This window comes from Neisseria sp. HMSC061B04, from assembly GCF_001836705.1.
Lineage (GTDB): Bacteria > Pseudomonadota > Gammaproteobacteria > Burkholderiales > Neisseriaceae > Neisseria.
The window spans coordinates 55,034-96,810 of the sequence record NZ_KV830175.1; the positions used below are offsets into that span (position 1 = coordinate 55,034).

Genomic DNA, 41,777 nt, shown 5'->3' on the forward strand with positions numbered 1-41,777 from the left:
ATAGGCTCAACATAAACGATGATTTCAGGATAAGTTTTTGGCGCTTCTGCTTTGCCTTTGCCAAATACGCGTTTGAACAGGCCGGGTTTTTTATTGGCAACTGCTTCGCCTTCGGTTGGCGCTTGTTGAACTAAGAAAGCGCGGCGTTCGGCATTTTGACCGATAACAGTCAGGCCGATGCGGTCGAGCGCAAGTGCGGTACGGCGCCAGTTGCGGCCGTAATCGCCTGCCAGCAGCAGGGTGCCGTTGTCCACACGGGCCAACTCAGAAGCATTGTTGCGGGCGGCAACGCTTTGGGTCAGGGCCTGTTCGGCTTGTTGGCCGTCAACGCCCAAGTATTGCATAAAGCGCGCGAGGAATGCGGCTTCGAGGTTAGGGTCGCTCTCGCTTGGCTGCCACATGGTGGTGTCTTTTTTACGGTCGGCATAAACTTCTTTCATGCCTTTATGGGCGAAGAAGATGTCGGTCGAACCGTTTTTGCCTTGTTCGATGCGGATGATGAATTTGTCGCGTTCGCTGGTGGAGTAGATGCCGCCCAAGCCGACTTTGTCCAACAGGCGGCGCAGGCTGTCTTGAGGGATTTTGGCTCGGTTTTCAGCCCATTCGGTTTCCATTTGGCCGATGGCCGGTTCTTCGGATTTGATGTCGAAACCGTTTTCTTGCCAGAATACTTTCAGCAACGGCCAAATTTCGCGAGGCGATTTGCCATCGACAACCAACCAGCGTTGGTTACCGTCACGCTCAAGGCGTACGCCTTTAACGGATTTCAAAACTTCTGCATTGGCAGGTTGTTGTACGGCTTGAGTGCGGCGTTTGTTGAAGTCGCTGGCACGGACGGCACCGCTGCCTGCCGGTAATTGATAGAGGTTGCCTTGGTCCGGGTTGTTCAAATCAGGTGGTACTTCCAGTTTGACCAGGCGGTGCGATTGACTTTGATAGTCGAGTTTGGGTTGTTCTTTTTTGCTGCCGGAACAGGCAGTCATGCTAATCAGGGCGAGGGCTACTACGATGGGTTTGATATAGGTCATCTTGTTTTCCTGTGGATGAAGTTCTTAACAGGGAGGCCGTCTGAAAAGGTGTTTGGGATTCAGACGGCCTTATTTCCGGATCAGATTTGTCCTGATTTTTCCAGAGCGGCTCGGACTTTGGCTTGACCGTCTTCGGTCAGTGCAACCAAAGGCAGACGAACATGGGGTTCGCATTTGCCCAATAAGCTCAGGCCCCATTTGGGCGCGGCCGGGCTGGGCTCGCAGAACATGGTGTTATAAATTGGGATAAGTTGCTCGTTTAGACGACGGGCGGTCGCAATATCGCCCTCAAGGGCGGCTCGGCACATGTCGGCAAAGAGTTTCGGTGCAACGTTGGCTGCGACAGTTACCACGCCGTGGCCGCCACACAGCATGAAGGGCAGGCCGGTAGGATCATCGCCGGAGAACACGGCAAAACCTTCAGGAACGCTGTTGATCAATTCGATGTTGCTGCCGATTTTGCCGCTGGCTTCTTTCACGCCGACGATATTCGGAATTTCGGCCAAGCGCAAAATAGTGTCGTTGCTCATGCTGACGACGGTGCGGCCGGGAACATTATAAATAATCATCGGAATCGAAGTGGCTTCGGCGATGGCTTTGAAATGTTGGTAAATGCCTTCTTGGGAAGGTTTGTTGTAATAGGGGACGACGGATAAGGTGTAGTCCGCGCCGGCTTGCTCGGCGGCTTGGGAAAGGGCGATGGCTTCGACAGTATTGTTGGCGCCTGTGCCGGCGATAACGGGAATGCGCTTGTTGACGTGTTTGACGGTGGCTTCGATAACGGTCAAATGTTCTTCGACAGGCAGGGTGGCTGACTCGCCGGTGGTGCCGACTGCGACGATGCCGTCGGTGCCGTTTTCAATGTGCCAGTCGATTAAGTCGCGAAGTTGTTCGTAGTTGATGCTGCCGTCTTGATTCATCGGGGTAATCAGGGCAACCAGACTGCCTTTTAACATACGGAAACCTTTAATTTTATAATGTGGGTGGATTATTCATCGGATTGTAGCTTACTTTGTTGTTTGTGTGAAACATATCCGCTATGAGGCCAGGCCGTTTAATCGTGATTTGTCATTATCTTAATGAATAATACATTTTTAAATCATTAGTTTGTTTGTTTTAAGATGGAAAAATACTGTCAAGGATTAAAATGTGTTAAGGCTGTTTGAGGCCGTCTGAAAATGATCGGGCAAAACTTTCAGACGGCCTGATGATTTTGAATTTGCTGATACATTTTAAATTAGTTAAAATGCGCATCTTAATATTTTTTAACGATTCTTAAGAAAGGGTCATTATGGCCGAAATGACAGATAAACAGGCCGGTTCGCCTGATTTGGTTTACGGTTTGGAAGACAAGCCGCCGTTTGGGAATGCGTTGTTGAGTGCGGTTACGCACCTTTTGGCTATTTTTGTCCCGATGATTACGCCGGCGCTGATTGTCGGAGGGGCGTTGGAGCTGCCGGTTGAAATGACGGCTTATTTGGTGTCAATGGCGATGGTGGCTTCTGGTGTCGGTACTTATTTGCAGGTCAACCGTTTCGGGCCGGTCGGTTCGGGCATGTTGTCGATTCAGTCGGTCAATTTCTCTTTTGTAACCGTGATGATTGCGCTCGGTACCGGCATGAAAGAGGGCGGTTTGACTGAAGATGCGATGATTTCAACGCTTTTGGGCGTGTCCTTTGTCGGCGCGTTTTTGGTGTGCTTCTCCGCTTGGCTTTTGCCTTATTTGAAAAAAGTGATTACGCCGACTGTAAGCGGCGTGGTCGTGATGTTGATCGGATTGAGCTTGGTGCATGTCGGCATTACTGACTTTGGCGGCGGCTTCGGTGCGAAAGCAGACGGTACATTCGGCTCGATGGAAAACTTGGGTCTGGCATCGCTGGTGTTGTTGATTGTTTTGGTTTTCAACTGCTTGAAAAATCCGTTGCTGCGCATGAGCGGCATTGCGGTGGGTTTGATTGTCGGTTATATCGTTGCGCTGTTTTTGGGCAAAGTGGATTTTTCCGCCCTGCAAAACCTGCCGCTGATTACCCTGCCGGTTCCGTTTAAATATGGCTTTGCATTTGATTGGCACGCGTTTATTGTCGCCGGTGCGATTTTCTTGTTGAGCGTATTTGAAGCAGTGGGCGATTTGACGGCGACTGCGATGGTCTCCGAGCAGCCGATTGAGGGTGAGGAATATACCAAACGCTTGCGCGGCGGTGTGTTGGCAGATGGTTTGGTGTCTGTGATTGCGACTGCTCTGGGCTCTTTGCCTTTGACTACTTTTGCGCAAAACAACGGCGTGATTCAAATGACCGGCGTGGCTTCGCGTCATGTGGGCAAATATATTGCGGCGATTTTGGTATTGTTGGGCTTGTTCCCTGTTATCGGCCGCGCGTTTACCACAATTCCGAGTCCGGTTTTGGGTGGCGCGATGGTATTGATGTTTGGCCTGATTGCGATTGCCGGCGTGCGGATTTTGGTCAGCCACGGTATTCGCCGCCGTGAAGCGGTTATCGCGGCGACTTCTGTCGGTTTGGGTTTGGGCGTGGCGTTTGAGCCGGAAGTGTTCAAAAACCTGCCGGTATTGTTCCAAAACTCAATTTCCGCAGGCGGTATTATGGCAGTATTGTTGAACCTGGTTTTGCCGGAAGACAAAACCGATAAAGCGGTTAAGGTGGAAACTGACAGTTTGGATCACTAAGCAAGCTTTATTCAAAGGCCGTCTGAAGTTTCAGACGGCCTTTTGGTTTTTCGGCTATAATATTGTTTTTATTTGTTATCCGAGTGGTTCGGATAGCCCTACCCGGAAAGGTTTTATATGACGGTTTATTCACTTTTTATCACTTGTCCTCGCGGTTTGGAAGGGTCTTTGACGCAGGAACTCGACAGCATGGCATGTCAGGATATCCGCGCTGTTGACGGCGGTGTCGCATGTAAAGGCACGATGGAGCAGGTGTACCGCATCAACCTGCATTCGCGCGTTGCCAGCCGCGTTTTGCTGCGCTTGACCAAAGGCGGTTATCGCAACGAACACGATATCTACAAACTGGCACGAAATCTGCATTGGACAGGTTGGTTTAAGCTGGAGCAGACCTTTAAAGTTAAAGTCGAAGGCAAGCGTGCCAATGTGAAAAGCTTGGATTTTGTCGGTTTGAAAATCAAAGATGCCGTCTGCGATGCTTTCCGCGATATTTATGATGCGCGTCCGAGCGTGGGCAAAATCAATCCCGATATCCGCATTCATGCCTTTATCGATGAGCGCAATGTGGAAATCTTTATCGATACTTCCGGCGAAGCACTCTTCAAACGCGGCTATCGTCAGGATACCGGCGAAGCGCCATTGAGAGAGAACTTGGCGGCAGGTTTGCTGCTTTTGGCAGGCTACGATGGTACGCAGCCTTTCCAAGACCCGTTTTGCGGCAGCGGCACGATTGCCATTGAGGCTGCATGGATTGCGACACGCCGTGCGCCGGGTTTGATGCGCCGTTTCGGTTTTGAAAAACTGCAAAACTTCGACAAAGAAAAATGGCAAGCGTTGCGCCGTGAGGCTGAAAAACAAATCAAACCGGCCGCCGCGCCCATTTCCGGCAGCGACAACGACCGTTATATGATCCGCGCCGCATTGGCTAATGCCCAAGCCGCCGAAGTGGATAATTTCATCCGCTTTGACGTGCAAGATGCGCAGGCCGTGCGTCCAAACGGCGAACACGGCATTATGATTTCCAATCCGCCTTATGGCGTGCGCCTTGCGGAAGTTCAAGCTTTGCAGGCTTTATATCCGCAACTCGGCACATGGTTGAAACAATATTACGCCGGCTGGCTGGTAGGAATGTTTACCGGCGATCGCGATATGCCGAAATTTATGCGCCTTTCTCCGAAGCGGAAAATTCCTTTGTTTAACGGTAATTTGGATTGCCGATTGTTTTTGATGGATATGGTTAAAGGTTCGAATCGGGGTTAAAACCTGAAATTAAGGCCGTCTGAAAGATGATTTCAGACGGCCTTTTTTGATTTGTTAAAACCGTCTTTGTTATAACGGAGTTTGCTTTTCTTTTTTGATATTAATGCACTGAAATTGTTTTCAGACGGCCTTTATCAAAGGAGCCGTGTAGATATAATTATTGAAATTTACAATCTATCAAATTATAAAAACCTATTACAAAATAAAGATGGATTGTTAAATAAAATACCATATCTAGTAGTATTGTGTTTTAATGCACACCATATCTTGTGTTTTATGGCGTTGCAATGAGCGGTTTGAAATTCACAATCGAGCAAATTGTTTGGCAGGAAGTGCCGGGCGAAGTGTCGTTGGCGTTTCTGTTTTCCGGTTGTCCGCTGCGTTGCAAAGGTTGCCATAGTGCCGATACATGGAAAGAGGGCATCGGCACGGAATTGACCGAGGATTATTTAAAAGGCCGTCTGAAACGCTATCGCGGATTGATTACGTGCGTGTTGTTTATGGGCGGAGAATGGCAGCCGGAAGCCTTGCAGAAAATGCTGGCCATTGTGACGCAGGCGGGTTTGAAAGCCTGTTTGTACACCGGCCTGGAGCGTGAAGAGCTGGAGGCGGTTTCAGACGGCATCCTGCCTTATTTGACGTATCTGAAAACCGGCCGCTGGCAGATGGAGTTGGGCGGTTTAGAAAGTCCGGCCACCAATCAGAAGTTTATCAATTTGCGCACGGGCGAAGTGTTGAACCGCTTGTTTATCAAAGACAAACCTGCGCCTAAAGTTTTTCCAGTAGCTTCAATTTAGCCCGGTGTTGTATTGCACTGATTTAAATTGAATTTATTGTATTCGCTGACAGCGATGTTTCAGACGGCCCAACCGTCATTGTTTAATAAATCAACCAAACCATACAGGAGAATTAACATGATTCGGCTGCATCCCGAACAGTTAAACGGAAAACTACAATTCATGCGTGACTACATCAGCGCGCAAAACGCGGCGGACGGCTCGAAAATGGACGCCAACGCCAACGTTACCCAGAAAAACATCGCTACGATGGAAGCGGAGATCATGAAAGACTTTTTCGTTCAGATTAACCGCGCCCAAGTGTCGCGCAAAATCGCCGAAATTTTCGACCAATCCGTTGCCGACGAATACATCCGCCAGATTGAGGCACACGAGATTTATGTGCATGACGAAACCAGCCTCAAGCCTTATTGTGTGTCGGTTACGCTGTATCCCTTCCTGCTCGACGGCTTAAGCAAACTCGGCGGAGAATCCAAAGCGCCGCAGCATTTGGCTTCGTTTTGCGGCTCGTTTATCAACCTAGTGTTTGCCATCAGCGCGCAGTTTGCCGGCGCAGTGGCGACGGTGGAATTCCTGACCTATTTCGACTACTTCGCTCGCAAAGACTACGGCGAAGATTATTTGGAAACCCACGGCAAAGAAATCGCCAACCATATGCAGCAGGTGGTGTACAGCATCAACCAGCCTGCCGCCGCACGCGGCTATCAAAGCGTATTCTGGAATATTTCTGTTTACGATCAATACTATTTCGATGCGATGTTCGGCGATTTCGTCTTCCCCGATTTCAGCAAATCAGTGTGGGCGAGCGTGGCGAAGCTGCAAAACTTCTTCCTCAAATGGTTCAATCAGGAACGCACCAAAGCCGTTTTGACCTTCCCCGTCGTGACCGCTGCGATGCTGACCGATGGCGGCAAATGCAAAGACACCGTGTTCGCCGACGAAATGGTGAAAGAGTTGGCGGAAGGCAATTCCTTCTTCGTCTATCTTTCCGACAACCCCGACTCCTTGGCTTCCTGCTGCCGTCTGCGCAACGCCATTGAAGACCGCACCTTCAGCTACACACTCGGCGCGGGCGGCGTGGCGACCGGTTCCATCAACGTCATCACCATCAACATGAACCGGCTGGAACAAGACGGGCGCGACCTTGCCGCCGAAGTGGCCAAAATCCACAAATACCAATACGCCTACCGCAAACTGATGGAAGAATACCAAGCTGCCGGAATGCTGCCCGTTTACGATGCAGGCTTCATCACGCTGGACAAACAGTTCCTCACCATCGGCATCAACGGCATGGCGGAAGCAGCCGAATCGCAAGGCATCAAAGTCGGCTACAACGACGATTACATCAACTTCGTCCAAGGTCGTCTGAAAACCATATTTGAAGCCAACCAAGCCGCCAGCAAACACTATGGCGTGAAGTTCAACACCGAGTTCGTTCCCGCCGAAAACCTCGGCGTGAAAAACGCCAAATGGGACAAAGCCGGCGGCTACAAAGTCAGCCGCGAATGCTACAACTCCTATTTCTACGTCGTCGAAGACGAAGAAATCAACGCGCTCGACAAATTCCTGCTGCACGGCAAAGAACTGGTGGACTGGCTCGACGGCGGCTCCGCGCTGCACCTGAACCTCGACGAAGCCCTGCCCGAATCCGGCTACCGCTCGCTCTTGGACATCGCCGCGCAAACTGGCTGCAACTACTTCTGCGTGAACGTGCGCATCACTATTTGCAACGAATGCGGCCATATCGACAAACGTACCTTGCACGCCTGTTCCGCCTGCGGCAGCCACGACATCGACTACGGCACCCGCGTCATCGGCTATCTGAAACGCGTCTCGGCCTTCTCCAGCGGTCGTCGCAAAGAACATGCGCTTAGACATTATCACCGTAAAGCGGCGTAATCGTTGAAAAAAGATTGCTTGCAAACCTAAGGCCGTCTGAAATTTCAGACGGCCTTGATCATGTTGAAATAGGCAGGCTCTTTCAATGATATAGTTCTGATTAAATTAAACAAAAACTCTTGACACCTTCATATAATGAATTAACATATAACTTTCTTTAACCTAAATTTAAAAAAGTGAGAGACACATGAAAACATCAGCTTTATTGGCGGCTTTGTTGGCAGCCCTGTCCCTGTCAGCATGCGGCGGTTCAGGCTCATCTTCTTCTGCCGTTTGTGACGAGTATGAAAAAGCATTTGCCGAAGCAACTAAAGACGTAGATGCTGCAACCAAAGACATGATGCAAAAATCTTTCGAACAAACCAAAGAAGCGTTGAAAAACCTGCCAGCAGACCAACGCGATGCAACTTGTAAAACTTCTTTGGACGCTTTGAAAGGCGTACCTGCTGCCGAAACTCCTGAAGAGAAAGCCGAAGAAGCCAAAGATGCCGCTGAAGAGGCTAAAGAAGATGCAAAAGACGCAGCGGAAGATGCCAAAGAAGCTGCCGAAGACGCTAAAGAAGAAGCTAAATAATTCGGATAGCTTTAGAGAAAAACGGATTCCAATGATTTGGAATCCGTTTTTTGTTTTGTGAACTAGAGTGTTTGGGATAAAGCATTTTTAGTTTTCAGACGGCCATTTTTCATGCCGTCTGAAAGCGTTAGTTTCAACTAAGTTTAATTTACAACAGAAAGCCATCAATCAAACAACCGCGTGCGTGCGTACCGTACACACCCTACATGTTGATTTTGAAGTTCCGTGTAATTCATAGGTAGGGTGCGTGGCGTAGCCACGCACGCGGTTGACTGGATATACAGGCTACGGTTTGCTAAAGTGTACAGGCAGAGCTTATTTGTTTAAATACTGTATTTTTGCATCGTTTAAACTATCGGCTAGTTCTTGGATACTATTCAGTAGTTTATCGATATCCTGTTCAGGATCGGTATAGAAATAGTCAATGGTGAACGTCAGCGTTTTACCAAACTGCTCAGGGATTGGGGGAAGAGCCAGAGCGCGCAGTTGGATACTATCTCCACCTCGTGCATGGTCGCGTACCCACCATGACAAAAACTCTAATGCTTTCAAACCCGTTTCATCACGTGTAATCATGAAGTCGATTGAAATCAAGATTTCGTCCGATAAACCGCCATCAGTCCGTTTCAATGCACCTAACGGATAGTCACCAAATATGGGAAGCGTAAAATCATCCGATGTGATTTCAAATAGCATATAGCGATTTACCGTAGCAAGTTTGATACCGGGAATGCTTTTAATGACAGTGCTGAGTTCTTGTACGGGTTGAGGAATGTCGGAATTGTCTTCGTCTGATTCTAGCTCTAATTCTTGGTTGTCTTGAGTAGATGCTAAATTTTCTTGTTCTATTTCCACAACAATTTGTTTTACTTGGATTTTTGTTTTATCTTCTTCTTGTTTTCGTTTTAGCAGAGTGGAGAGAAAGTCTTTAATACCCATGATAATGGTTACTTCTAAATTTGAGATAATAGTAAAAATGTTTGATTGTATTTTATTTTTTTAATGTGTCAAGATGACAAAATAATTTCTAGATAAATAAACCTTAAAGTCAAGTGAGATGTGTGGCATAGCTACTCATACGGTGGGTTGGGCATGCGGGCTACAGCTTGCTGAAAGCGCTAGCTTCAACGAAGTTAAAAGTTGAAACGGCAAACCGCCAATCAAGCAACCGCGTGCGTGCGTACCGCATACACTCTACATGTTGGTTTTGAAGTTTCGTGTAATTTACAGGTGGGGTGTGAGGCGTAGCCACGCACGCGGTTGGCGGGTTGGGTTTGCCGTATCGGTTTTTCAGGCTGCCTTGCTTGGTGGATTGGAAGGCTAGCTGAAAAATCGGAATGGATGCGAGGCATTTGTAATCGCTTGCGTGGCGGAGCCACACCTTAATCTTGCTAGATTTATCGTATATAACTAGAACTGCCATTCTAAAAGTAAGTTCTTCAAGAAAAAATCTCTTGAACTCTCTTCCGTTGTAGTTCCATTCAGCCTTCCTTGCAAATAATTGTCTATTATGAATTTATTTGATAGAATGTCAATGTATATATCATATTGACTTATGTTTCTATTTTTTATAATTAAATAATGAATTATATATATAGATATTAACTTTCCAACATACCACTCCAAATGTCTCCATAAATTGCTATATTCATTAATTAACTTACCAGAATGAACTATTTGATTTCTGTGTAGATAAATTCTATCTAGCTGCAGTCTTATGGCTGTTTCAGAAGTATTAATTTTATTATTCCAATGTTTTATTCTTTCTTCTGTGTTTTTATAAATATTATTTAGTCTAATAAACTCGCTCGTAAGAAGTTCTGAGTATTCTTTAAGTTCATTATACGGATCTAAGCTATCATTGCTATAATCTTTTGTTAATATTTCATATATAGAGGAAATTTCTTCTTTTGTAGCAATGTGTATATTATTAATTTCCTTAGTAAAAAACCTAAATTTATAGTCATGTTGCGATTCAGTCTGTTTCAATCTATTAACAAATGAAGCTAATTCCCTACCTACTGCCCCAAGAGACAACGTCTGACTTACAAATTCCTGTACTGACTCAATATCACTATTTTTGCCATAAAATGGTAATAAAGTTTCTAATGAAGTCCACAATAAAAGAAATGAATTTTCAATAGATCTAGATTTTAAGGATAGATTATAATAACTAAGGCTATCATATATGTTTTCTATGTATGGCATATTTTTAACTTTACCATTTGTACAATTAAGCCCATTTACTCGTAAAGAAGATAAAGTAGAATGCAATGTACTTTTTCTTTGCTTTATATTTATAGGATCTATATAGAAACTTGATTTTTGAAAAACATCACCATTGGAAAATTTCCAATATATATTATCAAAATAATCAGAAATAAAATTTAGCTTAATTTCATAATCCGCTATTAATGAATATTTAAACATGAAATCATAAAGTTTTCTTAAAAAAGAATGTGGATCAAAATACTTGCCAACTATGTATATAAACTCCGCATCATTGTTTTGTTGTTGAATATTACTAGGAAATAATTCCTTTAATTCTGCAAAATTTTTAATCTCATATTCAAAATTAATTTTGTTAATATTGAAAAACTCTTTCAAAAACAATTCAATATTATTTCTTTCTTCATTTTTCAATAATTTAATAGCAAAGCAATATTTATAATTTTTTTTAGAGAAACGGTTTAAAAAATTAATAACATGAGATGGGCTTGCGGGTTTTTTTATATATCTATATGCAACATCGCTAATTGATATAGGTGAATATCCCGTATGAATTAAATAAGGAATTAAGCAGTTTATTAATTTATTTATGTTATCAATATTTCTATCAAATCCAGCCGTAAAATTAACATTTTTTGCATATTCAATTATTTTAATATAATATTCTTTATGTAATGTTCTTTGAAATATTCGTAATTTATGAAGTATTTTTGGCACGTTCTCTAATTTAATATTGTTTGGTTCATTATTCTTGTCTAAACAAATAAATTTAATTATTTCTTTGTAATTATCATTTATAATTGGATCATTATAGATACTAAAAGGCAAGGCTTTATTTCTTGCTTCATTCATTAAGCTTCTAAATCTATTTATTGCCTTTTCTTTCTTTAATACATATTCTCCTACGTCAATTAATTCATCAATAAGTGAGAATCCACAAGTTGTAGAATGTATATTAGATATAGACTCTTGGTAATCTACCTTTTGTTTTATTCTTTCAAAGAAATATTTGATTGAAGAGAATTTATCATCACTCCAAGAATCGTGCCAATCCTGTTTTTTAGGAATCCACATTTAAATTGCCTTTCATGTGTAGTTTAATAATTAGGATAATATTATGCTCTTTAAATATTTACCAGTATAACTAGTTTCTGCTTTCACCACATCTTCAGGTGTGCCACAAGCTACAATCCTCCCACCACCATCACCCCCTTCCGGTCCCAAGTCCACAATCCAATCGGCAGTTTTAATCACATCCAGATTATGCTCGATAATCACAATCGAGTTGCCTTTGCCTTTCAGACGGCCTATGACTTCCAGCAGCAGGGCGATGTCGGCGAAGTGCAGGCCGGTGGTGGGTTCGTCGAGGATGTAGAGCGTTCTGCCGGTGTCGCGTTTGGAGAGTTCCAAGGCGAGTTTAACGCGCTGGGCTTCGCCGCCGGAGAGGGTGGTGGCGGACTGACCGAGGCGGATGTAGCCGAGGCCCACGTCCATCAGGGTTTGCAGTTTGCGCGATACGGTGGGGACGGCGTCGAAAAATTCGCGTGCTTCTTCGACGGTCATGTCGAGGACTTGGCTGATGTTTTTGCCTTTGTATTGGATTTCGAGGGTTTCTCGGTTGTAGCGTTTGCCGTGGCAGACTTCGCAGGGGACGTACACGTCGGGCAGGAAGTGCATTTCGACTTTGATGACGCCGTCGCCTTGGCAGGCTTCGCAGCGGCCGCCTTTGACGTTGAAGGAGAATCTGCCGACGTTGTAGCCGCGTTCGCGCGAGAGGGGGACACCGGCGAAGAGTTCGCGGATGGGGGTGAACAGGCCGGTGTAGGTGGCGGGGTTGGAGCGCGGGGTGCGGCCGATGGGGGATTGGTCGACGTTGATGACTTTGTCGAGGTGTTCGAGGCCGTGGATGTCGTCGTATGGGGCGGGTTCTTCTTGGGCGCGGTTGAGTTCGCGGGCGGTGATTTTGGCGAGGGTGTCGTTAATCAGGGTGGATTTGCCGCTGCCGGATACGCCGGTGATGCAGGTAATCAAGCCGAGCGGCAGTTCGAGGGTAACGTTTTTGAGGTTGTTGCCGCGCGCGCCTTTGAGGACGAGCATTCGGTCGGGATTGACGGGCGTGCGTTCAGACGGCACGGCAATGGATTTTTTGCCGCTGAGGTATTGTCCGGTAACGGATTTTTCGCATTTGGCGACGTTTTCGGGCGTGTCGGCAATCAGTACGTTGCCGCCGTGTTCGCCCGCGCCGGGGCCCATATCGACGACGAAATCGGCTTCGCGGATGGCGTCTTCGTCGTGTTCAACCACAATCACGCTGTTGCCCAAATCGCGCAGGCGTTTGAGGGTGGCGAGCAGGCGGTCGTTGTCGCGCTGGTGCAGGCCGATGGAGGGTTCGTCCAATACGTACATCACGCCGGTCAGGCCGCTGCCGATTTGGCTGGCGAGGCGGATGCGCTGGGCTTCGCCGCCGGAAAGGGTTTCGGCGGAGCGGGAGAGATTTAGGTAATCCAGTCCGACGTTGATCAGGAAGCCGAGCCGCTCGGTGATTTCTTTGAGGATTTTTTCGGCGATTTGTTTTTTGTTGCCGTCCAAATCCAGCGTTTCAAAGAATTGGTGGGTTTTGGTCAGCGGCCAGGCGGAGACTTCGTGCAACGGTTCGCCGCTGACGTAAACGTAGCGCGCTTCTTTGCGCAAACGTGCGCCGCCGCAGCTCGGGCAGGCGCGGTGATTTTGGTATTCGCGCAGTTTTTCGCGCACGGTTTCGCTGTCTGTTTCGCGGTAGCGGCGTTCGAGATTGGGGATGATGCCTTCAAAGGCATGGCTGCGGTTGAAGGTGGTGCCGCGTTCGGACAGGTAGGTAAAGTCGATGACTTCTTTGCCCGAACCGTGTAACACGACTTTTTTCACTTTTTCCGGTAGGCTTTCCCAAGCGGCGTTGACATCAAATTTATAATGATGCGCCAGCGATTGAATCATTTGGAAATAGAATTGGTTGCGTTTGTCCCAGCCGTCAATCGCGCCTGCGGCTAAGGATAATTCGGGATGGGCGACCACTTTTTCGGGATCGAAAAAATTGGTGTTGCCCAAGCCGTCGCAAGTCGGGCAGGAGCCCATCGGGTTGTTGAAGGAAAAGAGGCGCGGCTCTAATTCGGGCAGGCTGTACGAGCACACGGGGCAGGCGAAACGCGCGGAAAACCAATGTTCTTCACCGCTGTCCATTTCCATCGCCAGCGCGCGCTCGTTGCCGTGGCGTAGCGCGGTTTCAAAACTTTCCGCCAGTCGTTGTTTGATGTCGGCTTTTACTTTCACGCGGTCGATGACGACATCGATGTTGTGTTTGATGTTTTTTTCCAGCTTCGGTACTTCTTCGAGCTGATAGACCTCGCCGTCCACGCGCACCCGCGCAAAACCCTGAGCCTGCAAGTCGGCAAAGAAATCGACAAACTCGCCCTTACGCTCGCGCACTGCCGGTGCAAGAATCATCACGCGCGTGTCTTCCGGCAGCTTCAATACGGCATCAACCATCTGCGACACGGTCTGGCTGGACAGCGGCAGATTGTGTTCGGGGCAATACGGCGTGCCGACGCGGGCGTATAAAAGGCGCAGGTAATCGTGGATTTCCGTTACTGTGCCGACGGTGGAACGCGGATTGTGGCTGGTGGATTTCTGCTCGATGGAAATCGCAGGCGACAGGCCTTCGATCAAATCGACGTCGGGTTTGTCCATCATCTGTAAAAACTGCCGCGCATAGGCTGACAGGCTCTCGACATAACGCCGCTGCCCTTCGGCATATAAAGTATCAAATGCCAGCGATGATTTGCCGCTGCCCGACAGCCCCGTGACCACCACCAGCTTGTGGCGCGGAATGTCCAAATCGACGTTTTTCAAATTATGCGTGCGCGCGCCGCGAATGCGGATGGTGTCGTTATCGTGTGAATGTTTGGGATGATGGTTGCACATATTGTCAGGCCGTCTGAAAAATAAAATAAACGGCTATTGTAGCACTTTTCAAATGACAGACTGGATAGATAAAGCATTTGATATAAAAGAAACAAAGAGGCCGTCTGAAAATATGTTTTCAGACGGCCTTGATATAGATGAATCAGCTTATCAGTCGATTTTGCGGAGAATTTCGCGCAGGGCTTTTTGCCAGTCGGACGGTTTGATACCGAACTCGGTCTCTAGGCGTGAGCAATCCATGATGCTGTATGCCGGACGCGGAGCAGGCAGGGGATATTGATCGGTGGTAATCGCGTTCAGTTCCGGAACGCGGAAGCTGTTGTCTAATTGTTGGGCCGTCTGAAAGATGGCTTTGGTAAATTCGTACCATGTTGCCGATTTATTGCCACAGTAATGGAAGATGCCGCGCGGGGAGGTGGGTTGTTGTAATAATTCGATAATGGCGTGTGCCAAATCGCCTGCATAAGTCGGACAGCCGGTTTGGTCGTGAACGACGGAGAGGGAATCGCGTTCTTTGGCAAGGCGCAACATGGTTTTGACGAAATTGCTGCCGTATTCGCTAAACAGCCATGAGGTGCGAATAATAATGCTTTCCGGATGCGCGGCCAAAGCCAAAAGTTCGCCCGCTACTTTGGATTGACCGTAAGTGCTGCGCGGATTGGTGTAGTCGGTTTCGCGGTAAGGGCGTTTGCCTTCGCCGTCGAATACATAGTCGGTGGAAATATGGATAAAGCGGGCATGCGCGGCGCGGGCGGCTGCGGCTAAGTTGTGAACAGCGCTTGCGTTGACGGCAAAAGCAGCTTCGGCATTTTCTTCTGCTTTATCGACGGCAGTGTAAGCTGCGGCATTAACGATGGCATCGGGTTGGAAATTTTTGATCATATGATGCACAGCTTCAGTATCGGTAATGTCCAGCGAAGTCGAATCGGTAGCAATCAGTTCCCAATCTTCGGGCAGGCGGTCGCGCAGACAACGGGCAAGCTGGCCTTTGGCTCCGGTCAATAAAGTACGCATGGTTGAGTATCTCCTCTGATGGCTGTTAAATAGGTGTCTGCGTCATTATAGTGTAAGTACGACAAATTCACATTATTAGCATCGAACAAAATACAAACAGGGCTGTATTTGAGTAAGTAGTCGATATTATCTACCTATAATGTAACTATTCATCAATATTTTAATAATATACTATAACTATAGTTAAAATATAGGTTTTAACTAGATGGATTAAGCAGTTATATTGGTTAAGAAATTGTGAATCAATGTTAATGTTTTTATGATTATTAGGATAATGGTATTTAAAATTAGGGGAACTTCTGTCCTTTTGTCGGTAAATTCTACCGTTTGATATTTTTGAGTAAATATTTTGCAAAATATTACTAAAATAATAATTGGGCAAGGGCGGATTTGCTCGTTCCGTCAACCCAATATTTTATTAACTTTTGGGAGTAATTATTATGGCATACTGTTACGGGGGGTATTATACTAGACCCCTGGTTAGTTCTTACTGCGCTCCTGCGCCTAAGGCTTCCTACTCTTCTTACTACTGCGCTCCTGCAGCAAAATCTTCTGTTTCTATCGGCAGCATCGCTAGCATTGCCAGCGTCGGCGTGTCAGTAGTTAACGCGGTAACCGGTTTGGTTTCTGCTATTGCGGCTTTCTGCCCACCGGCAAAAACGCCTAACTACAAATGTGTTCCGGTTTGCCCACCTTACAACTGCAATCCGATCAAACCGATCCCATGTCCAAAACCACAACCTAAACCTCAGCCTAAGCCTCAACCAAAACCTGAGCCTAAACCTGAGCCACAACCAGAACCTCAACCAGAACCAAAACCACAACCAAAACCTGAGCCTAAGCCAGAACCAAAACCTGAGCCGAAACCAGAACCTAAGCCAGAGCCAAAACCTGAGCCTAAACCAGAACCAAAACCGGATTGCAAAGATTGTAAAGACGATCACAATCAAGACAATTCATACGGTCACGAAGATAAAAACCCAGGTAATGTCATCCGAGCTGAAGACTGCAAAGACGGCAACGTTATCCGCGGTACTGATGCTAAAGATACCATTTATGGTACTGCTTGCGAAGACATCATCTACGGTGGTAACGGTACAGACGTAATCTACGCCGGTGCCGGTAACGACACCATTTACGGTGATGCTGACGGTGACTCTCTGTACGGTGAAGACGGTAAAGACTACCTGCAAGGCGGTGCTGGTAACGACTACCTGAACGGTGGTTCCGGTGCTGACATTATGCGCGGTGGCGACGGTAACGACGTTTACTTCGTTGACAATGCCAATGACCAAGTTATCGAGTATGGTAATGCACACGCCGGTATTGATACTGTTCGTACCGTTATTGACTACACACTGACCGATCACGTTGAAAACCTGATTTTGCAAGGTATGCAAAACCTGAACGGTACTGGTAACTCTTTGAACAACAACATCGAAGGTAACGGCGGCAACAACCATCTGTATGGTTTGGCCGGCGACGACTGCCTAGTTGGTAAAGACGGTAACGACTACCTCGACGGTGGTGTCGGCAACGACATCCTGATCGGTGGTACCGGTAACGATACTTACTTCTTCGACAAAGGTTACGGTCACGACACTATCCGTGAAGAAAGTGGTAATGACACCCTGTTGTTCGGTAAAGGCGTTGCAGCTTCCGACGTATTGCTGAGCAAATCTGGTGCTAACCTGACTGTTTCTGTCGGTACTAACGACAGCATCACCATCGACGACTGGTTCACCGGTAACGATCACAAAGTTGAAAACTTCAAGTTTGCTGACGGTAGCACTTACCAAGTAACCGGCCACGGCGACTACTACTCTCTGTCTGCTGTAAACCAAATCCAAGATCAGACTCAGGCTCCTGCCATCTGATAGGATGATGGTTTTTAGGGTTTGTCCCTAAAATCAAAGTCTAAGGCCGTCTGAAACCGAGCTATAAGGTTTCAGACGGCCTTTATTTTGTAAACAATCTGACGAAAGATGCCAAATTGGGCTAAAATACCAAATTCTTCTGTTTACCAAAGAGATACCCGAAATGTCTGAAATCAGCTTGAAAAAAATCTACTCCGGCAAAGTCCGCGATTTGTACGAAATTGACGATAAACGTATGTTGATGGTTGCTTCCGACCGTCTGTCTGCATTCGATGTGATTTTAGATGATCCGATTCCGGGTAAAGGAGAGATTCTGACGCAGATTTCCAATTTTTGGTTTAAAAAACTGGCTCATATCATGCCTAACCATTTTACTGGCCAAACGGTTTACGATGTTTTGCCTGAAAACGAAGCCAAAGCTTTGGAGAAACGCGCCGTCGTGGCTAAAAAACTCACTCCGGTGAAAGTGGAGGCCATTGTGCGCGGTTATCTGGCAGGCAGCGGTTGGAAAGATTATCAAAAGACTGGTTCTGTCTGCGGTATCCAATTGCCTGAAGGTATGCAGGAAGCGCAGCAGTTGCCTGAAGTGATTTTTACACCATCGACCAAAGCCGCAGTTGGCGATCATGATGAAAACATCAGCTTTGAAGAATGCGAACGCATTATCGGAAAAGAATTGGCTGCGGAAGTGCGCGCTAAGGCGATTCAGCTTTATACAGAAGCGGCCGAATATGCCAAATCTCGCGGTATTATTATTTGCGACACTAAATTTGAATTTGGTTTGGATGAGGAAGGTACGCTGACTTTGATGGACGAAGTGTTGACGCCTGACTCCAGCCGTTTTTGGCCTGCAGACCAATACAAAGTCGGTACCAATCCGCCATCTTTTGACAAACAGTTTGTCCGCGACTGGTTGGAGCAAAGCGGTTGGAACAAAAAAGCGCCTGCGCCTAAAGTGCCTGCCGATGTGATTCAAAAAACAGTCGAAAAATATCAGGAAGCATTGACTTTGCTGACTCAGGATTGATTTTTAAGTTTGAAGGCCGTCTGAAAAGGATATGTTTCAGACGGCCTTTTTATTGTATAAATACTGGATTTTAAGGATGGTTGCCTTTATAATCGAGAGTTGTTTTCAGCGCCTTAAAGGTCGTCTGAAAGCTTGTTTATAACCTGCCGCACGGTCTGAAACCCTAACTATGCACATTCGGATTTTAGTGTGCATTATTAGTGTTTTAGCAGTGCGGTATTTTGAAAGGAACAATGATGTTCAATAAACACGTTAAGACCTTCCAATACGGTAATCAAACCGTTACTTTGGAAACCGGCGAAATCGCTCGCCAAGCTGCTGCTGCCGTTAAAGTATCTATGGGCGACACCGTTGTTTTGGTTGCCGTTACTACCAACAAAGAAGTGAAAGAAGGCCAAGACTTCTTCCCTCTGACTGTCGATTACCTCGAGCGTACTTACGCAGCAGGTAAAATCCCCGGCGGTTTCTTCAAACGCGAAGGCAAACAAAGCGAAAAAGAAATCCTGACCAGCCGTTTGATCGACCGTCCGATCCGTCCTTTGTTCCCTGAAGGTTTCTATCACGACATCCAAATCGTAGCGATGGTGGTGTCTGTTGACCCTGAAATCGATTCTGACATTCCTGCCATGCTGGGCGCGTCTGCTGCGCTGGTGTTGAGCGGCGTACCGTTTGCCGGTCCGATTGGCGCGGCACGCGTGGGTTATGTAAACGGCGTGTACGTTTTGAACCCGACTAAAGCCGAATTGGCGAAATCACAATTGGACTTGGTGGTTGCCGGTACTTCCAAAGCCGTGTTGATGGTGGAATCCGAAGCTGACATCTTGTCTGAAGAAGTGATGCTGGGCGCGGTTGTTTACGGTCACGATCAAATGCAAGTGGCTATTAACGCCATCAATGAGTTTGCCGACGAAGTCAATCCGGAAGTTTGGGATTGGAAAGCACCTGAAACCAATGAAGAATTGGTGGCCAAAGTACGCGAAATTGCCGGTGAAACCATTAAAGAAGCATTCAAAATCCGTCAAAAACAAGCGCGTTCTGCCAAATTGGACGAAGCTTGGAATGCGGTAAAAGAAGCGTTGATTACCGAAGAAACCGACACTTTGGCAGCCAACGAAATCAAAGGCATTTTCAAACACTTGGAAGCCGATGTTGTCCGCAGCCAAATTTTGGACGGCCAACCGCGCATCGACGGCCGCGACACCCGCACCGTCCGTCCGTTGAACATTCAAACCGGCGTATTGCCGCGCACACATGGTTCTGCATTGTTTACTCGTGGCGAAACCCAAGCTTTGGCGGTTGCAACTTTGGGTACTTCACGCGACGAACAAATCATTGATGCGCTGTCCGGCGAATACACCGACCGCTTCATGCTGCACTACAACTTCCCTCCATACTCTACCGGCGAAGTGGGTCGCGTAGGTGCGCCAAAACGTCGTGAAATCGGTCACGGCCGTTTGGCTAAACGTGCGTTGTTGGCCGTATTGCCGGAACCTGAAGATTTCAGCTACACCATGCGCGTGGTTTCTGAAATTACCGAATCTAACGGCTCTTCCTCTATGGCTTCCGTCTGCGGCGGCTGCTTGAGCCTGTTGTCTGCCGGTGTGCCTTTGAAAGCACACGTTGCCGGTATCGCCATGGGTCTGATTTTGGACAACAACAAATTTGCCGTCCTGACCGACATCTTGGGTGATGAAGACCATTTGGGCGATATGGACTTTAAAGTAGCCGGTACAACTGAAGGCGTGACCGCGCTACAAATGGATATCAAAATCCAAGGTATTACCAAAGAAATCATGCAAATCGCTTTGGCTCAAGCCAAAGAAGCACGTTTGCACATCTTGGATCAGATGAAAGCCGCTGTTGCAGGCCCACAAGAGCTGTCAGCACACGCTCCACGCTTGTTCACCATGAAAATCAACCAAGACAAAATCCGTGATGTGATTGGTAAAGGCGGTGAAACCATTCGTTCGATTACTGCTGAAACCGGTACTGAAATCAACATCGCTGAAGACGGTACCATCACTATCGCTGCGACTACTCAAGAAGCAGGCGATGCAGCGAAAAAACGTATCGAAGAAATCACTGCCGAAGTGGAAGTGGGCAAAGTGTACGAAGGTACTGTGGTTAAAATCCTCGACAACAACGTCGGCGCGATTGTCAGCGTGATGCCGGGTAAAGACGGTTTGGTACACATCAGTCAAATCGCCCATGAGCGCGTACGCAATGTCAGCGACTACCTGCAAGTAGGTCAGGTCGTGAATGTAAAAGCATTGGAAGTGGACGACCGCGGCCGCGTACGTCTGTCTATCAAAGCTTTGCTGGAAGCACCTGCTCGCGAAGAGAAAGCAGCCGAATAATCTGATTGTTCCAGCTTGAAACAAAAGGCCGTCTGAAAATTTCAGACGGCCTTTTGTTTATTTGAATGATGAATTTAAAAATGAGTTTGCCTTTACTTTGATAAAAGGGATTACTACAATGTTTGTAATTTAATAAATATATTCATTTCTCAAGGAGTATGCAATGAATGCTACACAATTAATCAGTCGGCTGACGCAAACCGTCGGCGAAAAATATATCATCACAGACCCGGCAAAAACTGAACAATACCGTCAAGGCTATCGTTTTGGCGAAGGTAAGGCGCTGGCAGTTGTCCGTCCGGGTACGGTGTTGGAAATGTGGCAAATTTTGCAGGCGTGTGTTGAGGCTGATGTCATTGTGATTACGCAGGCTGCCAATACCGGTCTGACCGGCGGCTCGACTCCTGACGGCAATGATTACGACCGCGATATCGTGATTGTGAATACCATGCGTCTGAACATCATTCAGCCGATCAACAATAACGAACAGGTTGTCTGCCTGCCCGGTTCTACCTTGAATCAATTGGAACTGCTGCTGAAACCTTTAGGCCGTGAGCCGCACTCCGTGATCGGTTCGTCCTGTATTGGCGCATCTGTATTGGGTGGCGTATGTAATAACTCCGGCGGTGCATTGGTACAGCGTGGCCCTGCTTATACGGAAATGGCCCTGTTTGCGCAAATCAACGAAGAGGGCAAACTGGAGCTGGTCAACCATCTAGGCATTGATTTGGGCGAAACCCCTGAAGAAATTCTGACCAATCTGCAAGGTTTCCATTATCAGAAAAAAGACATTGTTCAAAATGCAGGCAAAGGGCATGATCATGCATACTGCGATCATGTTCGCCAAGTGAATGAACCGACTGCCGCCCGTTTTAATGCCGACCCTGCGCGTCACTACGAAGCATCAGGTTGCGCGGGCAAGCTGATGGTGTTTGCCGTACGCTTGGATACTTTCCCGCAAGAAAAACAGACTGCCGTCTTCTATATCGGCACCAATGATATTAATGAGCTGACCGATATTCGTCGCGCTGCTTTGAGTGAGTTTAAAAACCTGCCTATTTCCGGTGAGTATATCCATCGTCATGCTTTTGATATTGCTGCCGTTTATGGTAAAGATACGTTTTATATCATCAAGACGTTCGGTACCCACCAACTTCCGAAACTGTTTGATCTGAAAGCCCGTGTGGATAGATTCAGCAAAAAGATAAGTTTCTTACCGAAACACTTCTCTGATAAATTCATGCAACTGATCAGTAAGATTTTGCCCGATCACTTGCCGAAGTCTATGCGCAACTATCGCGACAAATACGAACACCATTTGATCTTGAAAATGGGTGGCGAGGGCGTAGAAGAAGCTCGTGCTTTCTTGAAAGAATATTTTGCAACCCATGGCGGCGCATTCTTTGAATGTAATGCCGAAGAAACGCAGGCGGCTATGCTGCATCGCTTTGCTGTGGCTTCTGCCGCGATCCGTTACCGTTCTGTACATGATGATGAAGTAGAGGATTTGGTTGCACTCGATATCGCCTTGCGCCGTGATGATCGTGATTGGTTTGAAACACTGCCGCCTGAAATTGACAATAAAATCATCCATAAATTGTATTACGGACATTTTATGTGCCATGTGTTCCATCAGGACTACATCATTAAAAAAGGCAACGACTGCATGGCTTTGGAACATGAAATGCTCCATCTGCTTGACCAACGCGGTGCGCAATATCCTGCCGAGCATAATGTCGGTCATCTGTATGAAGCCAAGCCTGAGCTGAAACAGTTCTATAAAAAACTCGATCCGACCAACAGCTTTAACCCCGGTATCGGTAAAACCAGTAAGAAGAAAAACTGGGCAGAATAAAGCGTAGTTAAAATAAAGGCCGTCTGAATATTTCAGACGGCCTTTTTGTATGCTGTTTATCAGAACAAGTTGCTGACAAAAATCAGCAAAATCACCAACGGCACGAGGTATTTCACATAGGCAAACCAGATATTGACCGTCGTATGGTTGCCTTTATAAAGTAATTCGTCCTTCGCTTCGTCCTTCATCACGAAACCGACAAACAGCGCGGAGCCGAGCGCGGTCAGCATAAACAAGATGTTGCCGCTGATGTAGTCAAAAGCATCGAAAATATTTTTACCGAACACGGAAACGTCTTTCCACGGGCCATAGCTCAAAATAGATGGAATGTTGCCGAAAATGAAGATGGCAGCCAAGACAATCGTAATCGCGGCGGTACGGCGGATTTTGGTTTTCTCCTGAATCGTCGTAATCAATACTTCATAAATCGTCAGCGAAGTCGTCAGCGCGGCGATCAGAAGCAGCGAGAAGAAAATCACGGCGAACACAGGGCCTGCCCACATATTCGAGAACACAATCGGCAGGCTTTGGAATACCAAAGTCGGGCCGGAATTGGGCGCGACGCCGAAGCTGAAGAGCGACGGGAAAATCATAAAGCCCGCCAACACGGCGATGATGGTATTGGTAATTGCCGTAATGACTGCGGTTTGCACCAAATTTTCGTTTTTATCCAAATAACTGGACAAAGTAATCATCACGCCGAAACCCAAGCTCAAGGCGAAGAATACTTGACCTAAAACGAAGACGAAAAGTTCGGCGGTAATTTTGCTGAAATCAGGCTTCAGATAGAAAGTAATCCCTTCCATTGCGCCCGGCAGGGTAACGTTGCGCACGACCATGGCAATCAGGAACAAAAACAGCAGCGGCATCAGGTATTTTGCCGCTTTTTCAATACCGCCGATGACGCCTTTGACCAAAATCCATTGGTTTACGACCACAAACAAGAACGTGTAGAACGCAATTTCCCAAGGGCTGTTTTCGATGTGTTCGGTAAAGAAGCTTTTGGTAACTTCGCCGGAAACCGGACTGGAAATATCCAAATTGCCGCCAATGATATTGACGATGTAGCTGATGACCCAGCCGCCGAGCACCATGTAATAGGCCATGATGCCGAATGCGCCGAGCAGGCCCATCCAACCGACCGCTTTCCAAACTTTGGCTACAGGTTTACCGTTCATTGAGCCGCCGAACGCATCCAGCGCGTTCACACCTTTACGGCGGCCGATGACATTTTCCACCAAAATCATCGGAATACCGATGACCAGCATGGCGATACAGAACAGAAACACATACGCGCCGCCGCCGTTTTCACCGACCAAATACGGGAAACGCCACGTTGCGCCAAAGCCGACAGTCGCGCCGGCAACGGTAAGGATGTAAGTCAAACGGTTGGACCAAGTTTGACGGGGTTGATTGGAAGACATAAAAACTCAGATACATGAAAATAAAGACAACATTTTACCGCAAAGATTTAACGAATCTTGACTAAAGTCTGAAAAGAATGTCAGGTAAAAAAACTATTTAATGAAGAATTTTTAGTGAGTTTTTCTAGTCTGCTTGATATGGAAACCTGAAAACAGAGAATTCGGCTAAAGCAATATTGAATAAACGGTATCAGTAGAGGCCGTCTGAATGGCATACGTTTATACCTGTTTGGATAGCCGACAGCGCTCTTTTTATGAAACGATTTATTTGAAATTGAACGGGTTTGGATGGGTGCAGTAGAAATCGAAAATTAAGTGGGAATAATGGCAAGCAATGAATAGGGTTGCACGGTTTGGAAATGATGGGCTTTGATAAGGAGAGGCCGTCTGAAAGTACGTTTGCAGACCTGCCGAATTTTAGATAAAAAAAACCATCTATACTAAGGGGAAAGTATAGATGGCCAAACACATTACGGGGAAAACGTCTTACTCACTTACTCACTTCTTTCGAAGCAAGTGTTACTCAGACAGGCGAATTATACAATAGTTCAGTCCTTCTAGTGTTAAATTCTGTTAAATAAAAATAATAAGGTTTAGATGGTTGATTTTAAAGAAATTAAAAATCCATTTTGTTTAAAAAATTATCTCCAAATTTTGGAATTTTTTTAGATTTGGATGAATTTCCATTCTCCGGCGGCCAAATCGTCGACATTCCAGTCGCCGAATTGTTCTCGGTGGAGCTGCTCGACACGGTTGCCTGTGGCTGCGACCATGCGCTTGACCTGATGATATTTGCCCTCGGTAATGGTCATCATCAATGTGTTTGGGTCGGCCAACACTGCTTCGGCGGCAGCGACAGTTTCATTATCGTCATGCAGGAGGACACCGTTTTTCAACGTAGCGCAAAGGGTATCGTCGGCAGGATGCTTCAAGGTAACGCGGTAGAGCTTCGGAACTTTGTGTTTGGGCGAAGTAACGCGGTGGTTAAATTGCCCGTCGTTGGTAATCAGAATAATGCCGGTTGTGTCTGCATCCAAGCGGCCGACTGCCTGCATATCGATATTGCGCATGTGGTCGGGAAAAAGGCTGAAGATGCTCGGATATTGCTGGGGTTTGTGCGAAGTTTCGTAATCTGCAGGCTTATGAAGCAAAATGTAGAAATAGGGCATGGGGACGGCGGCAATTTCTTCGCCGTCAACAGACAGGGTGTGCACTTGAGACGGATCGATATCGTCTTTGGCACGATTATGAATTTCGCCGTTGATGGCGATACAGTCATTGTCTATCAGCCACTGGCATTGCTTGCGGCTGCCGAGGCCTTGAGATTGGATGTATTTAAGCAGTTGCATGGTTGAAAAGTAGGAAATGTTCAGACAGCCTTTATTGTACTGGAAAACCAGTTTTGAGGCCGTCTGAAAAACAGAGGCAAAAAAATCGCCCCTTTAAAATGTTAAGGGGCGCAAAAGGAACACAAACCACTACCAAAAACTGTTACAGGGCAAATTCTCCTATTTGATGTGTTGCCGGATAAAGTGCTTTCATCAAGTCATGTGGTGAAAGCGAGAAATCTTCGCTGTTTGTCGTCAGACGGCCTTGCTGAGGCGTGAGTTCGAGCAATCGGGCGTTTGCCGACTGGATAAACTTGTTTTTCGTGCGCTGCATTTTTCGTTGCAGGGCGGAAACAACGCGGTTGTACAGACTGTCTTTTTGCTTGACTTCGCGTGTATCGGCCACCCAGCTTAAGCGCGTATTGCCGTCTTCATCCTCAATCAGCAGGATGCCGGTTTCTGATTGGGGCGATTTGCCCATGCAAGGAAGCCAAACATAATAGCGGCCATCTAAAGTAATGAATACTGCGTCGTGTACTTCACACTCATCGCAACATTTGGTGGCGATTAAAGAGCGGATGGCTTGTTGGTGCAGTCTCAGAATGTCAAGGGAGACTTGCTTAAAAATACTTTCGGGCATTTTCTTCTCCTTTCATTCTGTGGTGCGGTTGTTTCGTTTCGATGGGTTGTATTATACGGAGATTTTTTAAATTTGCAAATGATAATTGTTCCTATTATTTAAATAATAAGTAAAGTATTAATTATTAAAGAAATTAAATTTAAAAAATTTTGTAGAAATTGGGTTTTCTACTCAAAATTGGAGTAATAGACGGCCAATAGATGAAAAAGGAATAAAGGCCGTCTGAAAAAATCCAGTGGTAAAAGGGCATTTGAAAAGCAGCTAAAGTTTTGCTGACTATACATTTCAGACGGCCTTCAGTATGATTCAGGACGTTTTGATAATTGTAGAAACCACCAACCATGAGCCAACGTCAGATTATCCTCGATACGGAAACCACGGGCCTTTATCCTGAAAACGGCGACCGTCTGGTCGAATTTGCCGGCTTGGAAATGATCAACCGCCAAATGACCGACTCCAACCTTCATTTATATGTCCACCCGGAACGCGATATGCCGGAGGAGGCGGCGAAGGTGCATGGTTTGACGATTGAAGTATTGGAAGCGAAGAATGCGCCGCCGTTTGCCCAAGTGGGTAAACAGATTGCCGACTTTATTCGTGGCGCAGAGCTGATTATCCATAACGCTAAGTTTGATGTCGGCTTCCTGAATATGGAATTCCGCCGCATGGGGCTGCCTTCTATTGAGGAGCTGGGTTGTAAAGTTACCGACACGCTGGCCATGGCGCGTGAAATGTTTCCGGGGCAAAAGGCAAGCTTGGATGCCTTGTGTAACCGCTTTTCCGTTGACCGCAGCAAACGTGTCTTGCACGGCGCGTTAATCGACTGCGAGCTTTTGGGTGAAGTCTATCTTGCCATGACGCGTCAGCAGTTCGACCTGATGGGCGGCGAGGCGGAAGAAGAGGGCGAAGTCAAACCAACCGTTATTGCCGAAACCAAACGTACGTCGCAGTTGAAAGTCATCAAAGCAGATGCGGACGAGCTGGCCGCGCATGAAAAATATTTGGACGATTTGGGCGAAGCGTGCGTCTGGCGCAAGGCTGAAACGCCGGATGAGGCCGATGCCGGAGCGTCAGCATGATGCGCCGCAATATCGCTTTGATTCCTGCGGCCGGTGTCGGGGCGCGATTTGGTGCGGGAAAACCCAAACAATATGTTGAAATCAATGGTAAAACCGTATTGCAACACACCATAGAAATTTTTGAGCAACACCCACGCATAGATTTAATTGCCGTTATTCTTTCGCCGGAAGATTCGGTTTTTCAGACGGCCCTGTCTGAGAAAGTGCGTGTCTTTCGAGTAGGCGGCGCAAGTCGTGCCGAAACAGTACGCAACGGCGTATCTACTTTATTAGAACAAGGTTTGGCCGAGGCGCAAGACAATATCTTGGTTCATGATGCCGCGCGCTGTTGCCTGCCTGCCGAAGCGTTAACGCGTTTGCTTGATGAGGCAGGCGAGAATGATGAAGGCGGCATTCTTGCCATACCGGTGGCCGATACGCTCAAGCGGGCAGACGGCAGTCACCATATTAATGAAACCGTTGCACGCGCAGGATTATGGCAGGCGCAAACGCCGCAGCTTTTTCAGACGGCCTTATTAAATCGCGCCTTATCGGTTGATGATTTGAGTGAGATTACGGATGAAGCGTCAGCGGTTGAAAAACTGGGTATCCGGCCGCGCTTGGTGCAGGGCGATACGCGTAATTTAAAATTGACGCTGCCGCAAGACGAATACATTGTCAGATTGTTGCTCAAGGCCGTCTGAACAATCAAAACCCATTATTTAAGGAAACAATATGAATATCCGTGTCGGACAGGGCTACGATGTCCATCAGTTGGTTGAAGGGCGAGATTTGATACTCGGCGGCGTGAACATTCCGTTTGAAAAAGGCTTGCTGGGCCATTCCGATGCCGATGCGCTTTTGCATGCGATTACCGATGCCCTGTTGGGCGCGGCCGGTTTGGGTGATATCGGCAGCCATTTTCCTGATACTGCCGCCGAGTTCAAAGATGCTGACAGCCGTGTACTGTTGCGCGAGGCTTATCAAAGCGTGCAGGCATTGGGTTGGAAGGTGGTTAATGTCGATACGACTGTGATTGCGCAAAAACCCAAACTCGCGCCACATATTCCGGCAATGCGCGCCAATATTGCCGCAGATTTAGGCTTGCCTGAAAACTGCGTCAACATCAAAGGCAAAACCAACGAAAAACTCGGCTATCTGGGGCGTATGGAAGCCATTGAAGCACAAGCGGCAGTATTGCTGATTAAAGCCTAAGGGCTTAAAATCGTTTCATCATTCAAACCGAAAGACTGACAACATGGCAACTCAAGACGAACTCAAACGCATTGCCGCCGAAAAAGCGGTGGAATTTGTTCCTGAAAACGAATACATCGGTATCGGTACCGGCTCTACCATTAACTTATTTATCGAAGCTTTGGGTAAAAGCGGTAAGAAAATCAAGGGCGCCGTATCTACTTCCAAAAAATCCAGCGAGCTTTTGGCAAAATACGAAATTCCAGAAGTTTCACTGAATGATGTGATGGGTTTGGCGGTTTATGTTGACGGCGCAGACGAAGTCAACCACGCGCTGCAAATGATTAAAGGCGGCGGTGGTGCACATTTGAACGAAAAAATCGTGGCCAGTGCATCGGATAAATTTGTCTGTATCGCCGATGAAAGCAAATATGTTTCCCGTTTGGGCAAATTCCCATTGCCGGTAGAAGTGGTTGAAAATGCCCGTTCGCTGGTGTCGCGCAAACTGCTTGCCATGGGCGGACAGCCTGAGTTGCGTGTCGGCTATACTACTTTCTATGGCAACCAAATCGTTGATGTTCACGGCCTCAATATCGATCAAGCTCTGAAAATGGAAGATGAAATCAACAAAATCACCGGCGTAGTCGAAAACGGTATTTTTGCCCGCGATGCCGCCGATGTGTTGGTTTTGGGTACGGCAGAAGGCGCAAAAGTCATCCTGCCTTGTCAGGATTAATGAAGATTAATCAATCTTAAAAGGCCGTCTGAAAGTACATCAGGTCTTTCAGACGGCCTTCAATTTGGCAAAATATGCAAATCAGTAAAATTATAAAATGGCTGCCCGTTGTTTTATCTGTTTTGGGCGCCCTGGGTTACAGCTCACGCGATACCGAGCTGATTCGTACCGGGGTAAGCGTTGCCGCAACATTGGCACAAAACGACAATATCGGTTTGGAAAAGGTCAATGAATGGCTGGGTGAAAATGTCATCAAAGCCACATCTGACACCAAAACCGAAGCTGAACCCAAGCAAGAACAGAAACAAAAACAAAAGTCATCGCGACAATCCTACACATACAATGGAAAAATCATCAAAATCCATGATGGCGATACCATGCACATTATCGATAGTGACGGCCGAAAACACAAAATCCGCATGGCCTATATCGATGCGCCGGAAATCAATCAGGCTTATGGTACGCAATCACGAGACAATCTGATTGATGCCGCATTAAATAAAAAAGCCAAAGTACGCGTGTTTGAAAGCGACCGCTATCAACGCGAAGTTGCCCAAGTATCAGTCGGCACGATTGACTTGAATTTAATGCAGATACGGGATGGCGCCGCATGGCATTATGAAAGTTATGCCAAAAAACAACAAAGTAAAACCGCCTACACCGACTATTCGGCCGCACAAAAACAAGCCAAGGAAAAACGTAAAGGCTTATGGAAAAAAGACAATCCGCAAGCGCCTTGGCAATTTCGCCGTCAAAACCACGAGCAGCAGAATGGAAATAAAAAGCAGTCTGATAAACAATGGTTCGGGATTTGGTAGGTTTTAAGAAAGAGGCCGTCTGAAAACTTTCAGACGGCCTTTCATTATGATGAAATAAACGTATAGGGCAGATTTTATATCAGGGGAAAATGGTATCGGGATTTTAGGATAAATCACGAGTTTTCATCAAAATGTTGCTAGGGCAAGATACTTGATAAGACATCACGTCATGTTCAGATAGACGGGATCAACCATATTCAAAAAGAGCAGATATGAAAAAAGACACCGTTAGCTGGTGTCTTTAGTATCTATGGCAGAGAGGAAGGGATTCGAACCCTCGATACGCTATTCACGTATACACGCTTTCCAGGCGTGCGACTTAAACCACTCATCCACCTCTCTGTGGACTATTATCCTGAATTGTTATTCAGAATAATGTGAAAACTTGACTGATTGATTTATCAGTGGTGCCCAGGAGAAGACTCGAACTTCCACACCCGTGAGGATACTAGCACCTGAAGCTAGCGCGTCTACCAATTCCGCCACCTGGGCAATTTAAATTTTCTTAAGCAAAGAAGCACCAAATTATTTGGTGCCCAGGAGAAGACTCGAACTTCCACGCCCGTGAGGACACTAGCACCTGAAGCTAGCGCGTCTACCAATTCCGCCACCTGGGCTTTGCTTTATTCTTCAATTTAAGGTAGAGTTGACTACCTGAACTGCGAAGAAGCAGCTATTATATATTTTAAAAAAAGAATGTCAACTATCAAAATGAACAAAAATGCTAAATCTTTAAATTTACGAGAAAAAGACCCGTATTTGGAGCGGGAGAAACAACGTTACGCTCATCCGTTGCCCAGCCGCGAATGGGTTATTGAATTATTGGAACAAAAAGGTGTGCCGACAAAAATCGAAGCTTTGGCACATGAATTGTCGATTACAGAAGATGAATATGAATTCTTCGAACGCCGTCTGAAAGCGATGGCGCGCGATGGTCAGGTGTTGATCAACCGACGTGGTGCGGTATGTGCGGCAGAAAAATTGGCATTGGTTAAATGCCGTGTCGAAGCGCATAAAGACGGCTTTGGTTTTGCCGTGCCGCTTACGCCGACAGGTGAGGGCGATTTCGTTTTGTATGAGCGTCAGATGCGCGGCGTGATGCACGGAGATATTGTTACCGTTCGTCCTGCCGGTATCGACCGCAGAGGCCGTCGTGAAGGTACGGTTTTAGATGTAGTGGAGCGTGCACAGTCTAAAGTGGTCGGCCGTTTTTATATGGATCGCGGCGTGGCGATTTTGGAGGCGGAAGACAAACGCTTGAATCAAAGCATTGTTTTGGAACCTGAAAGCGTAGCGCACTTTAAACCGCAATCCGGTCAAGTCATTGTCGGTGAAATTGAGACTTACCCCGAGCAAAACCGCCCTGCCGTAGCGAAAATCATTGAAGTATTGGGCGATTATGCCGACAGCGGTATGGAAATTGAAATCGCCGTGCGCAAGCACCATTTGCCGCACCAATTTAGCGAAGCGTGTGCCAAAGCCGCGAAGAAAATTCCCGATCATGTGCGTAAAACCGACTTGAAAGGGCGCGTGGACCTACGGGATTTGCCTTTGGTAACCATTGACGGCGAAACTGCGCGGGACTTTGACGATGCGGTTTTTGCCGAAAAAATCGGCCGCAATTACCGCTTGGTGGTGGCGATAGCCGATGTCAGTCATTATGTCCGCCCTGATGATGCGATTGATGTAGATGCTCAAGAACGCAGTACCAGCGTGTATTTCCCGCGCCGTGTGATTCCGATGCTGCCGGAGAATTTGTCCAACGGCATCTGCTCGCTCAATCCTGATGTCGAACGCCTGTGTATGGTGTGCGATATGGTGATTACTTATGCCGGCAATATCAAGGAATACCGTTTCTATCCGGCAGTAATGCGTTCGCATGCGCGACTGACTTATAATCAAGTTTGGGATTGGATTTCAGACGGCCAGGATCATCCGTTTAAACCGCAAATCGATACTCTGTATAAATTATTCAAAATCTTGCAGAAAAAACGTTTCGAGCGTGGCGCGGTTGAATTTGAGAGCATTGAAACCCAGATGATTTTTGACGACAACGGTAAAATCGACAAGATTGTTCCCGTTGTCCGCAACGATGCGCACAAGCTGATTGAAGAATGTATGTTGGCGGCGAATGTTTGCGCGGCAGAGTTCTTGCTGAAAAACAAACATACTGCTTTGTTCCGCAATCACTTGGGCCCAACTCCCGAAAAACTGGCCACCTTACGCGAGCAGCTTGGTTTGCTGGGGCTGAGTTTGGGCGGCGGCGATAATCCGACGCCGAAAGACTATGCTGCGCTTGCCGAGCAATTTAAAAACCGTCCGGACGCGGAGCTGTTGCAAGTGATGATGTTGCGTTCTATGCAACAGGCGGTTTATGAGCCGCATTGCGACGGTCACTTTGGTTTGGCTTATGGTGCATATGCACACTTTACTTCGCCTATCCGCCGTTATCCGGATTTGACGGTGCATCGTGCCATCAAAGCTGTATTGAACGGGCAAACTTATCAACCCAATAAAACCTGGCAGGCTTTGGGCGTACATACCTCTTTCTGCGAGCGCCGAGCGGATGATGCCAGCCGCGATGTGGAAAATTGGCTGAAAACTTATTATATGCGCGACAAAGTCGGCGAAGTCTTCAGCGGCAAGATTTCGGGCATGACCAGCTTCGGTATTTTTGTAACTCTGGACGATATTCATATCGACGGCTTGGTTCACATCAGTGATTTGGGAGAGGATTATTTCAACTTCCGTCCTGAAATTATGGCGATTGAGGGCGAACGCAGCGGTGTTCGTTTCAATATGGGCGATACGGTTACTGTAAAAGTTGCGCGTGCCGATTTGGATACCAGCAAGATTGATTTGACCTTAATCAGCGGCGGTTCAGTCGGTAAGAAACGCGGCGGTAGAAAAGCAAAACCTGTGAGCAAGCCGACAGCTGCTGACAAACCTGTCGAAAAGCGTAAGCGTAAACTTTCAGCTAAAGAAATTGATGAAGCGTTGGCTGTTCCCGCGAAGGCAAAGAAGGGTAAGGTAAAAAGCAAACCTGCTTCCAAGCCTACTAAACCAAGCAAACCTAAAGCCGCAGGTAAGAAAAAAGCGCAGGCGAAAACAGCTTCCGTCAAAGCCGGGCGTAAAAATAACGCCCAAGGCAAAAGCGTGAAGATTAAAGTGAAGAAAGCTGCTAAGAAATAAGCGGCATTCAATTCAGGCCGTCTGAAAAGTTTCAGACGGCCTGAATTTGTGATTTCATGAATGAGAACAAGGATAAATAAGATGATAAAACTATACGGTATTCCCAATTGCGATACGGTTAAAAAAGCGCGCAGTTGGTTGACTGAAAACGGCATCAAGTTTGAGTTTGTAGATTTTAAGAAAAACGCCCCGACTGCCGATTTGATTGATGGCTGGCTGAATCAGGCGGCTTTGGAAATTTTGCTCAATAAAAGAGGCACGACTTGGCGCAAGCTGGATAAAGATGCGCAAGAATCTGCCACCACAAAAGAAGGTGCGATTGCTTTGATGGTGGAGAATCCCAGCATCATCAAGCGGCCTGTGTTGGTCAAAGAAGGGCAGGTTCATGTCGGATTTTCAGTAGAAGCGTATCAAGAAATTTTCGGATAAGGCATTTTTAGGGTTTTTAGGCCGTCTGAAAAAGCAAGCCTTGAAAAAATACGTTACAATACGCGCTTTGAGCCTGTTTTCAGGATTTTAAGATTTTTGCGGCAGCATTTTCCGGCTGCCGCGCCAAACTTTTCTTTCGGATAAATATGTTCCATATTGTTGAAAAATATAAAACACCCGCCCAGATTGTTTTAGGTATCATCGGTCTGACCTTTATCGGATTCGGTGCCAATAATTTGTCTTCGCCGGGTTCTGATTACATTGTCAAAGTCGGGGATGAGAAAGTCAGCGAACACGCTTTACAGATTGCGATACAAAACGAGCAGGCTGCCGGCAATAATGCGCCTTCTCGTGATGCGGTATTCCAATCGTTATTGCAACGTGCTTATCTGAAGCAAGGTGCCAAGCTGATGGGCATCGCTGTGTCTCAGGAACAAATCAAGCAAGTTATCGTGGATGATCCGAATTTCCATGATGCTTCCGGTAAATTCAGTCAGGATTTGCTCAAGAAATATTTGGATCAACGCAGGATGACCGAGGATCAGTTCGTTGAAGATATCCGTGAACAGTTCCAATTGCAAAATCTGTTGAATCTGGTGCAAAACGGCGCTTTGGTCAGCGATGCGCAAGCGCGTCAGTTGATTAACCTGACTCAAGCAACCCGTACCATCCGTTCATTTACGTTCAGCCCTGAAGCATTTACGGCACAAGTCAAAGTAGATGATGAGGCTTTGCAAAAATATTATGAAGCGCATAAGAAAGATTACTTGATTCCTCAAGCCGTTAAGCTGGAATATGTGGCTTTAAGCATCAAAGATTTGGCTGACAAGCAAACCGTTAGTGCGGAAGAAGTACAAAAAGCTTACGACAGCAAAAGCGTAGATTTGTCGCCAAGAGCCGAAATTGCGCATATTTTTATTCCGGTCATGCCTAACGGAGATGAAGCAAGCAATGCGGAAATTAAAGCCGAAGTGGACAAAATGGCTGCGGAGCTTAAAGCACATCCGGATTCGTTTGCCGAGCTGGCGGCCAAGTATTCTAAAGACTTGTCCAGTAGCAATAAAGGCGGCAACTTGGGCTACCTAAGTAAAAGCGGCGGCAGCGGCTTCGGGCCGGAATTTGATAAAGCGGCATTTGCATTGGGCAAAGGCGAGGTCAGCGATACCGTTAAATCGTCTTTGGGTTATCACGTCATTAAAGTTTTGAATGTCGAAGCTGAGCCGACTTTGGAACAAGCTAAAGCGCGTATCGAAGCAGCCTTGAAACTGAAAAAAGCAGCTTCTGCCTTTAATGCCGCTAAAGAAAAACTGGGTGAAGATACCTTCAATGATCCGTCTTCTCTGGCAAAAGCAGCCGCTAATTCAGGTTTGAAAGTAGAAAGCCTGGATGAATGGGTGACCAAAGCGGGTGCGAAGGAAGCCGGCTTGCCTGAAGCATTGATTAATGCCGCGTTTAGTGATGATGTACTGAAGAAAAAACACAATTCTGAAGTGATTGCCATCAACAACGATACCGTTTGGGTCATTCGTGCGAAAGAAGTGCGCGAAGAGAAAATCGCACCATTTGCGGAAGTCAAAGACACTGTCCGTGCAGCATATCAGCGCTCTGAAGCCGCTAAACTGGCAGAGAAAAAAGCCCAGGAAACTTTGGCTGCTTTGAAAGCTGGTAAAGCTGCCGATGTTCAATGGTCGCCTGTTTCTCAATTGAGTGCGCAAGATGCACGTAAAACCATGTCTCCGGAGGCTTATGCGGCTTTGTTGAAAGCGCGTCCTGTCGGCGGCAAACCTGCGTATACATTGTTGGAAGGTATGCCTGCGCCGGTGATTATGGAAGTTCAGAGTGTTTCTGCTCCTGAAAATGCCGATTCACAGATTCCGGCTGCCAAACAGGCTTTGGTTCAGCAGCTTTCTGCCAATGTTTTCGATGCCTTGCTCCAGTATTTGGATAAGAAAATCGATCGTACGCAAGGTGTACAACAAGTTAATAATGCTGCCGAATAAGCAGAATATTAGAGTAGGGCAGCCGGATGAATTCCGGCTGTTTTCTTATTTTTAGCCATCTTTTTAAAGGCCGTCTGAAATCATGAGTAAAAATCCTGATGCCTTTGTCCGCTTGATTAATGCATTAAAAATTCTGCCCAATGTCGGCCCGAAATCCGCACAACGCATGGCTTACCAGCTTTTACAGTACAAACGCGAAGAAGCGCAGGAATTGGTGGATGCTTTGCAGTTTGCTTTGAGGCAGGTGCAGCATTGTCGGATGTGCAACACATTTTGCGAAGGCGATTTGTGTGAAATTTGCGCAGACGAAAAACGCGATAAAAGCCGTTTGATGATTGTGCATATTCCGGCGGACGTCTCCAGCATGGAGGCGGCCAATTGCCATGATGGCCTGTATTTTGTTTTGATGGGGCAAGTCAGCCCGGCGCAAGGCATGGATATTTCGGCAGTCGCATTAGATAAGCTGGTGGCCCGTTTGCAGGCGAGTGATATTGAGGAAATTATCATTGCAACCAACTTCACAGCCGAAGGCGATGCGACAGCGTATGTATTGGCGGAATTGTTTAAAAATCTTCCTTATAAAGTCAGCCGGTTGGCAAGGGGAATTCCTTTGGGCGGCGAGATGGAATATGTGGATGCCGGTACTTTGGCTCAGGCTGTTTATGATAGAAGAAACATCCAATCTTAAATGCCAATATAAAAAGGCCGTCTGAAAGTCTTTCAGACGGCCGTTTCATTGATGAAATCAGATTATTTGCAGCTCACGCCTTGAATTTGAGGCGTATCGCCGTTGCCGACTTTGAATGCGCATTTGGTTGCGCTGCTGCCGGATACGGTAACAACACCGTTTCCGCTGTTGAGGCTGACAGGTTCTTTTACGCCCATGCCGACAGCAGTGGCTGCCAGTTTTTGAACATCGGCGTCGGAGTAAGCGGTATTGTTTGAACTGATTTTGATTTCTTTGGCGGCATATGCATTGAAGCTGAATGACAAACCTACAGCTACGGATACGAGGGCCAAGAATTTTTTGCTGTTCATTAGTGTATTTCCTTTTTGATGGTGACAAAACGAGTCACAGCTTCAGAATAAGGGCGATTGGGTGATTGTGCAAGTTTTTCGGCAGAATTTACGGTAAGATACATGGTTTTACATACACTATATCCCTGAATGCCACATCAGTCGGGCAATCGGACGACCTGTCGGTTTTACGGTACAATAAGCCTTTTTTGACAAACGAATGAGGCATTTTTGAATGGCTTCTTTAGAAACTTGGATAGGCCTGCGCTATTTGCGTGCGAAAAAACGCAACGGCTTTATGTCATTTATTACCATGATTTCAATCGCCGGTATCGCCTTGGGCGTAACGGCGCTGATTGTGGTGTTATCGGTAATGAACGGATTTCAAAAAGAGATACGCGGTCAATTGTTGAACGTCGCACCTCATGCGGAAATCGGCTATTACGATGTCGGCAGTGCGCCGGGTTGGCAGAATTTGCGCGAATTTGTAAAAGGCAAAAAGGAAGTATTGGCCAGCGCGCCTTATGTTTCCGATCAAGCTTTGCTTGCCAATGCCGGCGAAGTGCGCGGTGTGCAGATACGCGGTATCTTGCCGTCTGAAGAAAAAAATGTCGTTGATTACGGCAAGGATATGCCGGCCGGCAGTTTTGACGATTTGAAGCCGGGCGAATTTGATATTATTTTAGGCCAAGGGCTGGCTGAGGCATTGGGTACGGAGCTTGGCGGCAAGGTTACAGTGATTACGCCTGAGGGTAATGTTACTCCTGCCGGCGTGGTGCCGCGCTTGAAGCAGTTTAATGTGGTCGGTGTGGTAAAAACTGGTGTTTATGAAGTCGATAACACATTGGCCATGACGCATATCAAGGATGCGCAAGTCTTGTATCGACTGGGGGAAAATGTCGGTGGGCTGCGTTTGCGATTGGCTGATCCGCAGAATGCGCCGTCTTTTATTGCTAAGTTGATTCCAGATGCTAAAAAAGATGAAGTATGGGTGCGCGACTGGACGTTTAACAACCGCAGCTATTTTGAAGCCGTTGAGTTGGAAAAACGCATGATGTTCATCATTTTGACGCTGATTATCGCGGTTGCTGCGTTTAACCTCGTCTCTTCCTTAGTAATGGCAGTAACGGAAAAACAAGCCGATATTGCGATTTTGCGCACGTTGGGTTTGTCCCCAGGCGGCGTCATGAAGATTTTCCTGGTGCAGGGTGCTTTCGCGGGGTTCTTCGGTACGCTTGTGGGCGTAGTATGCGGTGTATTGCTGGGTTGGAATGTCGGCAAGATTGTCGCGTTTTTTGAAGACCTGTTTGGCGTACATTTGATTAACTCACAGGTTTATTTCATCGATTACCTGCCTAGCGATGTAAACTTGAAAGATGTCGCCGTTATTGCCTGCATTTCGCTTGGCTTGGCATTTATCGCCACACTGTATCCGAGCTGGCGTGCTGCGAAAACCCAACCTGCGGAGGCTTTGCGTTATGAGTAAGACAATCTTGAAATGTATCGGCGTTGGCAAAAGCTATAATGACGGCGCATTGAATGTACAAGTGTTGAATCATTTGGATTTTGAAGTTGCCGAAGCGGAAAGCGTGAGTATCATCGGTTCGTCAGGCAGCGGTAAATCTACGTTGTTGCACCTTCTTGGTGGCTTGGATATGCCGTCTGAAGGCAAGGTAATACTGATGGATCAGGATTTGGGCGGCTTGAGCCAAAAACAATTAGGCGAATTGCGCAACCGTTATTTGGGCTTTGTGTATCAGTTCCATCATCTATTGCCTGAGTTTTCTGCGTTGGAAAATGTCATGATGCCGCTTTTAATCGGCAAAATGCCCAAGGCGATGGCTGAGGAGAAGGCTGTCAAGATGCTGAAGAAGGTTGGCTTGGACAAGCGTATGCTGCACCGTCCGAGCGAACTTTCCGGCGGTGAGCGTCAGCGTGCGGCGATTGCACGTGCTTTGGTTAATGAGCCGAAATGCCTGTTGGCAGATGAACCGACGGGGAACCTTGACCGTAAAAATGCGCAAAATGTGCTGGACATGATGCTGGATTTGAAACGCGAATTGAACACCAGCCTGATTGTGGTGACCCATGATGACGAGCTTGCTGAGCGTTTCGATCGGGTAATGACCATGAAAGACGGTAGCCTGCAAGTGCTGCAATAAGGTTATTATTTCAGGCAAATATTTTATGCTTTGAACGGTATAATAGAGGCCGTCTGAAAAATAGGTTTTCATTTATGGAAACGCTGTTTTTCAGACGGCCTTTCTTTTTCCGTATCCATCAATCCTGAGCCATGAACCCGACCGACTCTATCCTTTCCTCTGCCGCAGATGCGGCCATAGCGTTTTTCCGCCGCCACGAAGTACAGGGCGCATCCATTATTGAGCCTTATGTGGTTCGACTGTTTGCAGCCTTGCAAAACGGGCATTCGTTTATTTATTTGGATAAAGCGGATGTCGATGCCTTAAGCAACTTGCCGAATTTAGTCGGCAATGCGGATAAACCGCTTATCCTGCAAGGCCGGAAATTGTTTTTAGGGCGGATGTGGCAGTTGGAGCATGATTTGGCTGTCGAAATCAAACGGCTGGCCAGTGCCGAAGCGGAAGAAGTGAATTTCATGGCGGCTTCAAAAAGCCTGAACGACTGGTTTGATACTAAAGACAGTAAAGAGCAACGGGATGCTGCGGCTTTGGCCTTGCTGCAAAACTTTATGCTGATTACCGGCGGGCCGGGTACGGGGAAGACGACGACCGTAGCAAAGCTTTTGGGTCTGATTTGCAATAACAGTACGAAGCTGCCACGTATCGCTTTGGCGGCGCCGACGGGCAAAGCGGCTGCGCATATGGCACGGGCTTTGCAGCGTGCTTTAGACGGTTTTGATTTGTCTCCGAGCATTAAAGCGCATTTGGAAAATTTGGAAGGGCAGACCGTCCATCGATTGTTGAAACTGCGGCCGCCGCAAATGCGCCCTGCGTTCAATCGTGAATATCCGCTTGCTTTGGATGTTTTGGTGGTGGATGAGGCTTCGATGTTGGATTTGCCGCTGGTGTTGGATTTGTTGCGTGCTGTGCCTACTGGCTGTCGTCTGGTATTGCTTGGCGATGAAAACCAGTTGCCGTCGGTTGGCTTGGGTGCCGTATTGGCGGCGTTGTCGCGTCCGACGGCTTTGGATAAAGAAACTGCTGAAAAGCTGGAAGTGTACCTGCCCAATCATGGCTTTGAGATTAAAGAGCGGCCTCATGCTTTATCGCAAAACAATGCTAAATTGACGTTCAGCCACCGTTTTGGCGCAGACAGCGGTATTGGTTGTTTGGCAAGGGCGGTGGTATCCGGGGAAAAGCAAACTGCGGTCGAACAGTTTGACAAGTTCCCCAAAGAGTTGGAAATGAAATCAGGCCGTCTGAAAGAGCAGGTCGCCTTGCTGTATCAAAAGCAACAGGATTATTGGCAGGCTGTGGCAGAGAATAATGTTGCACTCGCCTACGGTCATGCGGCCGATGTGGTGGTATTGGCGGCTTGGCGGCAGGATGCGGATGATTTGAATCAGGCTTATCAAGAATATTTGCAACGGCAAGGCAAGGTTTCGGGCGAAACGCCTTGGTTTGCCGGACAAATCATCATGATTACCCACAATGATTACATGCTGGAATTGTTTAACGGCGACATCGGGCTGATTATGAAAGATGAAGAATCGTTGAATGGTTTGTCTGCCTATTTTCCTGAGAAAGATGGATTCAAAAAAATTGCCATCAGCCGTTTGCCCGATTTTGAATCGGCTTTTGCCATGACGGTGCACAAGAGCCAAGGTTCGGAATATCGGGAAGTATGGCTATTGCCTCCGTCAGTGCCTGCAACGACGGAAAGCGAAGAGGAAGCCCGCGGTTTGGATAAGGCTTTGCTTTACACAGCCATTACCCGCGCGCGTGAATGTTTTGTGTTTTGGGGAAATGCAGAGGAATTGGTTAAGGCTGTGGGATGCCACCAAAAACGCAGGACGGCATTAGCCGATGCCTTGAAATGGCAGTTTGAACAGCCTGATATGCAGGCTTCTGTTTGACCTGAATCAAGAGGCCGTCTGAAAGCGGATAAAGCGTTTAAATCTGCTTGACTGATTACACTAATTTACATACGATAAAAATAATTAGTAAACAAAATGAATAATTTTTACAAAATCCACGATTTTGTACGCTTTATCGAATACTTCACTTTCAATACCTTCTTTTGGAGAGTCGGCATGAAATTTCAAACCAAACTGATTGCAACCTGTATTTTATTGGCTTCATCATCTTATTCATTGGCAGAGAATGCTGATGGCGGGCGTGATGCGGCGGCTTTGGCCACCACCAACGATTATGTCAATTCCGGCAGCATCATTCGCAAAGATGACGATAAAATCAGCATTTTCAATGATTTGTTAACTGTGAACGGTGGTTTGCGCGTACGTGCGGATACCAAAGACATCAATGCCAACAACAGCAGCGTTAATCCGACGCCTGAAGACACCAATGCCAACTTCAACGCGGAATTTTGGTTACGCGCAAAACTGTACAAAGATTGGAAATTGGTAGCGCAAATCGAGCCGAATATCGATTTGGAAACCGGTAAATTCAACGGCGATCATGATGTGCCGGTCAATAAACTGTATGCCGAAGGGACTGTGTACAACAACATCAAAGCGCGTGTTGGTAAATTTGGCGCGTTCTCTTCATACGGCCGCGTGTGGGATACCGAAGTTACCGGCGGTGAAATCTTCTTTGACAATAAAACCCTGCCGACCAAAATCTATGCAGGCCGCCGTACAGGCAATCTGAACGACAACACATGGGGCATCGGCGGCCGCCGCAGACATTTTGCCGCGGTTCAAAGCGTGTTGCCTGTGAATGAGAATATCAACGTCGGCGCAACCGTCAGCTACATGAAAGACATCGATGTACGCGGCGCGAAGAAAAATGCGGTTTTCGGAGAAATTGGTACGGACATTAAATTTAATGACGATTGGCGTTGGATGGCCGCGGTTAGCAAGTCCAATATCAAAGCTTATAATGATGCCGGACAAAAAATCAAAAATGATGGCGTGTTCACTGAAGTGCGCTATAAATCAGCCGATTGGAATGTCCGTAATTCTTACGACGTATTCTTGAACTACCGCCGTGTCGGTTCGTTGTCCGGTGTCTCTTCTGTTGAGGATTACAGCAAAAACGTCCAAGGCGTGCAAATCGGTGCAACCTATATTCCTTGGAAAAACTGGAAACTCAAAGGCTTCTATTTGGCCGGCAAACAGGTTACGCCTACCGTTGGCACGGATAAGCAGGACGTGAACGTTATTCGCGGTCAGTTAGAATATAAATTTTAATGGGGCTGACGTAGATTAGCCCTAAATTCCA

At 47.0% G+C, this 41,777-nt stretch carries 33 protein-coding genes and 3 tRNA genes (1 of these 36 cut by a window edge); 22 read left to right on the plus strand and 14 right to left on the minus strand.

Going from position 1 to position 41,777, the window contains the following annotated elements:
* Positions 1-1,028 carry the 5' portion of an outer membrane protein assembly factor BamC gene (bamC, locus tag HMPREF2661_RS01700; protein ID WP_049322660.1) on the minus strand. 103 nt of this gene lie to the left of the window's left edge, so 1,028 of the gene's 1,131 nt are visible here — the first part of the coding sequence; its start codon is at positions 1,026-1,028; its stop codon lies off the left edge, out of view.
* Between the two features lie 80 nt (positions 1,029-1,108).
* Positions 1,109-1,984 (minus strand): 4-hydroxy-tetrahydrodipicolinate synthase, encoded by an 876-nt coding sequence (gene dapA / locus HMPREF2661_RS01705; protein WP_049322659.1) that lies wholly within the window; start codon positions 1,982-1,984, stop codon positions 1,109-1,111.
* Between the two features lie 335 nt (positions 1,985-2,319).
* On the opposite strand from dapA, the gene HMPREF2661_RS01710 reads away from it, so the two are divergent.
* The 5 genes from HMPREF2661_RS01710 to HMPREF2661_RS01730 all read left to right on the plus strand — a co-directional run bounded on the left by HMPREF2661_RS01710 (position 2,320) and on the right by HMPREF2661_RS01730 (position 8,241).
* Positions 2,320-3,711: a nucleobase:cation symporter-2 family protein gene (locus HMPREF2661_RS01710; RefSeq protein ID WP_003746988.1), complete on the plus strand. Its 1,392-nt coding sequence runs from the start codon at positions 2,320-2,322 to the stop codon at positions 3,709-3,711.
* A gap of 117 nt (positions 3,712-3,828) precedes the next feature.
* Positions 3,829-4,971: a THUMP domain-containing class I SAM-dependent RNA methyltransferase gene (locus HMPREF2661_RS01715; protein WP_070822180.1), complete on the plus strand. Its 1,143-nt coding sequence runs from the start codon at positions 3,829-3,831 to the stop codon at positions 4,969-4,971.
* 287 nt (positions 4,972-5,258) lie between these two features.
* Positions 5,259-5,768, plus strand: coding sequence for an anaerobic ribonucleoside-triphosphate reductase activating protein (nrdG, locus tag HMPREF2661_RS01720; RefSeq protein ID WP_070822181.1), 510 nt, complete (start codon positions 5,259-5,261; stop codon positions 5,766-5,768).
* 54 nt (positions 5,769-5,822) lie between these two features.
* A complete protein-coding gene (gene nrdD, locus HMPREF2661_RS01725; protein WP_084824296.1) occupies positions 5,823-7,667 on the plus strand; it encodes an anaerobic ribonucleoside-triphosphate reductase in 1,845 nt (614 codons plus the stop codon).
* Positions 7,668-7,854: 187 nt separating this feature from the next.
* Positions 7,855-8,241: a DUF5339 family protein gene (locus HMPREF2661_RS01730; RefSeq protein ID WP_004519763.1), complete on the plus strand. Its 387-nt coding sequence runs from the start codon at positions 7,855-7,857 to the stop codon at positions 8,239-8,241.
* Positions 8,242-8,556: 315 nt separating this feature from the next.
* On the opposite strand, the gene HMPREF2661_RS11660 is transcribed toward HMPREF2661_RS01730, so the two are convergent.
* The 5 genes from HMPREF2661_RS11660 to rfbD all read right to left on the minus strand — a co-directional run bounded on the left by HMPREF2661_RS11660 (position 8,557) and on the right by rfbD (position 15,441).
* Positions 8,557-9,180 carry a hypothetical protein gene (locus HMPREF2661_RS11660; RefSeq protein ID WP_199900471.1) on the minus strand — a complete coding sequence of 208 codons (624 nt, stop codon included), beginning with the start codon at positions 9,178-9,180 and terminating at the stop codon, positions 8,557-8,559.
* Between the two features lie 160 nt (positions 9,181-9,340).
* Positions 9,341-9,622: a hypothetical protein gene (locus HMPREF2661_RS11565; RefSeq protein WP_159069871.1), complete on the minus strand. Its 282-nt coding sequence runs from the start codon at positions 9,620-9,622 to the stop codon at positions 9,341-9,343.
* Between the two features lie 29 nt (positions 9,623-9,651).
* Positions 9,652-11,544 carry a hypothetical protein gene (locus HMPREF2661_RS01745; protein WP_070822184.1) on the minus strand — a complete coding sequence of 631 codons (1,893 nt, stop codon included), beginning with the start codon at positions 11,542-11,544 and terminating at the stop codon, positions 9,652-9,654.
* A 30-nt stretch (positions 11,545-11,574) separates the two neighbouring features.
* On the minus strand, positions 11,575-14,427 hold the full coding sequence (uvrA, locus tag HMPREF2661_RS01750) for an excinuclease ABC subunit UvrA (RefSeq protein WP_070822185.1): 2,853 nt from the start codon (positions 14,425-14,427) through the stop codon (positions 11,575-11,577).
* 150 nt (positions 14,428-14,577) lie between these two features.
* Positions 14,578-15,441 (minus strand): dTDP-4-dehydrorhamnose reductase, encoded by an 864-nt coding sequence (gene rfbD, locus HMPREF2661_RS01755; protein WP_049322836.1) that lies wholly within the window; start codon positions 15,439-15,441, stop codon positions 14,578-14,580.
* A 593-nt stretch (positions 15,442-16,034) separates the two neighbouring features.
* On the opposite strand from rfbD, the gene HMPREF2661_RS01760 reads away from it, so the two are divergent.
* From HMPREF2661_RS01760 to dld, 4 genes are all read left to right on the plus strand, one after another.
* Positions 16,035-17,318, plus strand: coding sequence for a calcium-binding protein (locus HMPREF2661_RS01760; RefSeq protein WP_193388259.1), 1,284 nt, complete (start codon positions 16,035-16,037; stop codon positions 17,316-17,318).
* Between the two features lie 163 nt (positions 17,319-17,481).
* Entirely contained in the window at positions 17,482-18,345 is an 864-nt protein-coding gene (locus HMPREF2661_RS01765; protein WP_049322835.1) for a phosphoribosylaminoimidazolesuccinocarboxamide synthase, read from the plus strand.
* Between the two features lie 233 nt (positions 18,346-18,578).
* Complete coding sequence (gene pnp, locus HMPREF2661_RS01770) at positions 18,579-20,702, plus strand: polyribonucleotide nucleotidyltransferase (protein ID WP_107697060.1); 2,124 nt, start codon at positions 18,579-18,581, stop codon at positions 20,700-20,702.
* A gap of 163 nt (positions 20,703-20,865) precedes the next feature.
* A complete protein-coding gene (gene dld / locus HMPREF2661_RS01775; RefSeq protein ID WP_036490674.1) occupies positions 20,866-22,557 on the plus strand; it encodes a D-lactate dehydrogenase in 1,692 nt (563 codons plus the stop codon).
* Between the two features lie 59 nt (positions 22,558-22,616).
* Here the strand turns inward: dld and HMPREF2661_RS01780 are convergent, their stop codons facing one another.
* From HMPREF2661_RS01780 to HMPREF2661_RS01790, 3 genes are all read right to left on the minus strand, one after another.
* Positions 22,617-23,981 carry a sodium-dependent transporter gene (locus HMPREF2661_RS01780; protein ID WP_036490675.1) on the minus strand — a complete coding sequence of 455 codons (1,365 nt, stop codon included), beginning with the start codon at positions 23,979-23,981 and terminating at the stop codon, positions 22,617-22,619.
* A gap of 665 nt (positions 23,982-24,646) precedes the next feature.
* Positions 24,647-25,330: a 16S rRNA pseudouridine(516) synthase gene (locus HMPREF2661_RS01785; protein ID WP_070822186.1), complete on the minus strand. Its 684-nt coding sequence runs from the start codon at positions 25,328-25,330 to the stop codon at positions 24,647-24,649.
* 142 nt (positions 25,331-25,472) lie between these two features.
* Entirely contained in the window at positions 25,473-25,949 is a 477-nt protein-coding gene (locus HMPREF2661_RS01790) for an NGO0322 family iron-responsive protein (protein WP_003746951.1), read from the minus strand.
* 341 nt (positions 25,950-26,290) lie between these two features.
* Between HMPREF2661_RS01790 and dnaQ the strand changes: the two genes are divergently transcribed.
* From dnaQ to HMPREF2661_RS01815, 5 genes are all read left to right on the plus strand, one after another.
* Entirely contained in the window at positions 26,291-27,028 is a 738-nt protein-coding gene (gene dnaQ, locus HMPREF2661_RS01795; protein WP_049348078.1) for a DNA polymerase III subunit epsilon, read from the plus strand.
* Positions 27,025-27,711 carry a 2-C-methyl-D-erythritol 4-phosphate cytidylyltransferase gene (gene ispD, locus HMPREF2661_RS01800; protein WP_070822187.1) on the plus strand — a complete coding sequence of 229 codons (687 nt, stop codon included), beginning with the start codon at positions 27,025-27,027 and terminating at the stop codon, positions 27,709-27,711. The genes dnaQ and ispD overlap by 4 nt, the downstream gene beginning before the upstream one ends.
* Before the next feature lie 31 nt (positions 27,712-27,742).
* Positions 27,743-28,222 carry a 2-C-methyl-D-erythritol 2,4-cyclodiphosphate synthase gene (gene ispF / locus HMPREF2661_RS01805; RefSeq protein WP_003679071.1) on the plus strand — a complete coding sequence of 160 codons (480 nt, stop codon included), beginning with the start codon at positions 27,743-27,745 and terminating at the stop codon, positions 28,220-28,222.
* Between the two features lie 43 nt (positions 28,223-28,265).
* Positions 28,266-28,937, plus strand: a complete 672-nt coding sequence (rpiA, locus tag HMPREF2661_RS01810) for a ribose-5-phosphate isomerase RpiA (protein ID WP_070822188.1) — start codon at positions 28,266-28,268, stop codon at positions 28,935-28,937.
* Between the two features lie 74 nt (positions 28,938-29,011).
* On the plus strand, positions 29,012-29,755 hold the full coding sequence (locus HMPREF2661_RS01815; RefSeq protein ID WP_070822189.1) for a thermonuclease family protein: 744 nt from the start codon (positions 29,012-29,014) through the stop codon (positions 29,753-29,755).
* Positions 29,756-30,006: 251 nt separating this feature from the next.
* On the opposite strand, the gene HMPREF2661_RS01820 is transcribed toward HMPREF2661_RS01815, so the two are convergent.
* The 3 genes from HMPREF2661_RS01820 to HMPREF2661_RS01830 all read right to left on the minus strand — a co-directional run bounded on the left by HMPREF2661_RS01820 (position 30,007) and on the right by HMPREF2661_RS01830 (position 30,372).
* Positions 30,007-30,097, minus strand: a tRNA-Ser gene (locus HMPREF2661_RS01820).
* A 63-nt stretch (positions 30,098-30,160) separates the two neighbouring features.
* A tRNA-Leu gene (locus HMPREF2661_RS01825) sits at positions 30,161-30,247 on the minus strand.
* Positions 30,248-30,285: 38 nt separating this feature from the next.
* Positions 30,286-30,372: transfer RNA gene (locus tag HMPREF2661_RS01830), tRNA-Leu, on the minus strand.
* A gap of 79 nt (positions 30,373-30,451) precedes the next feature.
* Here HMPREF2661_RS01830 and rnr point away from each other — a divergent pair.
* The 4 genes from rnr to recR all read left to right on the plus strand — a co-directional run bounded on the left by rnr (position 30,452) and on the right by recR (position 36,064).
* Entirely contained in the window at positions 30,452-32,947 is a 2,496-nt protein-coding gene (gene rnr, locus HMPREF2661_RS01835) for a ribonuclease R (RefSeq protein ID WP_070822190.1), read from the plus strand.
* A gap of 81 nt (positions 32,948-33,028) precedes the next feature.
* Complete coding sequence (locus tag HMPREF2661_RS01840) at positions 33,029-33,376, plus strand: ArsC family reductase (RefSeq protein ID WP_049322825.1); 348 nt, start codon at positions 33,029-33,031, stop codon at positions 33,374-33,376.
* Between the two features lie 146 nt (positions 33,377-33,522).
* Complete coding sequence (locus HMPREF2661_RS01845) at positions 33,523-35,376, plus strand: SurA N-terminal domain-containing protein (protein WP_049322824.1); 1,854 nt, start codon at positions 33,523-33,525, stop codon at positions 35,374-35,376.
* Between the two features lie 82 nt (positions 35,377-35,458).
* Positions 35,459-36,064 (plus strand): recombination mediator RecR, encoded by a 606-nt coding sequence (recR, locus tag HMPREF2661_RS01850; RefSeq protein ID WP_049322823.1) that lies wholly within the window; start codon positions 35,459-35,461, stop codon positions 36,062-36,064.
* A gap of 62 nt (positions 36,065-36,126) precedes the next feature.
* Here the strand turns inward: recR and HMPREF2661_RS01855 are convergent, their stop codons facing one another.
* Entirely contained in the window at positions 36,127-36,414 is a 288-nt protein-coding gene (locus HMPREF2661_RS01855) for a hypothetical protein (RefSeq protein ID WP_003683377.1), read from the minus strand.
* A gap of 214 nt (positions 36,415-36,628) precedes the next feature.
* Here HMPREF2661_RS01855 and HMPREF2661_RS01860 point away from each other — a divergent pair, with 214 nt between their 5' ends.
* The 4 genes from HMPREF2661_RS01860 (at position 36,629) to HMPREF2661_RS01875 (ending at position 41,746) form a co-directional block, all read left to right on the plus strand.
* Positions 36,629-37,879, plus strand: a complete 1,251-nt coding sequence (locus HMPREF2661_RS01860) for a lipoprotein-releasing ABC transporter permease subunit (protein WP_003746931.1) — start codon at positions 36,629-36,631, stop codon at positions 37,877-37,879.
* Positions 37,872-38,555, plus strand: coding sequence for a lipoprotein-releasing ABC transporter ATP-binding protein LolD (gene lolD, locus HMPREF2661_RS01865; RefSeq protein ID WP_003679081.1), 684 nt, complete (start codon positions 37,872-37,874; stop codon positions 38,553-38,555). The genes HMPREF2661_RS01860 and lolD overlap by 8 nt, the downstream gene beginning before the upstream one ends.
* A gap of 131 nt (positions 38,556-38,686) precedes the next feature.
* Entirely contained in the window at positions 38,687-40,450 is a 1,764-nt protein-coding gene (recD, locus tag HMPREF2661_RS01870; protein ID WP_070822191.1) for an exodeoxyribonuclease V subunit alpha, read from the plus strand.
* Positions 40,451-40,546: 96 nt separating this feature from the next.
* Positions 40,547-41,746, plus strand: coding sequence for a hypothetical protein (locus HMPREF2661_RS01875; protein ID WP_070822192.1), 1,200 nt, complete (start codon positions 40,547-40,549; stop codon positions 41,744-41,746).
* Positions 41,747-41,777 lie beyond the last annotated feature (31 nt).

Bases quoted from the DNA above. Each gene is read 5' to 3' on its own strand.
- ispD (WP_070822187.1), top strand. From the start codon at position 27,025: ATGATGCGCCGCAATATCGCTTTGATTCCTGCGGCCGGTGTCGGGGCG.
- HMPREF2661_RS01785 (WP_070822186.1), bottom strand. From the start codon at position 25,330: ATGCAACTGCTTAAATACATCCAATCTCAAGGCCTCGGCAGCCGCAAG.
- HMPREF2661_RS01765 (WP_049322835.1), top strand. From the start codon at position 17,482: ATGTCTGAAATCAGCTTGAAAAAAATCTACTCCGGCAAAGTCCGCGAT.
- dld (WP_036490674.1), top strand. From the start codon at position 20,866: ATGAATGCTACACAATTAATCAGTCGGCTGACGCAAACCGTCGGCGAA.
- rpiA (WP_070822188.1), top strand. From the start codon at position 28,266: ATGGCAACTCAAGACGAACTCAAACGCATTGCCGCCGAAAAAGCGGTG.
- HMPREF2661_RS01790 (WP_003746951.1), bottom strand. From the start codon at position 25,949: ATGCCCGAAAGTATTTTTAAGCAAGTCTCCCTTGACATTCTGAGACTG.
- HMPREF2661_RS01730 (WP_004519763.1), top strand. From the start codon at position 7,855: ATGAAAACATCAGCTTTATTGGCGGCTTTGTTGGCAGCCCTGTCCCTG.
- HMPREF2661_RS11660 (WP_199900471.1), bottom strand. From the start codon at position 9,180: ATGGGTATTAAAGACTTTCTCTCCACTCTGCTAAAACGAAAACAAGAA.
- recD (WP_070822191.1), top strand. From the start codon at position 38,687: ATGAACCCGACCGACTCTATCCTTTCCTCTGCCGCAGATGCGGCCATA.
- pnp (WP_107697060.1), top strand. From the start codon at position 18,579: ATGATGTTCAATAAACACGTTAAGACCTTCCAATACGGTAATCAAACC.
- recR (WP_049322823.1), top strand. From the start codon at position 35,459: ATGAGTAAAAATCCTGATGCCTTTGTCCGCTTGATTAATGCATTAAAA.
- lolD (WP_003679081.1), top strand. From the start codon at position 37,872: ATGAGTAAGACAATCTTGAAATGTATCGGCGTTGGCAAAAGCTATAAT.
- rfbD (WP_049322836.1), bottom strand. From the start codon at position 15,441: ATGCGTACTTTATTGACCGGAGCCAAAGGCCAGCTTGCCCGTTGTCTG.
- HMPREF2661_RS01840 (WP_049322825.1), top strand. From the start codon at position 33,029: ATGATAAAACTATACGGTATTCCCAATTGCGATACGGTTAAAAAAGCG.
- HMPREF2661_RS01715 (WP_070822180.1), top strand. From the start codon at position 3,829: ATGACGGTTTATTCACTTTTTATCACTTGTCCTCGCGGTTTGGAAGGG.
- HMPREF2661_RS01845 (WP_049322824.1), top strand. From the start codon at position 33,523: ATGTTCCATATTGTTGAAAAATATAAAACACCCGCCCAGATTGTTTTA.
- nrdD (WP_084824296.1), top strand. From the start codon at position 5,823: ATGTTTCAGACGGCCCAACCGTCATTGTTTAATAAATCAACCAAACCA.
- nrdG (WP_070822181.1), top strand. From the start codon at position 5,259: ATGAGCGGTTTGAAATTCACAATCGAGCAAATTGTTTGGCAGGAAGTG.
- HMPREF2661_RS01710 (WP_003746988.1), top strand. From the start codon at position 2,320: ATGGCCGAAATGACAGATAAACAGGCCGGTTCGCCTGATTTGGTTTAC.
- HMPREF2661_RS01875 (WP_070822192.1), top strand. From the start codon at position 40,547: ATGAATAATTTTTACAAAATCCACGATTTTGTACGCTTTATCGAATAC.
- dnaQ (WP_049348078.1), top strand. From the start codon at position 26,291: ATGAGCCAACGTCAGATTATCCTCGATACGGAAACCACGGGCCTTTAT.
- HMPREF2661_RS01815 (WP_070822189.1), top strand. From the start codon at position 29,012: ATGCAAATCAGTAAAATTATAAAATGGCTGCCCGTTGTTTTATCTGTT.
- ispF (WP_003679071.1), top strand. From the start codon at position 27,743: ATGAATATCCGTGTCGGACAGGGCTACGATGTCCATCAGTTGGTTGAA.
- HMPREF2661_RS01780 (WP_036490675.1), bottom strand. From the start codon at position 23,981: ATGTCTTCCAATCAACCCCGTCAAACTTGGTCCAACCGTTTGACTTAC.
- rnr (WP_070822190.1), top strand. From the start codon at position 30,452: ATGTCAACTATCAAAATGAACAAAAATGCTAAATCTTTAAATTTACGA.
- HMPREF2661_RS01855 (WP_003683377.1), bottom strand. From the start codon at position 36,414: ATGAACAGCAAAAAATTCTTGGCCCTCGTATCCGTAGCTGTAGGTTTG.
- HMPREF2661_RS01745 (WP_070822184.1), bottom strand. From the start codon at position 11,544: ATGTGGATTCCTAAAAAACAGGATTGGCACGATTCTTGGAGTGATGAT.
- dapA (WP_049322659.1), bottom strand. From the start codon at position 1,984: ATGTTAAAAGGCAGTCTGGTTGCCCTGATTACCCCGATGAATCAAGAC.
- HMPREF2661_RS01860 (WP_003746931.1), top strand. From the start codon at position 36,629: ATGGCTTCTTTAGAAACTTGGATAGGCCTGCGCTATTTGCGTGCGAAA.
- uvrA (WP_070822185.1), bottom strand. From the start codon at position 14,427: ATGTGCAACCATCATCCCAAACATTCACACGATAACGACACCATCCGC.